This is a genomic window from Algoriphagus sp. UBA3586, assembly GCF_002376385.1.
GTDB lineage: Bacteria > Bacteroidota > Bacteroidia > Cytophagales > Cyclobacteriaceae > Algoriphagus > Algoriphagus ornithinivorans.
Genome location: NZ_DFMT01000024.1, coordinates 1 through 40,463, shown reverse-complemented (window position 1 = coordinate 40,463; position 40,463 = coordinate 1). Strand labels below are relative to the sequence as shown.

Annotated in this window: 28 protein-coding genes; 18 read left to right on the top strand and 10 right to left on the bottom strand. The window is 40.7% G+C overall.

Annotation, left to right across the window (positions count from 1 at the left end; all coding sequences use genetic code 11):
• The first annotated feature begins 245 nt into the window (after positions 1-245).
• Together B2906_RS07920 and B2906_RS07915 are read left to right on the top strand one after the other, a co-directional pair.
• Complete coding sequence (locus tag B2906_RS07920) at positions 246-1,832, top strand: amidohydrolase family protein (RefSeq protein ID WP_286937260.1); 1,587 nt, start codon at positions 246-248, stop codon at positions 1,830-1,832.
• 93 nt (positions 1,833-1,925) lie between these two features.
• Positions 1,926-2,726 (top strand): alpha/beta fold hydrolase, encoded by an 801-nt coding sequence (locus B2906_RS07915; protein WP_286937258.1) that lies wholly within the window; start codon positions 1,926-1,928, stop codon positions 2,724-2,726.
• 22 nt (positions 2,727-2,748) lie between these two features.
• On the opposite strand, the gene B2906_RS07910 is transcribed toward B2906_RS07915, so the two are convergent.
• Together B2906_RS07910 and B2906_RS07905 are read right to left on the bottom strand one after the other, a co-directional pair.
• Positions 2,749-3,615, bottom strand: a complete 867-nt coding sequence (locus B2906_RS07910; RefSeq protein WP_219956881.1) for a glycoside hydrolase family 16 protein — start codon at positions 3,613-3,615, stop codon at positions 2,749-2,751.
• A gap of 66 nt (positions 3,616-3,681) precedes the next feature.
• Complete coding sequence (locus B2906_RS07905) at positions 3,682-5,085, bottom strand: hypothetical protein (RefSeq protein ID WP_139217465.1); 1,404 nt, start codon at positions 5,083-5,085, stop codon at positions 3,682-3,684.
• A gap of 193 nt (positions 5,086-5,278) precedes the next feature.
• Between B2906_RS07905 and B2906_RS07900 the strand changes: the two genes are divergently transcribed.
• The 5 genes from B2906_RS07900 (at position 5,279) to B2906_RS07880 (ending at position 11,103) form a co-directional block, all read left to right on the top strand.
• Positions 5,279-8,197, top strand: coding sequence for a ligand-binding sensor domain-containing protein (locus B2906_RS07900; protein ID WP_286937244.1), 2,919 nt, complete (start codon positions 5,279-5,281; stop codon positions 8,195-8,197).
• A 103-nt stretch (positions 8,198-8,300) separates the two neighbouring features.
• Positions 8,301-8,753 carry a MarR family winged helix-turn-helix transcriptional regulator gene (locus tag B2906_RS07895; RefSeq protein ID WP_091652965.1) on the top strand — a complete coding sequence of 151 codons (453 nt, stop codon included), beginning with the start codon at positions 8,301-8,303 and terminating at the stop codon, positions 8,751-8,753.
• Between the two features lie 73 nt (positions 8,754-8,826).
• Complete coding sequence (locus B2906_RS07890) at positions 8,827-9,375, top strand: YceI family protein (RefSeq protein WP_219956879.1); 549 nt, start codon at positions 8,827-8,829, stop codon at positions 9,373-9,375.
• Positions 9,376-9,548: 173 nt separating this feature from the next.
• The gene (locus B2906_RS07885; RefSeq protein WP_219956878.1) at positions 9,549-10,499 is read left to right on the top strand and encodes a ring-cleaving dioxygenase; all 951 of its coding nucleotides are present in this window, start codon (positions 9,549-9,551) and stop codon (positions 10,497-10,499) included.
• Positions 10,492-11,103, top strand: a complete 612-nt coding sequence (locus tag B2906_RS07880) for an alpha/beta hydrolase (RefSeq protein WP_286937238.1) — start codon at positions 10,492-10,494, stop codon at positions 11,101-11,103. Before B2906_RS07885 ends, B2906_RS07880 begins: the two co-directional genes overlap by 8 nt.
• Positions 11,104-11,664: 561 nt before the next feature.
• On the opposite strand, the gene B2906_RS07875 is transcribed toward B2906_RS07880, so the two are convergent.
• Positions 11,665-14,697 (bottom strand): AAA family ATPase, encoded by a 3,033-nt coding sequence (locus B2906_RS07875; RefSeq protein WP_286937229.1) that lies wholly within the window; start codon positions 14,695-14,697, stop codon positions 11,665-11,667.
• Positions 14,694-15,929, bottom strand: a complete 1,236-nt coding sequence (locus B2906_RS07870; RefSeq protein WP_286937227.1) for a metallophosphoesterase family protein — start codon at positions 15,927-15,929, stop codon at positions 14,694-14,696. Before B2906_RS07870 ends, B2906_RS07875 begins: the two co-directional genes overlap by 4 nt.
• Before the next feature lie 190 nt (positions 15,930-16,119).
• Between B2906_RS07870 and B2906_RS07865 the strand changes: the two genes are divergently transcribed.
• The 4 genes from B2906_RS07865 to B2906_RS07850 all read left to right on the top strand — a co-directional run bounded on the left by B2906_RS07865 (position 16,120) and on the right by B2906_RS07850 (position 24,174).
• Positions 16,120-16,626: a septal ring lytic transglycosylase RlpA family protein gene (locus B2906_RS07865; RefSeq protein WP_091652983.1), complete on the top strand. Its 507-nt coding sequence runs from the start codon at positions 16,120-16,122 to the stop codon at positions 16,624-16,626.
• Positions 16,627-16,883: 257 nt separating this feature from the next.
• Positions 16,884-17,954, top strand: a complete 1,071-nt coding sequence (locus B2906_RS07860) for an efflux RND transporter periplasmic adaptor subunit (RefSeq protein WP_286937225.1) — start codon at positions 16,884-16,886, stop codon at positions 17,952-17,954.
• 3 nt (positions 17,955-17,957) lie between these two features.
• Positions 17,958-21,002, top strand: coding sequence for an efflux RND transporter permease subunit (locus B2906_RS07855; protein ID WP_286937220.1), 3,045 nt, complete (start codon positions 17,958-17,960; stop codon positions 21,000-21,002).
• Between the two features lies 1 nt (position 21,003).
• Positions 21,004-24,174, top strand: a complete 3,171-nt coding sequence (locus tag B2906_RS07850) for an efflux RND transporter permease subunit (RefSeq protein WP_286937214.1) — start codon at positions 21,004-21,006, stop codon at positions 24,172-24,174.
• Between the two features lie 217 nt (positions 24,175-24,391).
• Here B2906_RS07850 and B2906_RS07845 read toward each other — a convergent pair whose 3' ends face one another.
• Genes B2906_RS07845 through B2906_RS07835 form a run of 3 tightly spaced genes read right to left on the bottom strand, consistent with a single transcriptional unit; the run spans position 24,392 to position 28,489 of the window.
• Positions 24,392-25,087 (bottom strand): hypothetical protein, encoded by a 696-nt coding sequence (locus B2906_RS07845; protein ID WP_286937209.1) that lies wholly within the window; start codon positions 25,085-25,087, stop codon positions 24,392-24,394.
• 60 nt (positions 25,088-25,147) lie between these two features.
• Entirely contained in the window at positions 25,148-26,461 is a 1,314-nt protein-coding gene (locus B2906_RS07840; RefSeq protein ID WP_286937205.1) for a hypothetical protein, read from the bottom strand.
• A gap of 21 nt (positions 26,462-26,482) precedes the next feature.
• Positions 26,483-28,489, bottom strand: a complete 2,007-nt coding sequence (locus tag B2906_RS07835; protein ID WP_286937200.1) for an alpha-ketoacid dehydrogenase subunit alpha/beta — start codon at positions 28,487-28,489, stop codon at positions 26,483-26,485.
• Positions 28,490-28,859: 370 nt separating this feature from the next.
• Between B2906_RS07835 and B2906_RS07830 the strand changes: the two genes are divergently transcribed.
• Positions 28,860-29,336, top strand: coding sequence for a DUF6252 family protein (locus tag B2906_RS07830; RefSeq protein WP_219956861.1), 477 nt, complete (start codon positions 28,860-28,862; stop codon positions 29,334-29,336).
• A 492-nt stretch (positions 29,337-29,828) separates the two neighbouring features.
• On the opposite strand, the gene B2906_RS07825 is transcribed toward B2906_RS07830, so the two are convergent.
• The 3 genes from B2906_RS07825 to B2906_RS07815 form a co-directional block, all read right to left on the bottom strand.
• Complete coding sequence (locus B2906_RS07825) at positions 29,829-31,196, bottom strand: Gfo/Idh/MocA family protein (protein ID WP_219956860.1); 1,368 nt, start codon at positions 31,194-31,196, stop codon at positions 29,829-29,831.
• 123 nt (positions 31,197-31,319) lie between these two features.
• Positions 31,320-32,393 (bottom strand): Ldh family oxidoreductase, encoded by a 1,074-nt coding sequence (locus tag B2906_RS07820; protein WP_219956859.1) that lies wholly within the window; start codon positions 32,391-32,393, stop codon positions 31,320-31,322.
• Between the two features lie 67 nt (positions 32,394-32,460).
• The gene (locus B2906_RS07815) at positions 32,461-33,402 is read right to left on the bottom strand and encodes an exopolyphosphatase (RefSeq protein WP_219956858.1); all 942 of its coding nucleotides are present in this window, start codon (positions 33,400-33,402) and stop codon (positions 32,461-32,463) included.
• A gap of 188 nt (positions 33,403-33,590) precedes the next feature.
• On the opposite strand from B2906_RS07815, the gene B2906_RS07810 reads away from it, so the two are divergent.
• From B2906_RS07810 to B2906_RS07785, 6 genes are all read left to right on the top strand, one after another.
• Positions 33,591-35,174: an acyl-CoA carboxylase subunit beta gene (locus B2906_RS07810; RefSeq protein WP_219956857.1), complete on the top strand. Its 1,584-nt coding sequence runs from the start codon at positions 33,591-33,593 to the stop codon at positions 35,172-35,174.
• Between the two features lie 160 nt (positions 35,175-35,334).
• Positions 35,335-36,402, top strand: coding sequence for a M42 family metallopeptidase (locus B2906_RS07805; protein ID WP_219956856.1), 1,068 nt, complete (start codon positions 35,335-35,337; stop codon positions 36,400-36,402).
• 78 nt (positions 36,403-36,480) lie between these two features.
• Positions 36,481-37,239, top strand: coding sequence for an ABC transporter substrate-binding protein (locus B2906_RS07800; protein ID WP_219956855.1), 759 nt, complete (start codon positions 36,481-36,483; stop codon positions 37,237-37,239).
• Between the two features lie 116 nt (positions 37,240-37,355).
• Positions 37,356-38,705 carry a Gfo/Idh/MocA family protein gene (locus B2906_RS07795; RefSeq protein WP_219956854.1) on the top strand — a complete coding sequence of 450 codons (1,350 nt, stop codon included), beginning with the start codon at positions 37,356-37,358 and terminating at the stop codon, positions 38,703-38,705.
• Between the two features lie 3 nt (positions 38,706-38,708).
• On the top strand, positions 38,709-39,470 hold the full coding sequence (locus tag B2906_RS07790; protein ID WP_219956853.1) for a 3-keto-disaccharide hydrolase: 762 nt from the start codon (positions 38,709-38,711) through the stop codon (positions 39,468-39,470).
• Complete coding sequence (locus tag B2906_RS07785; protein WP_219956852.1) at positions 39,467-40,063, top strand: 3-keto-disaccharide hydrolase; 597 nt, start codon at positions 39,467-39,469, stop codon at positions 40,061-40,063. Before B2906_RS07790 ends, B2906_RS07785 begins: the two co-directional genes overlap by 4 nt.
• Positions 40,064-40,463 lie beyond the last annotated feature (400 nt).

Here is a 40,463-nt window from a genome sequence, read left to right as displayed (position 1 = left end):
GAAAATCTTCTTGCTTAAACCTTAGAATACTGGCAGGCTAAGCTTCCAGATTCTGATCCTTCTACCGGATAATAAGCCGTATTTTTGTCAATACTGGTAAGAAAGCGGATATCCAAATAATTCTTTAAGGAATATTTATAAAGGCTCTGTTCATTCAGGGCCTTTTTCATTTCTGCTTATCCCAAATCCATTTTATGATTTGGCTTTTTACCTTATCTTATTGCACCTTATCAAGCACCAACCGTATGTTAAAGAAAATTTTATTAGCTGTAATCTGCTTGACTGCAACGATTCAGCTGTCAGCACAAATTCAACCTGCCCCGGATAGGGGAGAAGGAGATGGTCCATATGACAAGTTAATTTTAAGAGGAGTCGTTTTAATCGATGGCACAGGAGCGCCACCTACGGGTCCAGTGGATATTGTAATTGAAAAAAATATCATTACCCGCATCCAGAATGTAGGTTACCCAGGATTACCAATTAATGAGTCTAGAAGGCCTCAAGCTGATGAAAAAACTAAGGTGTTGGATTTGGAAGGACATTACTTGCTTCCAGGATTCATTGATATGCATGCGCATATTGGAGGTACCGGACAAGGCACACCAGCAGAGTATGTTTATAAATTATGGATGGCTCACGGCGTCACTACTGTTCGTGACCCTTCTGCCGGTAATGGATTAGACTGGGTACTAAGTCAGAAAAACAGGTCTGCGAAAAACCAGATTACTGCGCCTAGGATTTTAGCATATACAGCTTTTGGTCAGGGTTCTGAAAGTCCTATTACTACAGCGGATCAAGCCAAAGCTTGGGTGAATCAAAATAAAGCGAAAGGTGCGGATGGGATCAAATTTTTCGGAGCAAAGCCGGAAGTCATGGAGGCTGCAATTTCTGAGAATAAGAGAATTGGTTTACGATCAGCAATGCATCATCAACAACTGGATGTCGCCAGATGGAATGTTTTGAATTCCGCCAGAGCAGGATTGACCTCCATGGAGCATTGGTATGGGTTACCGGAGGCTTTGTTTCAGGATAGAACTATCCAGGATTTTAGACTGGATTACAATTATCAGAATGAGCAGCATCGGTTTGCTGAGGCAGGCAAGCTTTGGAAGCAAGCAGCACCTCCATATTCCGAGCATTGGAATAATGTCATGAATGAATTATTGGAACTGGACTTTACACTAGATCCTACCTTCAATATTTATGAAGCTAATAGAGACCTGATGAGGGCTCGGACTGCCGAATGGCATGAAGTCTATACTTTGCCTTCATTATGGCGATTCTACGCCCCTAGCAGGCAGTCTCACGGCTCTTATTGGTTTGATTGGACCACAGAGGAAGAGTTGCAATGGAAAGAAAATTACCGCCTCTGGATGACTTTTGTCAATGAGTATAAAAACAGAGGAGGAAGAGTGACCACTGGCTCTGATTCAGGTTTTATTTACCAGTTATATGGCTTCGCTTATATCAGAGAAATGGAGCTCCTCAGGGAAGCAGGTTTCCATCCATTGGAAGTTATTCGATCGGCCACTATGTATGGAGCAGAGGCTTTGGGGCTTGAAAAGACGCTTGGCACTGTGGAAGTAGGAAAATTAGCAGATATGGTGATCGTGGAGGAAAATCCATTACAAAATCTGAAAGTACTCTATGGAACGGGAGCTATCAGGATTGATGAAAATAATAAACCAATTCGGGTAGGTGGCGTAAAATACACCATCAAGGATGGGATTGTCTACGATGCTAAGCAACTTCTTGCTGATGTGAAGAAAATGGTGGAAGAAGCCAAAGAGAAAGAAAATACTTCGCTAAAGCAGCCAGGCTTGGACTGGTAATAGGTAAATAAGCAAATGGGAATAGGATTTAGAGACTTTTTCTATTCTCATTTTTTTATTTTTCTAAAGTTTATTCCTTAAAAGCAATTAGCTATGCCTACAATTACGGTAAATGGAGTAAGGCTCTTTTATGAGGAAAAAGGTAGTGGAAAGGAAACCCTGGTTTTCTCTCATGGTCTACTTTGGAGCCATCATATGTTTAGGGAGCAAATCGCTCATTTTTCGAAAAGATATCGGGTGATTGCTTATGATCATAGAGGTCAAGGACAAAGTGAGGCTAAGGCTCCATACGATATGGAGACTGTTGCGGAGGATGCGGCTGAATTGATTCAAAATCTAGGTTATGGACCAGTTCACTTTGTTGGATTATCCATGGGAGGTTTTGTAGGTATGAGACTTGCTTCCCGTCATCCTCAATTAATAAAAAGCTTAATATTATTGGAAACCTCTGCAAATGCAGAACCAGTTGAAAACCTCCCAAAGTATAAAACCCTAAATGGAATAGTGAAATGGCTGGGAGTAATCCCGCCCGTAGCCAATAAGGTAATGCCAATCATGTTTGCGGGATCTTGGCTGGCCAAAGAAAGTAATCAGGCCGAAGTTAAGTATTGGAAAAAGCAATTGATGGCTAATAAAAAAGCTATCACAGGACCTGTTGAAGGTGTGATCTATAGAAAAGGAGTGGAGTCTGAGCTTGCTGATATCAAATGCTCTACCATGATCATAGTTGGCGATGAAGACGTCGCCACTAAACCGGAAAAAGCGAAATTTATCCAAATGGGAATTGAAAAGGCTGAACTACATATGATTACTGGGGCAGGGCATAGTAGCTGTATCGAAAAACCAGAAGAAGTCAATAGGTTAATTGAAGAGTGGCTCTTGGAAAGGAAATAAAAAAAGCCCCGAAGGGCTTTTTTTATTGTTTTTGAAATACTCTTACGTAATCTACAATCATATGCTGAGGAAAGGTGGTCGTGGCATTGGGAGACCCAGGCCAATTTCCGCCCACAGCGACATTCATGATAAAGAAAAAGCTTCTTCTAAACTCATCTAATTCGGCTGGAGTCGTATCGATTACGTGATACTGTTGATTGTCTAAAAACCATTTGATGGAAGTAGCATCCCATTCGATAGAATAAACATGGAACTCGTCTGCCAATGTGCCATTGCTTTTGGTTTTTTTGCCACTGAATTCAGCATGAGAGCCATTATTTGACCAGTGAACTGTCCCATGAACAGTATTTTCACGGCCTTGCCCACCTACCATCTCCATGATGTCTATCTCTCCACAAGCTGGCCAACCCTCAGTTTGAAAGTTTGAACCAAGCATCCAGACGGCAGGCCACAATCCTTGTCCTCTTGGCATAACTGCCCGAACGTCTATCCTACCATATCTAAATTGCTTCTTATTCATAGAAACAATTCTAGAAGAGGTGTATTTCCTGCTCCCAAAATCTTCCTCTTTAGCGGTAATGATCAAATGTCCGTCCTGAAAACTGGTATTTTGAGATCTGTAGTATTGGAGCTCATTGTTTCCCCAACCATTCTGTCCGGTACCTGTTTCATGAGACCAATTTGCCGCGTCCAAAGAACTTCCATTGAAATCATCTTCCCAGACCAAAGTCATTCCTGTATAGGAATTCGGGGAAGTGTACCCAGTAGATGGAATTGGAACTTTAGCTACTCCATTACCCGGATTGGGTCCATCTCCTCCATCAGAAGAACAGGAAATAAATCCTGCTGTTAGCATTAAAATGCAAAAAAAATGAATTGTCTTTTTCATCCTCACCCTTTTTAAATAAGAAATGTCTGCTGCATTTACGTAGCAGCAGACATTCTCAATTTATAATTATTCAGATACTAATCTGAATGTCCACCAAGCACCGCCTCCAACTTCAATGTGAAGAGTCATTTTCTTCTTACCACCTTCTTCAGTAAGGCTTGCTACCTTATAAGTGATTTCATCAGGTACACCTACTGAAGGTAATTCCGCTCCATTGACAACTTTCGCAAGTGCAACGTGACCACCCTTACCAATGATTTTTAGGTTGCCGCCAGCAAACTCATAGGTGTATGAGCCTTTTCCATCATGAGGAGCTATTGGTGCTCCACAAGCATCAGCAGCTACTCCTTGCCAAGCTTCCAACCAAGTTTGAGAGCCCATATCCATAGTGAATGTTCCGTCAGCATTGAAAGTGTAAACATCATCGAAGAAACATGCTCTCGCTGTTACATCACCGGCTCCATTAGCCCAATAATCTGATGCGCCTTCAGAGGATCCTACAGCCAATGCGCCAGCTACTGGTTCCATTTTCCAGTTTCCAACAACAGAATTAGCAGTTGCGGGAGTTCCGGAGATTAATCTGAAATCCCACCAAACTCCACTGCCGGCCTCGATTCTCAAGGTCATTCTTCTGATTCCATTGCTTTCTGTTTGTTCAACGATTGTATATGCAATTTCATCTGCGATAGCAACACCATTAGAGATTTCACCTGCATTATTCACTTTGGAAAGACCAACATGTGCTCCTTTACCTACTAGTGTAAGGGCAGTAGAGGTGTAGGTGTAAGAGTAAGTTCCTTTTCCATCGAATGGTGCTTTTGGCGCGCCGCATCCATCATTGGCAACTCCTTGCCATTGCTCTAACCAAGTTTGAGCTCCCATATCGATTTCAAATGAGCCGTCAGCATTGAAAGTGTAGACGTCATCGAAGAAACATGCTCTTGCTGTTACTTCACCTGCTCCACTAGTCCACCACTGACCATCGCCAGGAGCTGGACCAACTTTCATGGCTCCAGCTACTGGTTCCATTGTCCAAGCGCCTGTGATATCAAAGGCTGGCTTTAAGGAAGCAACTGTAAATGATCTATTAGCGGCCGTGGAATTTCCGTTTGTATCGGTAACCACTGCATCAAAGTTGTAATCGCCAGCAGGGAAACCACCGGAAATCACTAAATCGATAACTTGATTATCACCTGTTAAAGCTTCTGTTCCGGATGCTACTGTAGCCCCGCCGCTAGTAATTGTATAAGTAAGGTCTCTTAATGCACTAATTGTGCTCCCCTCAACACCGTCAGAAACCGTGATTTTAATTTTGAAATCCTGTCCTTCTGTCGTACCGCTAGTAATGCTACCTAGTGTTATGGTAGGTGGAGTGTCGATCACATCCACATCCGCAAAGCCATTGTCGCATGATGAAATAGCCATCACGGACAATAGAATCAATGTTAAATTGAGTAATACTTTTTTCATGGGTCTATTTTTTTGACCTAATGTCTATTTTTTGCTTTGTGAATGCAAAAAAAGGAATGCTACAACATTTCATCTGTGAGAATTTTTCAATACATCAAAAATTCATCAAATTTTAAAAAATCTTGCTATTTGACTTTAATTTAAGGATTTTGGCTGAAATTTATTTTCGCAATCTACCCAAAATGCCTTCTCAATGTCTTTTTCCTTTCAAAATAGAGTTAAGCAAGTCGGTTTATATTGCTTGCTGAGCCTTATTGCCTTGCTTTTTACGGATAATCACCTTTTTGGACAGGAAAATAATTCTTTCAAGGGCCTTCCTTTTATTTCAAATTACGGGCCAGAAACCTATAAAGCTGGTATCCAAAATTGGGATATCATTCAAGATGATAAAGGACTGATTTATGTAGCCAATAATATGGGTTTACTTGTCTTTGATGGAAGGGCTTGGACTCGTTATGGATTAAATAATACCAAGGTAAGGTCTGCCCATTTCGGAAAAGATGGGAAAATTTATGTAGGAAGCCAGGCTGATTTTGGTTTCATAACACCAGATCAAAGGGGGCAGTTGCTATATACTTCTCTGGCAGATAGTTTGCCGGATGAAGTTCGAGACTTTGATGAAACTTGGAAGGTTTATGAAATAGAAGATAAAATATACTTCTGTACGTTTAAGCGGATCTATGTTTATGATGGAAATTCAATTGATATTATTCAACCTGATAGCAGGTTGGAAATATCTTTTCAGGTAGATAACCTGCTCTATACTTTTCAAATGGAAAGTGGCTTATCTGTTTTGAAAGGGACTCAATTCGAATTGGTGAGAAATGGGGATTTTTTTAAAGAAAAGCGAATTGCCAATGTCCTGAATTATGAAAAGGGTAGCTTATTAATTGCAACAGTAGAATATGGTGCTTTTTTATATAATAATGGATCAATCAATCCATTTCAATTTAAAGGTGATTTTTGGAGAAATGATTACCTGATCAATTATAGCACCCGCCTGAGAAATGGGAATATCGCTATTGGAACTCAGAACGCAGGTTTGTTTATCGTTGAAAAAAATGGAGAACTGGTTCTTCATTTAGATAAGGAGTCAGGCCTGATGGATCTGACAATCAATTATATCTACGAGGACATTAACGGTGGGCTTTGGCTGGCAATGAATAATGGAGTAGCAAGGGTAGACTTAAATTCTCCTTTTACTTTCATTGATGATAGAATGGGCCTTTCGGGGTCTGGTTACACTGCTTTGTTACAAGATGATGTAGTTTACCTGGGGACAAATAATGGTCTTTTCAAGTGGGAAAATGGAAAGATAAATTTTGTTGGTGGAACATCGGGGCAAGTTTATACCATTCAGGAGCTAAACGGGAAAGTGTTAGTGGGACATCATAACGGTACTTTTATCGTAGAGGGAGGGAAAGCCAGAAAGGTCTTTGACGAAAATGGGGCTTGGACTTTTAAGTCTCCGCCTGGTCAGCCCAATTTGGTGATCCAGGGAAATTACACCGGCCTTTTCTTGTTTGAATGGAAAAATGGAAGCTTAGAGTTTAAGCAAAAAATTAAGGGATTTAGCGAATCTTCAAGAATCCTTGAGTTTGATGGAGATAAACTTTGGATTGCCCACGGGTATAAAGGTGTATTTAAACTGGAATTCAATGAGAACTTCACCGAGGTAATTTCCAGTAAGAGATACGATAGTAGAAGTGGATTTCCTTCAGATGTATTAATAAATGTGTTCAAGATTTCGAACCAATTGATTTTTACTGCCGACAGAGGATTTTATAGATTTAATGAGACCGAGGATAAATTTGAACCCAGTGTAGAGTATGGAGATGTGTTGACCAAACAGACAACTATGGTCGATATGGAATCTGATGAATTGGGTAACATCTATTATATAGAACAGAATAAACTCGGTGTCTTAAAACTCCAAGCCAACAATAAGTTTGAAAATCACAGTTCTTCCTTCAATAAAATCAGAAGTTATTGGAATGATGATTTAGCTAATGTAATTGTACTGGATAACCACAATATATTGATTGGAGGAAAGCAGGGATTTATTCATTACAGCCCTGAAAAAGATATTCCAAGGACAGTTCAGCCAAAAATATTATTCAAAGAAATTATCAATTCCGGTAAAAAGGACTCCTTGATATTTTCAGGACATGAAAATGACAAGCATCCACTTGAAGCGATTCAGGATCAAAAATTCAAATACAGTCAAAACTCTTTTTCTTTCGAATTTGTATCACCGCATTATGAAAGTGGGAGAGAGGTGCTTTATCAATATAAGCTCGAAAACTACGATGAAAACTGGTCGGCTTGGGGCTACGAAAACAAAAAGGAGTATACCAACCTAAGGGAAGGTACTTATCATTTTGTAGTAAGAGCCAAAAATATTTTTGAGGAACCCACGGAAGAAATCAGATTCAGTTTCACGGTAGCTCCTCCATTTTACAGATCCGTTTTGGCCTATCTCTTTTACGCTTTTGGAACAATTTTCCTGCTATATCTGGCATTCAGATGGTTGGATAAAAAGCATAAAGAAGAAACCCAATTATTGGAACAAGAGCAAAATCAAGCCTTGAAAAAGAAGGATTCCGAAATCAAATCCATTACTCAAAGAACGGAGGAAGAGATCGTGAAGCTAAAAAATGAAAAGCTTCAAAATGAAATCGAATATAAAAATCAAGAGCTGACTTCTTCGGCTATGCATCTGATCCAAAAAAACCAGTTGCTGTCTAACATCAAAAACACCTTGAAAAATATTACCAAGGATGAAAAAAGCCGACAACTGAATTCACAACTTCTAAAATTGATCAAGTCAATTGATAAGGATTTGGAGACCGGAGATGAATGGACTCAATTTTCGGAAAACTTTGATCAGGTGCATGGAAACTTTATCACTAGGCTAAAAGATAAATATCCCGACATGACTCCGCAGGAAATTAAGTTTGCTGCCTATATCAGAATGAATCTGAACACCAAAGAGATTGCTAACCTCTTGGGCATCTCTGTGCGAGGGGTAGAAATAGGTAGGTATAGAGTAAGGAAAAAATTGGGGCTGGAAAGGAAGGATAACCTAAGCGATTTTTTACTACGTTTCTAACAACTGAATTTCTACTCATCTTCAGCTCAAAAAAATAATTTTTTTAAATCTTGAAACTTTTTCCTACATTTACATGTATATACATTAAATACAGATGTAAGAAATGGTAAAGATAGAAGAGGCAATACAACAAAAAGAATTCAAGGACCCTTACAATAAGCTGGTGGTAAATTTATTATACACCCACAGTTATTTGGTAACGGCCCAAGCGAGTCTTTTCAAGCCTAAGGATCTTTCACCAGAGCAGTATAATGTACTGAGAATTCTGAGGGGCCAAAATGGAAAGCCTTTAACAGTTTCCTCTATTCAGGATAGGATGTTGAACAAAATGTCCAATGCATCCAGATTAGTAGAAAAATTGAAGAATAAAGGAATGGTGAAGCGGGAAGAGTGTCCGGCAGATCGCAGACAAGTTGATATTGTCATCACGGAAAAAGGCTTATCTGTATTAAATGAGCTTGAAAAGCAAGTGGAGGAATTTAACCAACAAATCGTGAATTTAAACACTCAGGAAGTGAATGAGTTGAATGATTTATTGGATAAGCTGAGAGGCTAAAATTTTTTCCCCAAAAAGATGTCTATACATAAAATGTAAATACAATTCAAATTTAAACTTAAACTACAAAACAATGAGCACAGCTAAATGGACAATTGATCCAACCCATTCCGAAGTATCTTTCAAAGTAAAGCATTTGGTAATTTCTACCGTGACAGGTTATTTCAAGAAGTTTGAAGGATCTGCAGAATCTAATTCCGATGATTTTGACGGAGCTAAAGTAAATTTCTCTGCAGAAATTGACAGTATTGATACCAATCAGTCTGATAGAGATAACCACTTGAAGTCAGCAGACTTTTTCGATGCAGCAAACCATCCTAAACTATCCTTCGAAGGAACCGTTCAGAAAAACGGTGGTGATTACAAATTAGTAGGAGACCTGACCATGAGAGGAACCACTAAAACAGTAGAGCTTGATGTGGACTTTGGTGGAGTTGCAGGTGATCCTTATGGACAGACAAAAGCAGGTTTTGAAATTGAAGGAAAAGTAAACCGCAAAGATTTTGGTTTGACTTGGTCTGCTGTAACTGAAGCTGGAAATGTGGTGGTAAGCGATCAAGTAAGACTTTTATTGAGCGTGCAGCTAGTAAAACAAGCTGTCGCTGAAGGAGCTTCTGCCTAATTGAACATTAAACCAACTATTCAGAGGCTGTCTCAAAAAAGTTTGTCCTGTCTGCCAGAGCGGAGTAGAAGGCTAATCATAGATATTTTAGTCATTTCGACTTCTTGAAAGGCGACATTCAACACTCATGAGACAGCCTCAATTAAAAATTACCCACAATACCCACAAACGCCATGAAACCATTAATCAAAGGAATTCATCATATCACAGCGATTGCCGGGAATCCACAGGCAAACATTGATTTTTACACAGGAATACTGGGATTGAGACTGGTCAAAAAGACCATCAATTTTGATGCTCCTGATGTATACCATTTTTACTTTGGTGATGAATTAGGACAGCCAGGTACTGTATTTACCACCTTCCCATTTGCAGGGGCGAGAAAAGGAACCAAAGGAACTGGTGAGCTCACTTACACTGCATTTTCAATCTCAAGCAATTCTTTAGCTTATTGGAAAGAAAGATTGGGTAAATATGGAATTGCCATTTCCGATACCTTAACCCGTTTTGGTCATGAGCTGATCCGATTCGAAGACCACGACGGAATGGGAATTGAATTGATTGCAAATGATCAGGATGATAGGCCAGGATGGTCTTATGGAGCTATTCCTCAAGAGCATAGTATCAAAGGGTTTTACGGTGCGACCTTATTGCTTCGAGCTAAGGAATTAACTGCTAAACTTTTGACCGAACATATGAATTATCGCTTGATCGGGGAGGAAGGTAATCGCTACAGATACGGAACTGAAGGAAAACCAGGTGATATTGTAGACATAATAGTGGAACCAAATGGCAACCGAGGTATGCAAAGTGCTGGAACCGTTCATCATATTGCATTTAGAACCGAAAATACATCCACTCAATTGGAGATTCAGCAGATTCTGTTGAAGCATGGTTATCAAGTAACCGAGGTGAAAGACCGAAACTATTTTAAATCCATTTATTTCAGAGAGCCGGGTGGGGTGTTATTTGAAATAGCCACTGATGAACCTGGATTTGCTATTGACGAGGAGGAAGCTCACTTGGGAGAATTGTTGAAACTACCAGACTGGGCAGAGCCTTCCAGAGACAGAATTGAAAAGAGCTTGGCTCCGGTATCCTTAAACCCATCTAAATATGACTGATTTGATTCAAGCTGGTAAAGACTTAAAAGAAGCATCCAGTGCGGCCATCCTAATTCATGGCAGAGGCGCAAGTGCTCAAAGTATTATCTCTTTGAAATCCTATTTGAAATTAAAAGATTTTGCACTTCTGGCTCCACAAGCTGAGGGCAATACTTGGTACCCTTATAGCTTTATGGCTCCTGATGAAAGCAATCAGCAGTCCTTGAAAAAATCCTTGGGGAAAATTCAGAAAGCTTTCGATCAAATTGTGAAAAAAGGAATTCCCACGGAAAGAATATACCTAATTGGGTTTTCCCAAGGAGCTTGTCTGAGTCTGGAGTTTGCTGCGTTAAATGCCCAAAAGTTGGGTGGTGTGGTCGCTTTTACAGGAGGTTTGATTGGAGAAAAATTACAACCTGAAAAATATAAAGGGAATTTTGATGGAACTCCTGTTTTTATAGGAAGTAGTAACCGCGATTTTCATGTCCCTTTAACTCGAATTGAGGAATCTGCACAACTATTGGAAAAAATGGGGGCGAGCGTGAAAACATTGATTTTCGATGATCCTGAGCATACGATTCGGGAAGAAGAATTGGAGTGGGTGAATGAACATCTACTCTCCTAAAACTAGATTTACTTGGTTTTCTTAATTCAAAAAGTCTTAAAGTTATGCTTTGAGACTTTTTTGTTTTTCTGCGGTAGCGTACTGCAAATTCTAACTTAAGTCTGAAGTAAGAAATCTGAAAATAGCTTATCAATACTATGTTTTTTATGTGTCTATGCGGTAAAATAAGCTCGCAGAGACGCAGCGACGCAGCGTTTATTTCTCCCGCAAAGGATAGAAGAAGCAAAGAAGTTTTTGCAAAACATTTCAAATCGCACCGCTGGTGCTCTGGGTTCTCTGTTCAAATTTATTGCTACTATCAAAACGCGCCTCTGGCGCTTCAAATAGTTAGATTTTTCAAGCCTCAGAGAGGCGCTCTGATTGTAGTTAGTGGATTAATTGAGTATCAGAGCTTCGGAGAAGCGATTTGATCTTTTAAAGCGAAATTAAAATTCCAAAATCTCATTCCTCTCTGACCTCTGTGGTGGAAAAAGCTAAGCTGTAGTTTTCCGAAAACACTTTCAATGCTGCTCGTAAATCGTACCTCGTAAATCAAAAATCATTAATGAGCCAAAATCAGATCTAAAACGAATAACTAACCTGGGAACCTTTTTCGGGATCGAGCACTATTTGGGCAAATGCCCCGATTTCCTGCTGCAATTCTTCCACATGGCTGATGATGCCGACAATTCTATTTTCATGTCTTAGAGACTTCAGCGTTTCAAACACTACCCGAAGGGAAGTTATATCCAATGCTCCAAAGCCCTCATCCAAGAAAAAGAAGCTTTGATCTGCTTGATTCAAAGCCTTCACTTTCTCTGCCAAAGCCAAAGCTAGACACAAGGAAGCCTGAAAAGTCTGTCCACCGGAAAGAGTTTTGAGTAAACGCCTTTTCCCTCCATTGAGATAATCTACCACCCAGAAGGTATTGTTTTCGTCAATCTCCAAACTCAAACTGTTTTTGCTGAGCTTCATAAATCGCTGATTGGCAGTATGACACAACTCCTTCAGATAGATTGAACTCACATATTTCACAAACCCACTTCCTTTGAATAATCCTTCCAGTTCTTTCAAGTATGCGGCTCTTTTTTCCAGCTTCGCATGCTCCAACTCCAGCTTCTTCTTCTCCTGGATTTTCACAGAGATGGTTTTTATCTCTTCCCTGAGCAAAGTCAAGGTTTGCTGAATTTCTTCCTCTTCAGATTTTTTTAGCTGTAACTCCGCATTTAATTGGAGGAATTCTTCCTCTTTAAAGTTCTTCAACTCTTTGATTTGCTCCAGTTCCAGAATTCTGGATTCGACCAAAGCCATTTGCTGATCAAACTGCTGAATCTGCTTTGCCACTTTCTCAGCATCCAGTGAATGCTCATAGAGTCGAATTAATTCTTCTTCATTTTCAAAGCCATGCTGTTTTTTGGCTTCCTTATACTCCGTTTCTAATTTTTCAATTTTTGAAAGACTGGCCTTCCATAGATTTTGAAAATTGAGAAAATCAGCCTCATTTTTTGCCTGCTTTTCTCGTACTTCCTGTATCCGCTTCTGCTTTCCCTCGTATTCCAATGCTGCATTTTCAATATCTCTTTCTACTTTGGCAATCATCTGCCGGATATCAGTTTCTTCCTTTTCGAAAAAGGGTTTGCAAAAGGTTGGGTCTTTGATTTCCTCTTTTTTAGTCAAAATACTAGCCTGCAAGCCCTCATGTTTGATTTGGGCTTGTTGAAATTCCTGTTGGGCCTTTTCCAGCTTAGCTCTGTTATCCTGCCATTTTTTTCTGGATTCTTGCAGGTGTATCAAAAGCTTTTCTCTGGCTTGATTACTGGCCGCCAATCCTTCAATTCGACTTTTCAACTCAGAAATAGTCTGAATAGCATGTTTTTCCAAGCTACTTTTTAAAGTCTCCAGTTTTTGACGAACCTGTGCAATTTCACTGGATCTCACTTTAATATTATTTTGGTGATTTTCCAGATGCAATTGCTCCTCTTTTCTTTGCTGTATGATCAAGAGTATTTTCTCCGATTCTTCCTTGGCGGATTTTAACTCTTGCTCTTTTTCTCGAAGCTGCAATTCCTGCTTTTCACTTTCCAAAGGATTGGGATGCTCTTTGGATCCACACAAAGGACAGGGCTGCCCATCTTGCAAAAGATGTGCGTGAGCATTTAAACCTAGGTTTTTCATCAATTGCTCCCTGGAATCTTCTATTTGCCGGATGGTTTTCCTTTGATTATCCAACCAGGCTTCAGGAGTGGGGAAGTTTGCTGGAATTTTATGCTGGAGGTCTTCCAATTTCCGAAGGACTTGTTTCTCCTCTTTCTGAAAATTGGTGAGAATTTCAGTCAAGGTGGCTTCTTGCTCCTCCAAATCTTTCCAGCTTTGAAGTGAGGTTTTTAACTCTGAAAGTAAGTTGGTGTCAGGATTTGTATGTTGGGCGGCTTGAGCTTCTAATTCTTCCTGGTTTTTTTCCAGAGCAGATTGCTCACTTTTCAAAGACTGAATACTGGGTTCCAAACTTTGAATTTTCTGTTTTGCATCTGCCAAATTTTGATGAAGACTTTTCAGCTCAATCACTTTTTTCAAATCCCGTACTTTACTCTCTCTTTCTGGCCTTTGCTGATTTTTTACTTTTAATTCCTGCTCTTCTTGAATGAGTTGGTCTATCGTTTCTTTGAAAGTTTTCTTAAAACCCTCGCTTTCATTCATACTGACCTGAAATTTCTCAGAATCAGCTTTGGTTTCTTTGAGTTGGTTCCAAATCGGTCTCAAGTATGTTTTAGCAAGGATAAATTCCTTGTGAAGCTGTCTCTTTTCTTCAATTTCAGGTTTTTGCTGGATCAATTCCTGCTTCCGTTCTCCAAACTTTTTCCATTCACTGAATTTTTCCTGCAACTTTTCCCGCTCTTTTACCTGCTTTGATAAAAAATCTACCTGAGCAGAAGCTTCTTTCAGTTGAGTTTGTATCTGCTGTAATTGGCTGTTTTTTTCTTCCAGCAGTTCCTCCTGAAAGCCTTCTAGGTTTTGTAGTTGAGTATCAATCCGGATTTTTTCATCTTTCACTTTTCTGAAAAGGACGGCAGTTTTCCCGGATAGGTCAAACCGCTCCAATCCGAAGAGTTCTTTCATCATTTCGGCTCGTGGGCCTGGAGTCAGGTCAATAAACTCCCGGAATTTTCCCTGTGGAATAATGACGGTCTGCTTAAAATGCTCCTTTTTCATCCCAACGAGTCTCTCGGGTTCAGATTCTATCGGAATCCACTCTCCCTGAATTCTTTCATAAAAAGTATGCTCTGCGGGATCTACTTTTTCAGGATCTTTGCTGTTCCTTTTGGCTGCATATCGGGCAAGAAAGGTTTGCTGATTATTTTTCCCTCCGAGAAATTCAAAGTTGATTACTAACTGATTGCTTTGAAGGTTGAGCATTGAGCCTTTCTCCCCTCTGTCAGACAATCGCTCTGTGCTACCATAAAGGGCTAATAAAATACCCTCCAGAATGGAAGATTTGCCACTGCCTACTGCTCCAAAAATACCGAATAATCCAGCCCCGGTAAGCTGATTGAAATGGACAGTTTGTGGCTCCTTGTAAGAATATAGACCTTGGATTTCTAGTTTTACCGGAATCATGAATTTTCTTCTGTTGAGATGATTTCTTTAAAAATTTCCATGAGCTCTTCATTGGCTTCCAGTCCCTTGCTGTTTTGATAATATAGTTGAAATAAGGCCAACATATCTTTTTCTAAGTCCTCCGCCTTGAGACTGAGATCTTCTTGTGCTCTTGGGTTCTTGATTTGGGGAATCAGATTGACTATTCCGTCATGTGCTTTCAAAAGTGCTTTTCGGGTGCTGGCATCGATGGATTGTTCGGTTACGTAGGTTAGCTCCACAAAGCAATAAGGGTGCTTTTCCAGCCAGAGTAAGGCTTCTTGCAATTGTTCAAACTTGACCCGATAAAGTGGGCGGCCTTTTTTCAATTCAATGGGGGTGTAGCTAACCGGTTTGCCGGCTTCCGCCTCAATAATTACCACCTTTTTTTCCTGATCTGCTTCTGAAAAAGAGTAGGCTAATGGAGAACTAGCATAGACCACAGGACAAGGCTTTTGGTTCACTGCATGATAGCGGTGCAAATGCCCTAAAGCGGCATATTGCATTTGGGGAGGTATTTGTTGGGTGAATAACGCCTGCGCGCCCCCTACGTGCAAAATGGGACGCTCTGATTCGGGCTCAGCATTGGTAGGAATAGGCTGACCTTCTTGGATGAAAAAGAAGTGACCCATGAATAAGTTAATCCCTTGATCATCACAGTATCGATCTGCAAGATTGCTCCATTTTTCGCTTAGGATAGTTCTGAACTCCTTCTCTCTATCGCCTTCACCCAAGTAGGTTTTGAGGCTGAGTTCAGTTGCATATGGAGCCAAAATCAATCTGATTGGGATGGAATGACCTGGTATGGAAAATTCCACAAAGCCAGATTCAGAATGTATAATTTCTAGTCCAGATTCGATTTTTCCTTTTGGAATGACTGAATCAAAGCGGCTGTAAAAAAATACACCCATTTCCCGGGCAAGCGGGTCAGGAGCTTCTATAAATTGATTGCTGTCATGATTTCCGGATATGGCAAAAATGGGCCTATGGCCATTGTTGGAAAGTTTGCGGAGACTTTTGTACAGCAATTCTACCGCCTCATGAGATGGATTAAAGGAGTCGAAAATATCTCCGGCAAGCAAAACCAAATCAACTTTTTCCTGATCAGCGATTTGGATGATTTCATCCAATACCAATTTCTGTTCTTCTATCCGGGTGTATTCTTGTAGTCGTTTTCCTAAGTGCCAATCAGCGGTATGGAGTATTTTTAGCATTTTTCTGAGTTTCCGGGTTGCTTGACAGAAGAGTGATATAAAAGTAGGGCTAGAGAATCCTATCTTATTTTCTCCTGAAAAAGAATAATTACTAATATAGCCCAAGGGAAGTCTTAGTCCAAGTTGGGAAATCTAATTGACAATAATTGGCACTTTTGTTGAATATGCAGGCGAATTGATAAATTTGGATATGCGCTATTGGGTGGTTTTACTTTTAAGCATAGGGCTAAGCTATTCTGCTTGGGCTCAGTCACCGGATCCGGTAAGAATTCAGACGGGTTGGGCGAGTTTTTATGGCAAGAAGTTTCACTTGCGCAAAACTGCCAATGGAGAGATTTTCCATATGGATAGTTTGACTGCAGCCCATAAATACTTGCCATTTGGTACTTGGGTAAAAGTAACCCGTGTAGATACCAGGGACAGCGTATGGGTTCGGATCAATGACCGTCTTCCCAAGACCTCCAGGAGGATTATCGATTTATCCCGAAGTGCAGCTACTAAGCTGAATATGCGGGATGATGGAATAGCCGAAGTAACGGTGCAGGTATCTTCCATCGAAGAAATGAATCGTTTATTTCATCACTTTGACGGAGATGCTCCCGGGACTTTGCGATTGAGGTGGTATGAGGAAGCCATCCATGTACCGGAGCGGACCATAGACTGGATCTGGAACCTGGTGGGTAAGTGGTTGAAATGATATTTTAAAGATATAGGTCTTCTAGTTAAATGTGCTCAGGCTATTGATTTAACAATTTTATTTTTTGTGCCCAAAGCTCATTCATCACTTCTCAAGATCAAAATTTGAATTTGGCCTTCACTCAAATCTTGAGAATTTTCCAAAAATGATTCTGGTATTTTCAAAAGATTTTTTTTGCTTTTTTTAACAGTGTGCAATCTGATTTTTTTGGTCAATGAGGGATAAATTAGTTACTTAGGACTTTAACGATTATCTCGATGAGCAACTACCGTATTATTCTTTTTGCATTTTTTGCAAGTATTCTTTTTTCCTGCAAAGAGGAAGCCGAAAAACAGGAAGAAATTCCCTCCGAATCATTTAGAAATGAAGTAGCAGCTACCGAAGTAAAGGTGGCCAAAGCTGAAAATAAAAGCTTTGACTACTTGATCAATGCTACCGGAAAATTAGAGGCTTCTGCCCAAGTTAAGGCTTTGATTGAGCAGCCGGGTTATCTGATCGAGCTTCCCATCCGGGAAGGTCAGTCCGTTACCAAAGGGCAAGTCATAGCAAAACTAGACCCAACCGAAGCCCAAATCCGCTTGGAAAAAGCCAAAATTGCCCTCCGAAATGCTCAGGCCTCCTATCAAAATGACAAATTGGGTTTTCAGAAAGATTTTGAATTCGGAGATGCTGAGAGGAAAGCGTATTTAGAAGAACAGTTGAAAGCCAAAAACGGGGTTTTCCTGGCTGAAATTGAGCTGAAAGAGGCCCAGTTGAATTTGGAACGCTGTCAGGTAAAAGCTCCCATTTCGGGTAAAATTGCAGATTTAAAATTCAAGGAAGGGAGCTTGATTTCCAGCAATGCTGAACTCTGCGAAATTCTAAGCACCAATAGTTTGGAGCTAAAGGTAAAAGTGTTGGAATCAGATATTGCGATGATTTCCCTAAATCAAAAAGCAGAAATTTATCCGATCTCCAATACAAGTACTGCTTTAGAGGGCCGGGTAACAGGCATCAATCCCAAAGTAGATGAAAATGGCTTGGTTCAGGTCGCTATTCGCTTGACATCTTCTCAAAACCTCCTACCAGGGATGAATGCTAGAGCCATCATCCGTGCTCCTCAGTCCAATTCACTAGTGGTGCCAAAAGATGCGGTAGTTTATCGCTCGGGAAGGGCTGTTGTATTTACCATAGAAAATAATGAGTCCAAGTGGAACTATGTGGAAGTCGGTAAGGATAATGGGCAGGAAATAGAGATTTTGGATGGGATTAAACCCGGTAGTACTGTCATCACCACCAACAATTTGCAGCTTGCACATCAGGCACCTGTCCAAATCTTAAGCGAATAAGTTATGGTTAGATTTTTACTCGCCCGGCCTATTGCCGTATTTATGACTTTTCTGGCTTTGATGGTTTTTTCCTTCATAGTCTTTCGCACGCTTCCGATTTCTTTACTCCCCCCGATTGACGTTCCTCAGATTGTAGTCAAGGTCAATTATCCCAATGCTTCCCCTGAAGCAATCGAACAAAATGTACTCAGTACAATTCGGGAAGGCTTGATCACACTCAATGGCTTGGAAGAAATGGACTCCAAGGCTGGATCGGAAGTAGGGACTATTCGTTTGACTTTTGATTATTCCACCAAGATGGAATTGGCCTATATTGATGTCAATGAAAAGATTGATAGAATAACCAATGCACTTCCCGAAGGATTGGCAAGACCTGAAGTGATTCGGATCAATACTTCTGATATTCCAGTGGCTAGAGTACAAGTAGTGCCTAAAGAAGGAGTGGATGAGATCGAGGTGAGTCTTCTGGCAGAGAACGTGCTCAAAAAAAGAATTGAACAACTGCCAGGTGTATCTCTGGTAGATATAAATGGCAAAAAGGAGCGAATAATTACCGTGGAACCCAAAGAAGAGGCACTTCGGGCTTTGGGAATGACTCAACAAAATATCATTTCAGCCATACAATCCGGGAATTCTGAATTGCCCGGGATTTCTGTGAAAGATGGTCAATTCCGGTACTATCTCCGATTGGCCACCAGGGTAGATACTCCCACTGATATAGAAAGCCTGCCGGTAGCCGCAGCATCCGGAGCTATACTTCCCTTGGGAAGATTGGCCACGGTCAATTACCAGTCCAAAGAAATGCTTGGATACCATCTCTTTGGTTCTAAAGAAGCCTTGGTGATTACTGTTCATAAGCAGGCAGCTGCCAAAATGAATGAGTTGATGCCTGAACTGAAATCCGCTTTGGAGCTATTCAAAACTGATTATCCTCAGGTAGATTTTGAGCTGACCCAAGACCAATCCAACCTTTTGAATGCGGCTATCTCCAACTTGCAGACTTCTTTGCTTTTTGGGGGATTGTTTGCTTTTGGGGTGCTATTTCTTTTTATGAAAGATTACAGATTGCCCCTGATCATTGGAGTCAGTTTGCCATCTTCCCTATTGATTTCCTTCTTAGTCTTTTACTTTTTTGATATCTCGATAAATATCATTTCTCTTTCAGGTCTAGCTCTGGGAATAGGGATGTTGATCGATAATGCCATCATTGTATTGGACAATATCACCCGAAAACGGGAGGCAGGATTATCGCTTTTTGAAGCCTGTGTGGCTGGAGTGGATGAGGTCATGAGTGCCCTGGTCTCTTCAGTGCTAACCACGCTCTCTGTATTTGTTCCTTTGGTTTTCCTCAGCGGGATTTCCGGTGCTCTCTTTTTTGATCAAGCAGTAGCAGTTGCGGCAATTTTGTCCGTTTCCCTGGCGGTTGCATTTATCTTATTGCCTATGCTGTATTTTCTCTTTTTCAGCAAAAGCAAAAAGCTAGACGATGGGAGAGAGGGTCCTTTCTTTTCGGCAGTATTACGATTGTATGAAAAAGGGTACAGTGCAGTTTTTGCACATAGGAAAATAGTTTTGGCAGCCTTTGCTCTTTTGATTCCCTTGGGTTTGGGAATTGGTTACTTGCTTGGGACAACAGGACTTCCTGAAATAGAGAAGTTGGATGCTACACTAGAAATTGACTGGAATGAGCCTATTTCGGCCTTAGAAAACAGAAATAGAGTAATTGCTCTGATGAAATCTATGGAAGGCAATTATGAAAAAGCAGAGGCAGACGTGGGAGTAAGGCAATTTTTGCTTTTTGACGGAGAAAATTCTATACAGCAATCCCTGCTTTATTTTCTCTTTTCTTCGGTAGAGGAAAAAAATCAACATTTGCCAAAAATCGATTCTTTTCTTGCAGCCAATTACCCCAGAGCCAATTATACCTTGGGTGATGCTCCCAATGCTTTTGATCAGCTTTTTTCCAGTTCCTTGCCTTACTACGAGGTTCGGTGGAAGGATTTGGCACAAAAGAAACCGGTAGAGGAGAAAAAAGTAGATCCTTGGTTGAGTCAGTTTCCGACATCTGAGTGGGAAAGAGGACCGGGTTTGCAGAAAGAAGCCTCTGTGGTTTTTACCTTAAAAGCGGATCGTTTGGCAACCTATCAGATTCCTGTTGAACAAGTGCAGGAGCAACTTTCCCGTTTATTTGGAAGCTTTACGATTACTGATATCCGCCGCTTTGGAGAAGTTACCCCAATCCGATTAAAAGAATCCCAAGAGAGATTTGAGGATTTACTGAAAACCACCCGTATTAATCGATCAGATTCAAGCTCCTATATTTTGGGAGAATTTGTGGATTACCGCTACGATGATCATTATAAATATGTGACTGCGGACAAAGGTGGAATCTATCAATCGGTTTTGGTCACAGCGGAAGAGCCGCATGCACTCGCCTCAGACTACATCAAGTGGGGAGCTGATAAAAATCTGGGGATTTCCATGGTGGGACAGTTTTTCAAAGACCGAGAGAATATTCGCCAGCTCATCGGGATTTTAGCCATTTCTGTTTTGCTCTTGTATTTCATATTAGCAGCACAATTTGAAAGCTTTATCCAGCCTTTGATTGTGGTATTTACTCTTCCCTTGGGTATTGGAGGGGCATTTTTGGTTTTGCTTTTGGCAGGAGCTTCCCTCAATGTCATGTCAGCGATTGGATTGGTGGTGATGTTAGGGATAATGGTGAATGATGCTATTCTAAAAATAGACACGATTAATCGCCTGCGAAAAGAATATGTGGAAAGCCCGACTGTTTCGGCTGAGGCTGCCTTGGAAATGGCTCTTCATAAAGCTGGACAAATACGTCTCAAGCCCATTTTGATGACTTCCATTACAACGATATTGGCTTTGATTCCAATCATTTTCAGTTCGGGTTTGGGAGCAGACTTGCAAAGGCCTTTGGTGTATTCAGTGATAGGCGGATTGACCATTGGAACCTTGACTGCTTTGTATTTTGTGCCATTGGCCTACTGGTTTTTTGTGTCAAAGAAGAAGTTGAAGGAGGCTTGATATGACCCCATTTCGAGTATTAGTTGCGTTTGTTGTTTTGGCTATCATGGGAGTGGCAGTCATACCGCTACTGTCTGTGGATTTGAATCCCAGAGAGCGCGAACCCGTCCTGTCTATTTCCTATCAAGTTCCACGCTCTTCTCCCGAAATTGTAGAAAAACTTGCCACATCACCTTTGGAAGGGGCAATGTCCCAGCTTTCCGAGCTCAAAAAAATCAATTCAATTTCTAATTATAATCAGGGGAATATCACCTTGAGGTTTGATAAAAAATCGGATATGGAGATGAAGAAGTTTGAGGTTTCTTCTCTAATCCGTCAAGTTTATCCTCAGTTGGACTCCCGAGTCACTTATCCTATTGTCACACAAAGCGAGCAAGCTAGAACTGACTTTAAAACTCCTATTCTGACCTATTCTGTCAATGGTCCTTTTGCATCCTTTGAAATCAAAAAAATCACCGAAGATGTCATTAAACCGGCCTTAACAATTTTTGAAGAAGTGGAGGAAGTGACGATTCGAGGAGCAAATGATTTGCAGTTGTATGTCACTTTTGATGTTCAGAAGCTACAGGCTTTTGGCTTTTCCCGTGGTCAGCTCACCAGCCAAATCAATCAGGCTTTTGGGAGAAACTTCCCTGGTTCAGTTCTGAATAATCAGGGTGAAACTCTTTTTGTCCAGGTGGACCGCTCTCTGAAAGATTTGAAGCAACTGGAGAATCTTCGTATAGGTCAGGTGGATGGAAAGGATGTATTTCTCAGAGATGTAGCCAAGCTTACTTTGGAAGAAGAAGAGGCCAATTCCTATTATAGAATTAATGGAAATAACTCGGTTACTGTCTCAGTTTTCAATCGGGAGGGAGTCAATAAGGTTCTCTTGGCTAAAAATCTAAAACAAGCCATTGAGAATTCTAAGGTATTGCTGCCAGCGGGGTTTGAAGTGCGTTTGGAAAATGATGATACGGAGTTCTTAGATAAAGAGCTGGATAAGATTTATAAGCGATCTGGGCTCTCCATTTTGATCCTGATTGTATTTATTTTCCTGATCAACCGAAACCTCAAATATCTCAGCATATTGTTTTTGGGTATCCTGATCAATCTGAGTTTGTGTGCGATTATCCTCTATTTTCTGAAAGTGGATATTCATCTGTATTCTTTGGCAGGATTGACGATCAGTTTTGGTTTGATTGTGGACAATGCAATCATCATGATTGATCATTTGCATAAGCATAGAAACAGGCGAGTGTTTTTGGCTTTATTGGCGGCCTCTCTGACTACCATAGCGGCACTGATGATTGTATTTTTCCTACCGGAAGAAGATCAAAAGAATTTGACGGAATTCTCAATCGTGGTTTCAGTGATGCTGGGAATATCCTTATTAATCGCTTTGTTTTTTACCCCTGCGTTTTATGAGGTACTGTTTAAAGAATCTGCCCAAAAAGGGAGAAAGTTGAGCATTCCCCAGCTGAGAAGGCGAGCTAAAAATCTTCAGCTATATGAGGGTGCAATAGCTTGGACGGCCAGGTATAGAAAGACATTTGTGACACTGTTGATTTTACTTTTCGGAATTCCGATTTTTTACCTTCCGGCAAAATGGGAAGGTCAGGAATGGTACAATAGTACCATTGGCAGTACTTTTTATCAGGAAGAAATCCGGCCTTATGTGGATAAAGGACTGGGAGGTTCTGTTCGAATGTTTGTAAGAGGAGTTTTTGAGAAAAGCTCTTACAGAGAGGCCGAAAAGACCAGACTCTATGTGTCCGCACGTTTGCCCTTTGGGAATACGCTGGATCAGATGGACTTTATCATGCGGGAATTTGAGGCCTACCTGAAAGGCGTGGAGGGAATAGATCAGTTTGTTACCTATGTGGCCTCAGGTCAGAGAGGTCAAATCACTATTACGTTTAAAGAAGCCTATGAACGCTCAGCGCTGCCTTATCAGCTCAAAGGGAAATTATCTGTCAAATCAACTGACTGGAGTGGTGCCCAGTGGAATATCTATGGAGTAGGGCAAGGTTTCTACACCGGTGGTGGAGGTGAAGGAATTCCATCGTTTCGAGTGACCATGAAGGGCTACAATTTTGATGAACTGGAACGCCAGGCCAATGTGTTGGCAGAAAAACTGCTCAAGCATAAGCGAATCCAGGAAGTTAATACCAATGAGCGTTTGGGATGGGGAGAGCAAAAAACACAGGAATATGTACTCCGGCTCAATCAAAACCAGATTGCTTTGGGTAAAACCAATCAGTTTGAACTGATCAATACCATGCTGGATCTAAGCAAACCTCAAGGGCCATCCGGTTTTTTAACTTTGGAAGATAGAAATTATGATTTGGTGATTAGGGAAGCCAATGCAGGTGATTTTAGCAAGTTTGATCTGGAGCAAAAGGGGCTGATCAGTGGGGAGGATAGAATATTTAAGATTACAGATTATGGGACCCTGACCAAAGAAACCACTACCAATGCTCTCCATAAAGAGGACCGCCAATATATCCGTGCGGTGGCATTTGAATACATGGGTTCAGGCAAGTTTGGAAATGAGTATTTGGATGAAGTATTGGAAGAAATGAAGCAAGTCATGCCTATTGGGTATACAGCTGATAAGCAAACTTGGAGTTTCAACTACGAAAAGGCCAAACGTCAATATTCTCTTCTCGGGTTCCTGATTATTGGGATTTTTATGATTTGTGCAGTCCTGTTTGAAAACCTGAAGCAGCCGGTGTATATCATTGCGATTATTCCTATTAGTTTTATTGGGCTCTTTTTGATCTTTTCACTCTTTGATTTCTACTTTGACCAAGGAGGATATGCCGCTTTTGTCATGCTGGGAGGTCTGGCCGTCAATGCTGGGATCTTTATAGTCAATGATTTGAATAATAGATTGAAAGGGAATTACAATAAGAATGTCTTGAAGTCTGTAGCTGGAAAAGCCATTCCTATTCTTTTGACTATTTTATCTACTTGCTTTGGTTTGATCCCATTTATTATGGAGGGTCAAAATGAAATTTTCTGGTTTTCCTTGGCAATTGGAACTATAGGAGGACTGGTTTTTAGTATGGTAGGTGTTTTTTGGGCTTTGCCTGTCTTTTTGTGGAAAAAAGAAAAAATGATTGACTCAACGTCAGCGCCAATCCAAAAGACTGAGAAAAAGAGAATGTGGAGGTTTTGGAAGGTTTAGGCTCAACCTTAATTCTTTATCCTAATATTATTTTACGTGGATATCCGCTTTCTTACCAGCAAGAAGAAGAATATGGCTTAGTATTAGCCCAAAGGATCAGAATCCCAAAACTTCGGTCTTCGGTTGCCTGTGCTGAGCGAAGTCGAAGTATCCAATAGATCAAACAAAGGAAATATGGTAAGTGGCAAAATTACGGATAATCAAACCATTGAATTTTCTATCTAAACACATCAATCCCAATTATCCCCACTGAAAAAGTCATGTATTGCAATGGGGATCTTCTGAAATCATAGAGGAAAATTCCTTCATCTGGGTCATAGCCGACATCTCCTTTTTGGAGGAAGCGTACATTGCCTCCATCCTGAAAAGTTCCTCTAAGCTCAAGCCTTAGGTTGTCATTAAACCCTAATGGGATTTGAATACCTGTCCCAATTTTATATCCTATGACCCAATCCTCGTAATCTTTGCCACTTTCAATGGACTCAGTTTCAAAAATATTATCACGAATTTTATACCGGGTGTAGAGGTAATTAGTCCCCATTTGAGCTTCTATAAATGGGTTGATTTTGGTATTCACCCAAGGCAAATATCGGAGAACTATCATTCCCGAGGCAAGATTGTTATTCCTTCTCAACCTCAATTCCTGATTAAATCCCGGAAATAGATCATTTCTTTTTTGAAGTTCTGACCCATAAATGCCATAGCTGATTTCCAATCCAACTTGAAGTGGAGTAGTGGGGAATTCATATAGTAGTAAACCAGATACCGAAGGAATGAAAATGGATCCGGTTTCCTGCTTAAATCTTCCTGAAGGAAGCCCTCCATTCAAATGTCCACCAGCCAAAAAGAATTGAGGATAGGCGGTAATTGAAGAAGCTATAAATAAAATAAACCCCAAAAATGCCTTTTTCATTTTTTCACCATTTACCCAATCAACGTAGGTAAAGTATTTGGGTTTTTGAGATTCCGAAATTTATTGCTTGCTGTAGATAGGTATCCTCAAACCCACATATAAGTCTGTGGAATATGAATTGCTAGCCAAAAGATTGGATAGAATTGAGCCAGAACCCAGCATAACTGGTCCGGCACGAAAGCCTAAACCCCAAGCTGGACCACTCTGATGCTGTCTAAAACTTAAAGGTGAATAAATGCTGAACCATTTCTTCTCAAACCTTGGATTCAAGGTGATAAAATTAATCAAACTGGAACTCGGGTTTTCACCAAATTCTCTCAGGCTTACTGCTGTTTGCAAACTGACAAATAGTCCAGAAGTGACAGGCAAATCCACAAATGCCCGGAATGCTGTTGGCAACTGAAAATCTAGATTTCTTCTACTTTCTGATCCTGGGTAGTTATCTGCCAGAACCTCATCCAAAGTTTTATTTCTAAACTCATCCGAATTAATCGTAGCGTTTAGATCATAGTCAAAAAAGGTGCTGTTATCATAGGAGACTTTTCCTAAATCTGTGATGGAAATCCCCCCTTTTAATTTATAACTAGAAAGAGACTGGTCGCTTGAAGGTATTTTAAAAGAAATTCCTAAATCTGCTCCAAGTCCCGAACTTCCGGAAGAAAGACTGAAAGAATCATTTTCAAAGCCTTCAGTATATGCATAATCCAAAGATCCAGAGGTAGTGAGTGCTTTATTGGAAGATGCATAATTAGCTTGAAGTCGTTGGCTGTAACCGAAAACGCCTCCTCCTCCGATCAAATATTTAAGCGTAACTCCCGCATTCAATTCCAGTTGGTTCGAATTTATAAGTGTTCTTGCATAACTCAGACCCACTTCTCCCCAGCCATGTCCCGTTCCCGAAAGTTGCTCAAGAGTTACTCCAAAATCAGAATTGATATCCACAGAGGAGGCTAGGTCGTATATTTCCCCATCAAGATTGTAGATATTAAAGAATGTCCTGAATCTTGTACTGATAGCTAGTCCGCTTGTTGAGTTTAGTTGGAAAAGCACTGAAGGACCTAAAACATCTCCATTTCCGAAAAACTTATTTCTTGGATTGGGACTTCTGCTTAAATCTGTGTCAAAATTAAAACCGTCCCGAAAGCTATTCCAGTCACTAAAGTCAATAGCCACATAGTCATTGCCCAGAAAACCACTGACAGCAAACAGGTTGACATCTAATTTATAGGAGTCATCCTTTGCCAGAGCGGGGTTTTCCAAAACACCAAATATGCCGGAATATTGGCCAATGTTTCCTCCTACGAAATTTTGGGCTTGTAGACTTGTCTTCAGGCAAAGGAGGAAAATGAAAAATGCGAAAGTGATTTTTTTCATAGAAAAGATGGAATATGAAACTTAGTAATTGATAAGACTTTGCAATTTGATTTTAAATCGGTTTTCAGGTAAAAATTGTTTTTCTAAACTCGGTGCAAATGGCACTGCAGTATCCAAACTTCCTTCTCTCATGACAGGAGCATCCAAATCCTGAAAACAATGCTCTGAAATCCAAGCACAGATTTCGGCGCCAATACCTCCTGTGAGGGTATCTTCCTGCAAGAAAATTACTTTTCCTGTTTTTTTAACCGTGTTTTTCACTGCTTCTTGATCCCAAGGAAGAAGGGTTCTCAAGTCCAAAATATCTGCGGAAATGGAAAGCTCTTCCACTGCTTTTTTTGCCCAATGAACTCCCATTCCGTAGGTGATGATGGAGACTTGTTCACCTTCTTGGATCAGATTGGCTTTTCCGATTTCCACCGTGTAATAATCATCCGGGATACTTTCACTGATGGATCGGTAAAGGCCTTTATGCTCGAAATACAAATAAGGGTTCGGGTCTTCCAAGGCCGCATTTAATAAGCCTTTCGCATCGTAGGGATTAGAAGGATAGACAATTTTCAAACCAGGCGTATGAAAAAACCATGCCTCATTAGACTGGGAGTGAAAAGGGCCTGCAGCCATACCAGCTCCCGTGGGCATTCGAACCACAACATCAGCTTGTTGTCCCCAGCGGTAATGGATTTTAGCCAAATTATTTACAATCTGATTAAATCCTACGGATACAAAGTCAGCAAATTGCATTTCCACCATTGCCTTGTATCCTTTGATAGAAAGCCCAAGACCTGCTCCAATGATAGCACTTTCACAGAGAGGAGTGTTTCGCACTCGATCAGCTCCAAATTGCTTTTTGAATCCATCGGTGATTTTAAAAACTCCTCCATACTCTCCTATATCCTGACCCATTAAAATTAAGTTGGGGTACTTTTCCATAGACTGTCGGAGTCCATCACTGATGGCATCTACAAATCGCTTTTCGCTGCTTTTTCCACTTTGAGGCTGAATCAGTTTTTGTTCAAAAGGATAATACATGTCAGTCAATTCCTCATTCAGATCCGGAGTGATTGCTTCCTCAGCAAATGCTTTTTCCAGCCCATCATTAATTGCTTTTTTGACTTTCTTGTTGATTTGCTCTTTGGTTTTTTCGTCAAGCACACCAATGGATTCCAAATATGCCTCATAATTGTCCACAGGGTCCAACTTGCCCCAGTCTTCCATTAATTGCTTGGGCACATATTTCGTCCCGGAGGCTTCCTCATGTCCTCTCATTCTGAAAGTAATGGCTTCAACCAAAACCGGTCTTGGGTTTTTTCGGATGTCTTCGGCCAGTTCAAGAATGGTTTGATAAACGTCTAAAACATTGTTGCCTTCAACCCGAATAGTCTCCATGCCATATCCAGGCCCTTTTTCAGTAAAATATTTAAAAGCAAATTGCTCTTCACTTGGGGTAGAAAGTCCATAGCCATTATGCTCGATCACAAAGATTACTGGCAACTTCCAAACGGCAGCTACATTGAGTCCTTCATGAAAGTCCCCTTCAGAACTGGCACCGTCTCCTGAAAAAACCAAAGTGACTTTATTTTTCGCAGATAATTTATCTGCCAAAGCGATACCGTCAGCAATAGCCAGCTGTGGACCCAAATGGGAAATCATTCCTACGATATGATGCTCGACAGTTCCAAAATGGAAAGATCGATCTCGACCTTTGGTGAAACCGGATTTTTTACCTTGAAACTGGGCGAAAAGTCGCTCCAAGGGGATATTTCTACCGGTAAAAATCCCCAAATTCCTGTGCATAGGAAGAATGAATTCATCCTTTTTCAAGGCATTCACAGCTCCGATTGAAATAGCTTCCTGTCCCCAACCGCTAAACCATTTACTAATCCTGCCTTGTCGGAGAAGAATGAGCATTTTTTCCTCAATCCTTCTAGGCATAATCAGGGATTCATAGAGATCCAATAATTTTTGGTTACTCAGATTTTTTCGATCAAAATTTAAAGCGGTTGCTTGGGTTGTACTGGTTTCCATAAGGCAAGAATTACCCATCTAAGGTACAAGAAGGGCTTAAAATCTCAAGGGAAATTTTCAGGAAGATTCCTGCAAAGTGGCCCCGACGATTGTCGGGGCTAAAAGTGTAATGCAAGAAGTTAAAAAGTATTTGCTGTACAGTTCAAAATTAGAGAAAAGGACTTGGTCTGCCTTAAATAGGACGTTAAGCTTGTTTTAAATAAAAAAGGGTTCGTTGATGTTTTGGTAATATTTGAGAAACAAGGAGATCCAATTGATAGGAATAAGGCAAATGTCGTATGGAATCCTATTCAGTTTTGAATCAAATTAGCTTACCAAATAGGCCATTAAAGGCTTTTAGGTAATTGTTTCAAAATTAAAATCGTGTATTATGAAAAATCTCAGAACTCTCCTTTCAATTCTTGTGGTAAGCATTTTTCTGCTTGCCTGCGAAAGTGACGATGAAAATGATCCTGTTTCAGGAAATTGCCCAGCAGGGAAAGTATGTTTCAAATTGAACGGAGCAGACGTACAGGTGAATGCAGTTTGGTATGATATCAATGGTCAGAGGACCAGGATTTATTATGAAAATGGATCAGGAGCTAATTATGAAAATATAGAAATTGATTTTTATGGGAGTAGCGCCGGTGATTACCCGATTGTGGGTCAAAATTGGAGTTCAGGAGATGCAAGTTTTCAGTTTTTTAAAGCCAATGGATCAGGAGGATTCTCTGGAAGCAGCGGTACTATAAAAATCAGCCAAAAGAGCTCAATTATCTCCGGAACCTTCACTGCCTCAGGGAAAGATGCCCAAGGGAATACCGTTCAAGTAACAGATGGAGTAATCAATCAAGTGCCCGCTGAGTAGTAGGGTTGAATTTTTAAGTGAAAAGTTTGAATTCTAAAGTGAGAAAGCTGGAAAGGCTGAAATCTAAAGTGAGAAAGCTGAAATGTCTGAATTTTAGCCATTCTTCAAATTGAATATTTGATTTATTTAATAGCCTTAATCCACCATCAAAAGTTGGCAGTCTTAAGTTAGCAGTAGGCAGTGAACACAGGCCTAAGGAAAGTTTAGAGGCTTCATTGCAAACCCATCAAGATTTTCTGTCCTGATGCTAAACTTTCAGCATTCGATTTTATTTAATGAAACAACAACTTTTAATCGGGTGAGGCCCACTTTCTCCGGGTTAGGCAGTCTCGTAAAGTCGGAATTCAAGACTTTGAAGAAAGGCTGAGAAATAAACTGAAAAATGGGGTAGTAGTATTTTCACTCTCTGAGTTCCTCTTATTATTTCACTCATTGATCTTTGGGGTAAAACAAAAGTAGGCAATCATAATTGACTGCCTACTTATTACAATATTAAACCTGATCTGGCTCTGGGTGTATATAAGGAGCCCTATATGGTCTTCTCAGTTTGGCGGTGGCTTCCGGGTCTCCAATTACAGTTCTTGTTTTTGGATCATATTTGAGAGGTCTTCCTCCCAATTCCATAGAAATATTTGCCAAAATACAGGAAGCTGTTGAGATGTGTCCATTTTCTACATCCGCAACAGGCAGTGTATCATTCTCAATCGCTTTGAGCCAGTCTTTCATATGTAATCTTGTGGCCGGAGCTGCATTCAGTTCTATCCTTTCTTCAGTGACATCTTCTGGATATTGTTCTTTTTCATAGACTACATCATAATGCTTAGGCTCCTCTCCTTCACCATATGGGAAGAAGTCTGCCTGCATGGTACTGCCAGCGAGCATTCCCTTTTCTCCATAGATTTTAAATGCCCAAGGATATTCAGGATCGGCAGGATTACCCCAAGTTCTATGTTGCCAGACTACTTCCAGTTCAGGGAATTGAAAAATGGCAGTTTGGGTATCTGAGATATTGGATTTGCCTTCCTTTTGAACATAAATGCCTCCGGTGGAGGTGACCTGAGTCGGCCAGCCCAACTGGAGCATCCATCTGACTGTATCTAGCATGTGTACACACATATCACCGGTAATACCATTTCCATATTCCATGAATGTCCTCCACCAGCGGATATGAGGTAATCCATCATAGGGTCTCAAGGGTGCCGGCCCAGTCCACAAATCGTAATTGAAAAAGTCGGGTACCGGCTCCACTGGAGGATTTCCATTAGCTCTCATGTGGAAATAACAGCATACTTCTGCATGGCTTATCTTTCCAAGTTTGCCCGTATCAATAATCTCTTTTTTAGCCTGAATGAGATGAGGGGTTGATTTTCGCTGGGTTCCAATCTGAACTTTTCTATCATACTTCCTCGCAGCAGCTAAAATAGCTTCACCCTCAATGACATCTACTGAGATAGGCTTTTGCAGATAAACATGGGCTCCTGCCTTGAGGGCATCAATAGCCATTAAGGCGTGCCAATGATCCGGAGAGCCAATTAAAACATACTCAGCCTTTTCTTTTTTCAGGAGCTCCTGATAATCTTCGTACAAGGCAGGTACTTTCTTGGATTTTTGACGTTCTGAAACAAGTTTTCCAGCAGCTTCCAGAATCCGGCGATCGGGGTCAGCTAATCCCACTACTTCCACATCTGCAACTTGGATCAGTCTGAAAAGATCGGATTTTCCGTACCATCCTGTTCCTATAAGGGCAACCCGAATTGGGCCTGTTTGATCTTTAAAGTCCATGCCCAGCAGTCCAAAACTTGCAAGGGTCATTAGTGCAGAAGAGCCTTTTAAAAAGTCTCGGCGGTTGAATTGATTCATAGGTAATTGGGTTTGAGATAATTGCTAAAAACAAGATACAAAAAGTGCTCAATTCAACAAATGAGGATGGGATAGGCGGATTTCAATAAAAAAAGCTCAGTATTTACCGAGCTCTCTTTTTATTTAAAATTTTACCCCAAACTTTTCTCCCAACTCAGTCAAATCTTTGACCACAGGATCCAATAAAGGGATTCCATCTTTTCTTCTTTCTTCTTCTAACTCTCTTTCCGGATCACCTGGAATCAAAACTTTTTCATTTCCAGGAGTTGGTTTGGCTGATCTAAATCTTCTGATCCAATTGTCCATATGGGATTTAAATTCATCTGCCGGTCTAAAAGCATCCACACGCATAGCACCAAAAAAGTGTCCTATTCCTTCACCTACCGGATTGGGGTCAGGCTCTAAAAAAGCTACAAAAGGAGGGACCCACGGCCCATAATTAGCTCCCGAAAGTACCGCCGAGAAAATATCGACAATAGAACCCAATGCATACCCTTTATGGGAACCATGCTCTCTATCCCCTCCCAATGGGAGCAAGGCGCCTCCATCTTTTACTCCATTGGCAGAGGTAGTAGGAAGACCTTCTTTATCCTGAATCCAGCCCTCTGGAGCATCTTTTCCTTTCCGTTGAAGAATCTCTAATTTCCCGTTAGCTGCTGTGGTTGTAGCCATATCTGCTACAAAAGGAGGCTCTTGATCTGCCGGGATGGCCACAGAAATTGGATTGGTACCTAATAGCCTTTCCTTTGAAAAAGTAGGGCTGACTAAGGGACTGGCATTGGTCAAAGAAATTCCAATCATATCGTGATCCAAAGCCATCATTGCATGGTATCCAGCAATTCCGTAATGGTTGGAGTTTCTGACGGAAACCCAGCCTGTTCCTGCTTTACTTGCTTTCTCGATAGCAACATTCATGGCATAGGGAGCGACCACTAATCCCAATCCTCCATCCCCATCGACTACAGCTGTTGAGGGACTCTCATGGACAATTCGAATATTGGGGTTGGTATTAATCCTACCTTTTTCCCATAGCCTCACATAGCCTGAAAGTCTAGCAACTCCATGACTATCTACGCCTCTCATATCTGCTGAAAGCAAGACCTCGGCCCCAATTTGAGCATGAACCTCCGGACAGCCGATTTTGATCAGCATATCATGAGTAAACTTATAGAGTTGGTCGTAGGTAAAAATAGCCATAGGTCAATCAGTCTAGGTTTCGATGTACAAAACAAAGATAACAGGATTGAGAAGAAATAGGCAGGATTTAGGAGGTAGTTACCTGTTTTAAAAGAGTGGAGATAGCTCCTTCTTTCAAAGCATAATGAGAACAAGTCATAGAATCCACAGGCACATAGCGCAAGATGAAATCAATCAGAGTAGAGGCTACCACTATCATATCAACTCGCATAGGAATCATACCGGGAATCTGTAATCTTTCCTCCCGATTGAGAGTCAGGAGCATTTGATGAATTCTGTGAAACTCAGGACTCGGGAGTTCAAATACATGCTGCCCAGTTAGTTTACACTGCAGCATAGACTCGAAATAGATATCCGTCAATGTATCAAAAGTACCGGAGGCGCCTACCAAGCTGCTGGGTCGGTGGGTTTTGATAGCTTCTAAAAGTGGTTGTAGTTTTTCCTCTAAATAGTCATAGAGTCTGATTATTTCATCAGGCAAGATGGGGTCGTGGTGATGAAATAATTCCAATAATCGCTGTCCACCAATTTCAAAACTTTTTTTCCAAAAAACCTCTTCAGAGTTTCCGATGATAAATTCCACAGACCCTCCGCCTATATCCATCATCAATTCAGTTTGTCCGTTCAGAGAGCCAGATAATTTGATGCCTTCATAAATCATCATGGCTTCCTCCTCTCCGGAAATCACCTTGATATCAATGTTGAGGGTTTTGCGGACCTCGTCTACAAACTCTTGTCCATTTTGGGCATTTCTGACAGCGCTGGTTGCAAAAGCAAAAACATGTTCGATTTTTTCTCCATCAATCATGTTTCTAAAGTGGCGAAGCGTGTGGTAAGCTCTTTTGAGAGCCTCGGGAGCAATTCTGTCCTGATTGATTCCGCCTTGACCGAGTTTTACAGGGATTTTCTCCTTGTAGATTGTCTTGAAATCTCCATCATTAATTTCAACCAATAGCAAGTGAAATGTATTGGTTCCCATATCTATCACCGCGGCCTTTCGGGTACTCATAAGCTGCCAAAATTTTGGATGGGCGAATATAGAAACTAATTCTAAAATCCATTGAGAATTCAAATTTTAATTGTCATTTATTTCAGAAGGTTATGCTGCTTTAGAAAAGATTATTCTCTCACTCTTCAGGATATTTTTTTCCGCCTTGACAAAGCCTGTTATATTTGGCTAACACAAAGGATTCTTTCATGGAAAATCAGAATAAACCCATTTATACCGCTCCGGGAAATCAGGAGAAAATTGATTTATTAAAAAAGAAAAATGAAGAGGCATTACTGGGCGGAGGAGAAGCCCGGATAGCTGCACAGCATAAGAAAGGGAAGCTCACTGCAAGAGAGCGAATTGATTTGCTACTTGATGAGGGCTCATTCCAAGAAGTAGACAAGTTTGTTATGCACAGAGCCAAAGATTTTGGCTTAGACAAAGAGCATTACTTGGGCGACGGGGTAGTGACTGGATATGGTGAAATTCACGGGCGTTTGGTATACGTCTTTTCTCAGGATTTTACGGTTTTTGGGGGCTCACTTTCTGAAACCCATGCAGAAAAAATCTGTAAAATCATGGACATGGCCATGAAAAACGGTGCTCCTGTGATTGGTTTGAATGATTCTGGAGGAGCAAGAATTCAAGAAGGCGTTAACTCTCTAGGGGGCTATGCCGATATATTTTACCGGAATACCCTTGCTTCGGGTGTGATTCCTCAGCTTTCCGCTATTATGGGACCTTGTGCAGGAGGAGCTGTTTACTCTCCAGCCATTACGGATTTTATTTTGATGGTTGAGAATACCTCATATATGTTTGTAACTGGGCCTAATGTTGTAAAAACAGTGACGCAGGAAAATGTAACTGCTGAAGAATTAGGGGGGGCTTCTGCGCACAGCACCAAATCTGGAGTAACTCATTTTTCCTGTAAAAATGAGGTAGAGTGTATCCGCCATATCAAAGAAATTCTCAGCTATATCCCTCAAAACTGCGAAGAAATTGCCCCAGTGTATCCTTACGAAATGAAGGATGATGAGAGCAGAGCGGAGCTGGACTCTATTGTTCCTGAAAATCCAAATCATCCTTATGATATTCGGGATGCTGTTAAAGGAATTGTTGATGCTGACTCATTTTTAGAAGTTCATGAGAATTATGCAGATAATATCGTTGTTGGCTTTGCCAGATTAGCTGGGAGGAGTATCGGGATCGTTGGAAACCAGCCTCAATCTATGGCAGGGGTTTTGGACAACCATGCTTCTATCAAAGCGGCACGGTTTGTAAGATTTTGCGATAGCTTTAATGTTCCCTTATTGGTCTTGGTTGATGTTCCTGGGTTCTTACCCGGTACAGACCAAGAGTGGAATGGTATTATTACAAACGGGGCAAAATTGCTTTATGCTTTTTCCGAGGCCACTGTTCCAAGAATTACTGTGATTACCAGAAAAGCCTATGGGGGTGCTTATGATGTAATGAACTCCAAGCACATTGGAGCTGACTTGAATTTTGCTTGGCCAACAGCTGAAATTGCAGTGATGGGAGCTAAGGGTGCTTCTGAGATAATTTTCCGAAAAGAGATTGCGGAAGCGGAAGATCCCGAAGCAAAATTGCAAGAGAAAGTGGATGACTATACAGCCAAGTTTGCCAATCCATATCGTGCAGCACATAGAGGCTTTATCGACGAGGTCATCATTCCGTCAGAAACCCGAACCAAATTAATCAAGGCATTCAAAATGCTGGAAAATAAAGTGGATAAGCTTCCTAGGAAAAAGCATGGGAATATTCCGTTGTAGTAAGCTTGTTTTGAAGTTTTCGTTTTCTTTTGGGGGCCCACAATGCTGTCAGAAAGCAATTGGGAACATTGAACGCTGAACTTTGAACCATTAATATCGAACATCGAATGATGAATGTCGAATAATCAAGTTTTATAAGAAGTAATCTTTAACACAAAACATGAACATCGAAACCACATTTCTTCACAAATACCTCAACAACGCCTCTCCAACTGGTTTTGAAGCATCAGGTCAGCAGATTTGGCTGGATTATATCAAACCTTTTACAGACACTTATTTTACAGATAACTATGGTACTGCAGTGGGTGTCATTAATCCAGAGGCTGAATATAAAGTAGTCATTGAAGCGCATGCTGATGAAATCAGCTGGTTTGTCAATTATATAAAAGATGATGGCTATATCTATGTGCGTAGAAATGGTGGATCCGATCACATGATTGCTCCTTCCATGCGGGTAAATATTCATACTGACAAAGGAATTATACCGGGGGTGTTTGGCTGGCCAGCTATTCACGTTAGAAAAGAAGGAAAAGAGGATGCACCTACATTAGATAATATATTTATAGATGTAGGAGCCAGATCCAAAGAGGAAGTAGAAAAAATGGGAATTCATGTGGGATGCGTGATCACATTCAAAGATGAATTAATCGAGCTGAACAATAAATTCTATTCTGGCCGGGCATTGGATAACAGAATCGGAGGCTACATGATTGCACAAGTAGCCAAAAAAATCAAAGAGTCTGGTAAAAAGCTTCCTTTTGGATTATATGTGGTCAATGCCGTTCAGGAAGAAATTGGTCTTCGAGGTGCTGAAATGATTGCTCATAGAATCAAACCGAATGTCGCTATTATAACCGATGTATGTCATGATACCACTGCACCGTTATATAATAAGGTGACTAGCGGAGATCAAACTGCCGGAAAAGGGCCTGTTCTTACCTATGGAGCCTCAGTACACAAAAAATTGCTGGACCTCATTATTGAAACTGCAAAAAAGAAGGAAATTCCATTTCAAAGAGCCGCAGCTTCCAGAAGTACCGGTACAGATACGGATGCCTTCGCCTATTCAAATGAGGGTGTTCCTTCTGCCTTGATTTCATTGCCTCTAAAATATATGCATACTACCGTAGAAACGGCCAGTAAGGATGATATCGAACAGGTGATCAATTTGATGTTTGAATTCCTGATGGAATTTGATCCCTCTTTTGATTTTAGATATATTAGTTAATGGTATGTTGGTTATTAGTTATTTGGATAGAGAGTTTAAGTCTATTTCCAATAACTAATAACCAATAACTTTTTTCAAATGGAATTCACTGACCAACTTAACAGAACAATTTTTCTTCCGCATCCTCCCCAGCGGATTGTTTCTTTGGTTCCATCTCAGACAGAGCTTTTGGTTGACTTAGGTTTGGAGGATAGAATAGTTGGGGTCACCAAATTTTGTATTCATCCCAAAGGCCTTAAGAAATCAAAAACTATAGTGGGAGGGACCAAAAATTATAGGTTTGAAGTCATTGAGGAATTGAAACCCGATCTGATCATTGGGAATAAAGAAGAAAATGATCAGAAAGGCATAGAAAAACTTGCTGAGCGATTTCCTGTATGGATGTCAGATATTTTTACAATTCCAGATGCACTGGAAATGATTCGCTCAATCGGTGAATTGACCGAATCTCAGGAAAAAGCCAAAGAGCTTAGTGTTCAGATTTCTCAAGAATTTTTAAAACCAATGCCTAAGAAGGGAAAGGCTGTTTACCTTATTTGGAACAAGCCTATGATGGCTGCAGGGAGAAATACATTTATCGATGAAATGTTGAGATATGCTGGCTTTGAAAATGTAATTGCTCAGGAAAGATATCCTGAATTGAGCATTGAAGAAATTAAAAGCCTAGATCCTGAATGGATTTTATTAAGCTCAGAGCCATTTCCTTTCAAAGAGAAGCATATCGAAGAATTTGAAGGGCTTTTTCCGAATAAGAAAATCAAAATTGTAGATGGGGAAATGTTTTCTTGGTATGGTTCAAGATTATTGAAAAGTAAAAGGTATTTTCAAAGCCTTTAGAAAGCCATAAAATTATCTTTCATCTTATCGTCATGAAAAATTTTATTTTCTGAGCACACTTTTTTAAAAATTTCAATTAACTTTTCGATTCAATTAACCATAAACCTATTCAGATAATGAAGAATAACAGAAGGAGTTTTTTGAAAAAACTGGGTTTGACTGCTGGGACAGCAGCAATTGCACCCGCTGTTTTTGCAAATGACCAACCGGATATCCAATTTCTCAATCGAAATACGACTTGGGATGCTGCTCAGCCTATACGTTTGGGCTTGATCGGTGCGGGCATTATGGGGACGGAAGATATGAATACGGCCCTTCGCCATGCCAACGTTCAAATGACAGCTGTTTGTGATTTGTACGATGGAAGATTGGAATCTGCCAAACAAAAATGGGGGTCCAATATCTTCACAACCAAAGATCATAAGGAGTTACTTAAGCGTTCGGACGTAGATGCAGTAATCATTGCTACCCCTGATCATTGGCATAAGCAAATATCTATTGATGCTATGAACGCAGGAAAGCATGTATACTGTGAAAAGCCTATGGTTCACAGTGTGGCTCAAGGGATGGATGTAATCAATGCATGGAAAAAGTCCGGTAAGGTGATGGTTGTTGGTTCCCAAGGCTTATCATCGCTTGGTAATGAAAAAGCAAAAGAACTTTTAGCCGCAGGAGTAATAGGAGATATTGTATATGCAGAAGGATTCTGGGCAAGAATGTCCCCAGAAGGGGCTTGGCAGTACAATGTTCCTGCTGATGGAAGTCCAAAAACAGTAGACTGGAAGAGGTATATTTCCAATACTACAGATAGGGAATGGGATCCGTTGAGATTTTTCAGATGGAGAAACTACTTGGATTATGGAACCGGAATGTCAGGGGATCTTTTCGTCCACCTATTTTCCAGTCTTCATTTTATTACCAATTCCAAAGGCCCAAGTAAGGTTTCTTCTATGGGGGGATTGAGATATTGGAAAGACGGAAGAGAAGTGCCTGATGTACTATTAGGTTCTTTTGATTACCCTGAAACTCCTGAGCATCCTGGGTTCAATCTGTCATTGAGATGTAATTTTGTAGACGGAACCAGCGGTACAACTTATCTGAGAATCGTTGGTACTAAAGGCTCAATGGATGTGAAGTGGGAGGAGGTGGTAGTGAAGTTAAATCAAAATGCTGAGAGCGATGATCCTTTTATGAAAGAGCAGGCAAAATTACGTGCTGCTTCAGGTCAGGAGGAGAGAGCTAAAATTTTACCACCTAGAGAAACATCTTACACAGCTGAGAGATCGTGGAAAGGCGCGCATTACGATCATTTCGGAAACTGGTTTAATGCGATCAGGACAGGAGGGACTGTAGTAGAAGATCCCGTTTTTGGGTTCAGGGCTGCGGCACCCGCGCTATTGTGTAATGATTCTTATTTCCAGGATAAATTTATCAAATGGGATCCAGTAAATATGAAATTAGTATAAGCTATGAAAACTAGAATAATAACAGGAGCCTTTTTGGCAGCAATTTTTTGGGCATGCGGTCCAAATGAGCCAAAAGAAACAATTGAAGAAGTTGAAGAGGTAGTAGTTCCGGACAATACTTTGACCGAGGAAGAGCGGTCTGAGGGTTGGATGCTTTTATTTGACGGGCAATCTATGGAAGGTTGGCGTGCTTTTAATGGAGATACCACTCCTTCTAACTGGATTATTGAGGATGGAGCTATGAAAGGACTGGGGGCGACCGGTGGAAGTGATATTGGCGGTGATATTGTATTTGGGCCAATGGAATTTGAAGAATTTGAGTTGGAGTTTACTTGGAAAATTTCTCCCGGAGGAAATAGTGGGGTGTTTTATCACGTAGTAGAAGGGCCAGATTACAAAGCGCCTTATTACACTGGTCCGGAATATCAAGTGATAGACCAATTAGGTTTTGAGGGACCCTTAGAAAAATGGCAGTCCCTGGCTGGTGATTATGCGATGTATGAGCCGGATTTTGAAGGAGTAGTTAAGCCTGCGGGAGAATGGAATGTTTCCAAAATAATATTCTCAGAAGAAGGGGCAAGTTATTGGTTGAATGGAAAGAAGACTGTAGAGTTTGTTCCTTACTCTGAAGATTGGACAGCAAGAAGAAATTCTGGTAAGTGGAATGACTTCCCGGACTATAAAATTGCCCGTAAGGGATTGATTGCTTTGCAGGATCATGGTGACCCTGTTTGGTTTAAAAATATTAAGATTAGAACTCTATGAGAAAATTAATGATATGCCTGATGCTGTTGGGGATGACCCAGGTGTCTTTTGCGCAAAAAAAAGAAAAGCTGTTTAATGGGGAAAATCTGGACGGGTGGAAAATCTACGGAACAGAAAAATGGTACGTAGAGGATGGTTTATTGGTATCAGAAAGTGGTCCGGACAAAGGATACGGATATTTAGGAACCGAGAAAAACTATGATGATTTCGAAATTACTTTAGAATTTAAGCAAGAGGCTAATGGAAACAGCGGCGTTTTTATTCGTTCAACAGTGGACGGCACCAAAGTTTCTGGTTGGCAAGTGGAGGTAGCTCCTCCCGGAAGCGATACCGGAGGAATTTATGAGTCTTATGGAAGGGGATGGTTGATCAAGCCGGATCCTGAAAAAGACAAAGCTTTGAAATTTGGAGATTGGAATAAGATGAGAATTGTGGTAAAAGGAGATAATGTCACCTCTTATTTGAATGGGGTAGAGATGGTCAACTTTTCTGACCCAAAGATAGGAGAAGGAAAAGGCGGAGTTTTATTACAAATCCACGATGGAGGAGGTATAAAAGTATACTGGCGAAATATCGTTTTGAAAAAGCTCTGATTTTCCCAAATAAGTTAGAATTCATGCCCTGAGGATTTGTTCTTCAGGGCAATTTTTTTCTTGAGATTTTTTCCTTTTCGTTCTCAGGCTTTTAGAAGAAATCCTTGAATATTTCTTTGCTTGCTATTGTATCCTGAAATAATCCCCCGATATTTGCACTCCCAATCGACGCAAACGGCGCGGGGGAAATTGAAAGGCGGAGTGAAAGGAAGTTGCCAGACACCGAGGGGTGTTTGGATCCGGGAAAGCGGGAAGAAAAAGAAAAAACATTTTTTTCAGATTCTTTTTGCAAACGGAAAAACTTCTACTACCTTTGCACTCCTGTTCGGAAGGAACGGGAAAAACAAAAATAAAAAAACGGGGAAAACGAGGCTGTAAGGCGGTTTTTCTGACAGTGTTG

Excerpts from the sequence above, each read along its gene's own strand:
- B2906_RS07915 (WP_286937258.1), top strand. The coding sequence starts at position 1,926 with ATGCCTACAATTACGGTAAATGGAGTAAGGCTCTTTTATGAGGAAAAA.
- B2906_RS07790 (WP_219956853.1), top strand. The coding sequence starts at position 38,709 with ATGAAAACTAGAATAATAACAGGAGCCTTTTTGGCAGCAATTTTTTGG.
- B2906_RS07890 (WP_219956879.1), top strand. The coding sequence starts at position 8,827 with ATGAGCACAGCTAAATGGACAATTGATCCAACCCATTCCGAAGTATCT.
- B2906_RS07920 (WP_286937260.1), top strand. The coding sequence starts at position 246 with ATGTTAAAGAAAATTTTATTAGCTGTAATCTGCTTGACTGCAACGATT.
- B2906_RS07800 (WP_219956855.1), top strand. The coding sequence starts at position 36,481 with ATGGAATTCACTGACCAACTTAACAGAACAATTTTTCTTCCGCATCCT.
- B2906_RS07895 (WP_091652965.1), top strand. The coding sequence starts at position 8,301 with ATGGTAAAGATAGAAGAGGCAATACAACAAAAAGAATTCAAGGACCCT.
- B2906_RS07795 (WP_219956854.1), top strand. The coding sequence starts at position 37,356 with ATGAAGAATAACAGAAGGAGTTTTTTGAAAAAACTGGGTTTGACTGCT.
- B2906_RS07900 (WP_286937244.1), top strand. The coding sequence starts at position 5,279 with ATGTCTTTTTCCTTTCAAAATAGAGTTAAGCAAGTCGGTTTATATTGC.
- B2906_RS07785 (WP_219956852.1), top strand. The coding sequence starts at position 39,467 with ATGAGAAAATTAATGATATGCCTGATGCTGTTGGGGATGACCCAGGTG.
- B2906_RS07815 (WP_219956858.1), bottom strand. The coding sequence starts at position 33,402 with ATGAGTACCCGAAAGGCCGCGGTGATAGATATGGGAACCAATACATTT.
- B2906_RS07905 (WP_139217465.1), bottom strand. The coding sequence starts at position 5,085 with ATGAAAAAAGTATTACTCAATTTAACATTGATTCTATTGTCCGTGATG.
- B2906_RS07860 (WP_286937225.1), top strand. The coding sequence starts at position 16,884 with ATGAGCAACTACCGTATTATTCTTTTTGCATTTTTTGCAAGTATTCTT.
- B2906_RS07835 (WP_286937200.1), bottom strand. The coding sequence starts at position 28,489 with ATGGAAACCAGTACAACCCAAGCAACCGCTTTAAATTTTGATCGAAAA.
- B2906_RS07825 (WP_219956860.1), bottom strand. The coding sequence starts at position 31,196 with ATGAATCAATTCAACCGCCGAGACTTTTTAAAAGGCTCTTCTGCACTA.
- B2906_RS07820 (WP_219956859.1), bottom strand. The coding sequence starts at position 32,393 with ATGGCTATTTTTACCTACGACCAACTCTATAAGTTTACTCATGATATG.
- B2906_RS07830 (WP_219956861.1), top strand. The coding sequence starts at position 28,860 with ATGAAAAATCTCAGAACTCTCCTTTCAATTCTTGTGGTAAGCATTTTT.
- B2906_RS07840 (WP_286937205.1), bottom strand. The coding sequence starts at position 26,461 with ATGAAAAAAATCACTTTCGCATTTTTCATTTTCCTCCTTTGCCTGAAG.
- B2906_RS07885 (WP_219956878.1), top strand. The coding sequence starts at position 9,549 with ATGAAACCATTAATCAAAGGAATTCATCATATCACAGCGATTGCCGGG.
- B2906_RS07845 (WP_286937209.1), bottom strand. The coding sequence starts at position 25,087 with ATGAAAAAGGCATTTTTGGGGTTTATTTTATTTATAGCTTCTTCAATT.
- B2906_RS07880 (WP_286937238.1), top strand. The coding sequence starts at position 10,492 with ATGACTGATTTGATTCAAGCTGGTAAAGACTTAAAAGAAGCATCCAGT.
- B2906_RS07870 (WP_286937227.1), bottom strand. The coding sequence starts at position 15,929 with ATGCTAAAAATACTCCATACCGCTGATTGGCACTTAGGAAAACGACTA.
- B2906_RS07810 (WP_219956857.1), top strand. The coding sequence starts at position 33,591 with ATGGAAAATCAGAATAAACCCATTTATACCGCTCCGGGAAATCAGGAG.
- B2906_RS07805 (WP_219956856.1), top strand. The coding sequence starts at position 35,335 with ATGAACATCGAAACCACATTTCTTCACAAATACCTCAACAACGCCTCT.
- B2906_RS07910 (WP_219956881.1), bottom strand. The coding sequence starts at position 3,615 with ATGAAAAAGACAATTCATTTTTTTTGCATTTTAATGCTAACAGCAGGA.
- B2906_RS07875 (WP_286937229.1), bottom strand. The coding sequence starts at position 14,697 with ATGATTCCGGTAAAACTAGAAATCCAAGGTCTATATTCTTACAAGGAG.
- B2906_RS07855 (WP_286937220.1), top strand. The coding sequence starts at position 17,958 with ATGGTTAGATTTTTACTCGCCCGGCCTATTGCCGTATTTATGACTTTT.
- B2906_RS07865 (WP_091652983.1), top strand. The coding sequence starts at position 16,120 with ATGCGCTATTGGGTGGTTTTACTTTTAAGCATAGGGCTAAGCTATTCT.
- B2906_RS07850 (WP_286937214.1), top strand. The coding sequence starts at position 21,004 with ATGACCCCATTTCGAGTATTAGTTGCGTTTGTTGTTTTGGCTATCATG.